Origin of the sequence: Thiohalocapsa halophila (assembly GCF_016583825.1) — a bacterium.
Lineage (GTDB): Bacteria > Pseudomonadota > Gammaproteobacteria > Chromatiales > Chromatiaceae > Thiohalocapsa > Thiohalocapsa halophila.
The window spans coordinates 1-42,470 of sequence record NZ_NRRV01000048.1 but is presented as its reverse complement, the minus strand read 5'-3'; the positions used below and the strand labels follow the sequence as shown (position 1 = coordinate 42,470).

Annotated in this window: 32 protein-coding genes; 17 read left to right on the top strand and 15 right to left on the bottom strand. The window is 63.5% G+C overall.

Annotation, left to right across the window (positions count from 1 at the left end; genetic code table 11):
* Window positions 1-337 precede the first annotated feature (337 nt).
* Complete coding sequence (locus tag CKO31_RS17610; RefSeq protein WP_200240060.1) at window positions 338-748, bottom strand: hypothetical protein; 411 nt, start codon at window positions 746-748, stop codon at window positions 338-340.
* A 228-nt stretch (window positions 749-976) separates the two neighbouring features.
* On the opposite strand from CKO31_RS17610, the gene CKO31_RS17605 reads away from it, so the two are divergent.
* A complete protein-coding gene (locus CKO31_RS17605) occupies window positions 977-1,297 on the top strand; it encodes a type II toxin-antitoxin system VapC family toxin (RefSeq protein WP_200240062.1) in 321 nt (106 codons plus the stop codon).
* Window positions 1,298-1,693: 396 nt separating this feature from the next.
* On the opposite strand, the gene CKO31_RS17600 is transcribed toward CKO31_RS17605, so the two are convergent.
* Entirely contained in the window at window positions 1,694-1,969 is a 276-nt protein-coding gene (locus CKO31_RS17600) for a polysaccharide biosynthesis C-terminal domain-containing protein (RefSeq protein ID WP_200240058.1), read from the bottom strand.
* Window positions 1,970-2,462: 493 nt separating this feature from the next.
* On the opposite strand from CKO31_RS17600, the gene CKO31_RS17595 reads away from it, so the two are divergent.
* From CKO31_RS17595 to CKO31_RS27415, 14 genes are all read left to right on the top strand, one after another.
* Window positions 2,463-2,708, top strand: a complete 246-nt coding sequence (locus CKO31_RS17595) for a coiled-coil domain-containing protein (RefSeq protein ID WP_200240057.1) — start codon at window positions 2,463-2,465, stop codon at window positions 2,706-2,708.
* 747 nt (window positions 2,709-3,455) lie between these two features.
* A complete protein-coding gene (locus CKO31_RS17590) occupies window positions 3,456-4,019 on the top strand; it encodes a Uma2 family endonuclease (RefSeq protein WP_200240055.1) in 564 nt (187 codons plus the stop codon).
* A 210-nt stretch (window positions 4,020-4,229) separates the two neighbouring features.
* Window positions 4,230-4,640: an FkbM family methyltransferase gene (locus tag CKO31_RS17585; protein ID WP_200240053.1), complete on the top strand. Its 411-nt coding sequence runs from the start codon at window positions 4,230-4,232 to the stop codon at window positions 4,638-4,640.
* Between the two features lie 630 nt (window positions 4,641-5,270).
* Window positions 5,271-7,349 carry a putative phage tail protein gene (locus CKO31_RS17580; RefSeq protein WP_200240051.1) on the top strand — a complete coding sequence of 693 codons (2,079 nt, stop codon included), beginning with the start codon at window positions 5,271-5,273 and terminating at the stop codon, window positions 7,347-7,349.
* A gap of 621 nt (window positions 7,350-7,970) precedes the next feature.
* Window positions 7,971-9,575: an O-antigen ligase family protein gene (locus CKO31_RS27420; protein WP_200240049.1), complete on the top strand. Its 1,605-nt coding sequence runs from the start codon at window positions 7,971-7,973 to the stop codon at window positions 9,573-9,575.
* Window positions 9,576-9,917: 342 nt separating this feature from the next.
* Window positions 9,918-10,445, top strand: a complete 528-nt coding sequence (locus CKO31_RS17570) for a hypothetical protein (RefSeq protein WP_200240047.1) — start codon at window positions 9,918-9,920, stop codon at window positions 10,443-10,445.
* 9 nt (window positions 10,446-10,454) lie between these two features.
* Window positions 10,455-11,708, top strand: coding sequence for an NAD-dependent epimerase/dehydratase family protein (locus tag CKO31_RS17565; protein ID WP_200240045.1), 1,254 nt, complete (start codon window positions 10,455-10,457; stop codon window positions 11,706-11,708).
* Between the two features lie 37 nt (window positions 11,709-11,745).
* On the top strand, window positions 11,746-12,717 hold the full coding sequence (locus CKO31_RS17560; protein ID WP_200240043.1) for an NAD-dependent epimerase/dehydratase family protein: 972 nt from the start codon (window positions 11,746-11,748) through the stop codon (window positions 12,715-12,717).
* 480 nt (window positions 12,718-13,197) lie between these two features.
* The gene (locus CKO31_RS17555; protein WP_242475464.1) at window positions 13,198-14,340 is read left to right on the top strand and encodes a glycosyltransferase family 4 protein; all 1,143 of its coding nucleotides are present in this window, start codon (window positions 13,198-13,200) and stop codon (window positions 14,338-14,340) included.
* The gene (locus CKO31_RS17550) at window positions 14,337-15,509 is read left to right on the top strand and encodes a glycosyltransferase (protein ID WP_200240040.1); all 1,173 of its coding nucleotides are present in this window, start codon (window positions 14,337-14,339) and stop codon (window positions 15,507-15,509) included. The genes CKO31_RS17555 and CKO31_RS17550 overlap by 4 nt, the downstream gene beginning before the upstream one ends.
* Before the next feature lie 157 nt (window positions 15,510-15,666).
* The gene (locus CKO31_RS17545) at window positions 15,667-16,434 is read left to right on the top strand and encodes a class I SAM-dependent methyltransferase (protein WP_369075137.1); all 768 of its coding nucleotides are present in this window, start codon (window positions 15,667-15,669) and stop codon (window positions 16,432-16,434) included.
* 118 nt (window positions 16,435-16,552) lie between these two features.
* Window positions 16,553-17,443 carry a sulfotransferase gene (locus tag CKO31_RS17540; RefSeq protein ID WP_200240036.1) on the top strand — a complete coding sequence of 297 codons (891 nt, stop codon included), beginning with the start codon at window positions 16,553-16,555 and terminating at the stop codon, window positions 17,441-17,443.
* Window positions 17,444-17,545: 102 nt separating this feature from the next.
* Window positions 17,546-18,205 (top strand): class I SAM-dependent methyltransferase, encoded by a 660-nt coding sequence (locus CKO31_RS17535; RefSeq protein ID WP_200240034.1) that lies wholly within the window; start codon window positions 17,546-17,548, stop codon window positions 18,203-18,205.
* Window positions 18,206-18,664: 459 nt separating this feature from the next.
* The gene (locus tag CKO31_RS27415) at window positions 18,665-19,828 is read left to right on the top strand and encodes an O-antigen ligase family protein (protein WP_200240032.1); all 1,164 of its coding nucleotides are present in this window, start codon (window positions 18,665-18,667) and stop codon (window positions 19,826-19,828) included.
* A 77-nt stretch (window positions 19,829-19,905) separates the two neighbouring features.
* On the opposite strand, the gene CKO31_RS17525 is transcribed toward CKO31_RS27415, so the two are convergent.
* Complete coding sequence (locus CKO31_RS17525) at window positions 19,906-21,240, bottom strand: lipopolysaccharide biosynthesis protein (protein WP_200240030.1); 1,335 nt, start codon at window positions 21,238-21,240, stop codon at window positions 19,906-19,908.
* 440 nt (window positions 21,241-21,680) lie between these two features.
* Here CKO31_RS17525 and CKO31_RS17520 point away from each other — a divergent pair, with 440 nt between their 5' ends.
* On the top strand, window positions 21,681-22,859 hold the full coding sequence (locus CKO31_RS17520; RefSeq protein ID WP_200240028.1) for a nucleotidyltransferase family protein: 1,179 nt from the start codon (window positions 21,681-21,683) through the stop codon (window positions 22,857-22,859).
* 38 nt (window positions 22,860-22,897) lie between these two features.
* Here the strand turns inward: CKO31_RS17520 and wbaP are convergent, their stop codons facing one another.
* The 9 genes from wbaP to CKO31_RS26935 form a co-directional block, all read right to left on the bottom strand.
* A complete protein-coding gene (gene wbaP / locus CKO31_RS17515; RefSeq protein WP_200240026.1) occupies window positions 22,898-24,475 on the bottom strand; it encodes an undecaprenyl-phosphate galactose phosphotransferase WbaP in 1,578 nt (525 codons plus the stop codon).
* A gap of 830 nt (window positions 24,476-25,305) precedes the next feature.
* Window positions 25,306-28,044, bottom strand: a complete 2,739-nt coding sequence (locus tag CKO31_RS17510; protein WP_200240024.1) for an MGH1-like glycoside hydrolase domain-containing protein — start codon at window positions 28,042-28,044, stop codon at window positions 25,306-25,308.
* A 1,087-nt stretch (window positions 28,045-29,131) separates the two neighbouring features.
* A complete protein-coding gene (locus CKO31_RS17505) occupies window positions 29,132-29,680 on the bottom strand; it encodes an REP-associated tyrosine transposase (RefSeq protein WP_200240021.1) in 549 nt (182 codons plus the stop codon).
* Window positions 29,681-30,511: 831 nt separating this feature from the next.
* Window positions 30,512-32,260: a thiol reductant ABC exporter subunit CydC gene (cydC, locus tag CKO31_RS17500; RefSeq protein WP_200240020.1), complete on the bottom strand. Its 1,749-nt coding sequence runs from the start codon at window positions 32,258-32,260 to the stop codon at window positions 30,512-30,514.
* A complete protein-coding gene (gene cydD, locus CKO31_RS17495; RefSeq protein ID WP_200240018.1) occupies window positions 32,257-34,017 on the bottom strand; it encodes a thiol reductant ABC exporter subunit CydD in 1,761 nt (586 codons plus the stop codon). Before cydD ends, cydC begins: the two co-directional genes overlap by 4 nt.
* Before the next feature lie 1,393 nt (window positions 34,018-35,410).
* On the bottom strand, window positions 35,411-35,866 hold the full coding sequence (locus tag CKO31_RS17490) for a lipocalin family protein (protein ID WP_242475459.1): 456 nt from the start codon (window positions 35,864-35,866) through the stop codon (window positions 35,411-35,413).
* A 101-nt stretch (window positions 35,867-35,967) separates the two neighbouring features.
* Window positions 35,968-36,645 (bottom strand): DUF6134 family protein, encoded by a 678-nt coding sequence (locus tag CKO31_RS17485; protein ID WP_200240015.1) that lies wholly within the window; start codon window positions 36,643-36,645, stop codon window positions 35,968-35,970.
* Window positions 36,646-36,693: 48 nt separating this feature from the next.
* The gene (locus tag CKO31_RS17480) at window positions 36,694-37,473 is read right to left on the bottom strand and encodes a DUF1295 domain-containing protein (protein ID WP_200240013.1); all 780 of its coding nucleotides are present in this window, start codon (window positions 37,471-37,473) and stop codon (window positions 36,694-36,696) included.
* Window positions 37,466-38,071: a DUF2878 domain-containing protein gene (locus CKO31_RS26935; RefSeq protein WP_200240011.1), complete on the bottom strand. Its 606-nt coding sequence runs from the start codon at window positions 38,069-38,071 to the stop codon at window positions 37,466-37,468. The genes CKO31_RS17480 and CKO31_RS26935 overlap by 8 nt, the downstream gene beginning before the upstream one ends.
* A gap of 187 nt (window positions 38,072-38,258) precedes the next feature.
* Here CKO31_RS26935 and CKO31_RS17470 point away from each other — a divergent pair, with 187 nt between their 5' ends.
* On the top strand, window positions 38,259-38,978 hold the full coding sequence (locus CKO31_RS17470) for a YiaD family glycine zipper/OmpA-like lipoprotein (protein WP_200240009.1): 720 nt from the start codon (window positions 38,259-38,261) through the stop codon (window positions 38,976-38,978).
* A 14-nt stretch (window positions 38,979-38,992) separates the two neighbouring features.
* On the opposite strand, the gene CKO31_RS17465 is transcribed toward CKO31_RS17470, so the two are convergent.
* From CKO31_RS17465 to CKO31_RS17455, 3 genes are all read right to left on the bottom strand, one after another.
* Entirely contained in the window at window positions 38,993-39,295 is a 303-nt protein-coding gene (locus CKO31_RS17465; protein WP_200240007.1) for a hypothetical protein, read from the bottom strand.
* A 1,412-nt stretch (window positions 39,296-40,707) separates the two neighbouring features.
* A complete protein-coding gene (locus CKO31_RS17460) occupies window positions 40,708-41,136 on the bottom strand; it encodes a NifB/NifX family molybdenum-iron cluster-binding protein (protein ID WP_200240005.1) in 429 nt (142 codons plus the stop codon).
* 201 nt (window positions 41,137-41,337) lie between these two features.
* Entirely contained in the window at window positions 41,338-41,787 is a 450-nt protein-coding gene (locus CKO31_RS17455; protein ID WP_200240003.1) for a DUF6858 family protein, read from the bottom strand.
* Window positions 41,788-42,470: the final 683 nt, after the last annotated feature.

Here is a 42,470-nt window from a genome sequence, read left to right as displayed (position 1 = left end):
TGAGCGGGGACATCGGGGCGGGCGCGCTCATAAATGTGCTCCGTGACGGATCGGCGCTGACCTTCCAGCATACACCCCGAAAGTCTGTGGCGAGACGCACCGGCTGCATAAGGGGCTGCGCAAGCAGGCCACACGTGGGTACCACCCCCGTGCCCACCGGCGATAGTGGCGCGTCAATCCCACTCGCACCACGGGGCGCTCTGGTTGCCGTGGGAGCGGCCTCTGGCCGCGACGAGTCCGGCAGCGCCGGCAGCGCATCGTCGCGGCAAGGATGCCGCTCCCACGGAGCGCGCGGGTTGCTGTGCGAGCGGGCTCTGGCCGCGAAGACTTCAAGAGCTCAAGCCGTGAAGCGGATGGCAGCGAGAATGAGCCCCGCACTCGTCGCAATAAAACCGACAAGCCAGAGGAAATGCCGGTCATGCCGCCTTAGCATCTCATCGAAGCGCTTGTCCACCTGCTCGAAGCGCTTGTCCACCTGCTCGAAGCGAGCCAGCATGTCCTCGCGCAGCTCTCGATGGCGCTGGTCCGCGGCCTCGAGGCGTTTGTTTATATGCTCGAAGCGTTCATCCATCCGCGCGAAGCCCTCGCGCATCAGCTCACGCTGATGCTTGAGCTCCTCCTCCACCCGCACCATGCGCTCGCGCAGCTCGATTTCGTAGACAGCCGTCGGGTTGCCGAGCGACTGCTCCGCGAGCCACTCGCCAAGGTGGTCCTTGATGAACTGGATGTCTTCTTCTGCTAACGCCATAACTCAGAGATCGGGGTGATGGTCGACCCGCCGAAAGTTTACCAGCGGCGGCGACGCGTCGCGGCCGTGCTGCCCCTGTTTCGTCCCGAGCCGGGTGGCGCCTCGCGCCCGCGGGGAATTGTGCCGATCAGGTCGAACACCAAACCCGGATGCTTGATTGCAAGACCCCAGAGCCCCCGATGACGGCATACCTCCGCCTCCGCATCGCGGTGTTCTCGATGCACAAACCTGACAGAGCAGGCGCCTGCGCTCCAACTCGCGATCAGCCGACTCACCTGGCTCGAAGCGCGAGTGGGGCCGATGAAGCAGAAGCAGGCGGGTTTGCTACAGGCTTACGACGGCTTCTTTGCGCGGCCCGACTTAATCTGGGTTGAACTGAACCGCGACGTCGTCGAGCTCGCCACGGCGATTCGAGTCCGCCACGGACTCCGTACACCCGATGCTCTGCAGGCCGCCAGTTGCCTGCAGCTCGGCGAGACACACCGTTTCATGACCGGCGACGCCACATTTCAGCGCGTTGCTGGCCTTCAGGTTGAATACCTGAACTGATCATCGCGCCACAGCAGATCGCGCTCGGCTACGACACCTCCAAGCCGCCGGCCGTGACCGAACGTGCTCGACGTGTCTCTTGAGGGGAACAATCCGCCACCGTCGCCATCACGCCGCCCGGCGCGAGCGATCTGCTGTGTCTGTCCGTGCGCCCGTCGGGCCGGTGCCGGTGTGCGGCGCTTGCTGGCGTACATGGCGGGAATTGCTGCGCAAGACCCAAGGATCTTGCATTTTCAAATCAGGGCGGGCCCCGACCGTTTTTCGGTCAGGCGAGGCCAATATATCCAGCGCACGCCCGTTTTCGGTTTGTCCCGTCACAAACCTGCTGATGGGCCTTCTCTTCCTCGAACCTCGCCCCTCGCAACTCACTCCTGTCCATTATAACCCAGTATCTCCCTAAGCCCGCCGGAGCGAAAAGGCCATGCTCTCGATCTGAATGCGCTGCAACACGGCGCGCCGCAGCAGCAGATTCCAGATCACGAAGGTGCAGGCGGTGGCGGCCGCAGCGCCCACCAGGCCAAATGGCGGGATGAGCAGGAAATTCAAGATGAGGTTGGCCAGGGCGGCCACGGCGACGCCGCGCAGGGTATCGCGCTCGTGCCCGGTCATATTGAGCAGGACGTTGACCGAGCCCATGCCGGCGTTGACCAGCTGGCCGAGCGACAGCAGCATCGGCGCCGTGTGGCCGCGCGTGTACTCCGGTCCAAAGGCCAAGGCGAGGATCGCGTCGCCGACGAACCGTCGCGAGAGTGCCCACGCCGCCGATGCCGCCGAGCAACACGACCCGGTGCAGATCCGTGAGGCGAAGCATAAGTAACGCCACCGTTTCGCCCCGTCTGTCCCCACGAGGGGGCCAGGGTAAGAGGCAGAGCCGGAAGGCGCATCGCCGCGGGCGGAAAGTGCTGGCGAGAAGGCCGACTTTTCGGGGTGATGAGCCCTCGCAGAAACTTGTTTTGGGGTTAGCGTCGCGGCATCATGTGTGCTGAGGGCGCCCGTTTAGCAAACGGCCTCGATAACAACTCCGACCACTCGGGCAGGCGCAGGGCGTAGGGTGGACAAGCGAAGCGCAGTCCACCAGGTTACCGGCGGTCTAGCATCGCGGCATCTTTTGTGCCGAGGGCGCCCCTTTTAGCAAACGGGGGAGAACTGTAAGATCGGCTCCAATATGGCCAGCGTCACGTTCGATACGCACAAGTTCGTCCGCCGACTCCGAGAAGCCGGTTTTCAAGAGAATCAGGCGGAAGCTCTCACTGAGGCCCTTCGCTTCGCGCTTGAAGATTCGGAGCTCGTTACCCGCAAGGATTTGCAGATCGAGCTCGCGCCGATCAAAAGCGACCTAACCGTCGTCAAGTGGATGCTGGGCCTCTTGCTTGGAGGCGTTGCCGCTCTAGTGCTGAAGAGCTTTTTTTGACATGACCAACCGCCGGAAGTTGTGGGAGCGGCCTCTGGCCGCGAAGCCTCTGGCAGCGCTGGCGCCGCACCGTCGCGGCAAGGACGCCGCTCCCACGGAGCGCTCGCCTCGCCGTGGGAGCGGCCTCTGGCCGCGAAAACTCTGCCAGCACCGCCAGTGCACCGCCGCGGCAAGGATGCCGCTCCCACGGAACGCTCGGGCCGCTGTGGGAGCGGCCTCTGGCCGCGAAGACTCCCAGAGCTCAAGCCACACAGTCGCGGCAAGGATGCCGCTCCCACACCAAACCCAAGACCCAAACCATGCTGACGCACTAGAGATGATGCGCGCAGCCGCATCGATCATTGCCGCCTCGGCGGCGGCGAACAGGGCGAACGCCGCGCGCGGCTAGTCGAGGACGAGGTTCTTGGATTTCTGATCGTGGCTCATGCCGCATCCCCGGGGCGTTGACGCTTACCCATTGTCGCCGGCCGGCGGCGGTGTTCTCCCGGCCCGGTGCGTGCACGCATGTCTGGTGCGAGGCCGAGCCGGCATCACGGTCATTTCCTGCGCCGCCAGTGGAGACGATGCTTGTTTGCAAGACCCTGACGCCCTTCGGCCAAATGCGTGCCTGCCGGACCGAATATCCTGCCGCGTTGACTCGGGTCCGGCCGGTGCTTAACCTGCACCTGCGAACAGCGCAATGGTCAAGTCTCGGCTCCGTAGCGCCGCGCTGCGTTTGTTTTCGCCGTCGCCATCGAGAGGCGCCCCATGCACGCACGCGCTGAATCGTCGCTCTATCAACAGCTTGAGTCGCTTCCACCCGGCTTGATCGGCGAGATCCTCAACGGTCAGCTTCACACGCAGCCGCGTCCCACAGGACGACACGCTTATGCGGCGTCCGCGCTCGTGGCAGAGCTCTTTACGTCGTTCAGCAAGGGGCGGGGCGGTCGCGGAGGCTGGTGGATCATCGACGAGCCCGAGCTGCATCTCCTCGAGGATGTCGAGGTGGATGTGCCGGACATCGCCGGCTGGCGGCGCGAGCGGATGCCGAGCGTGCCGGACGGACACCGATTTACGGTGGTGCCGGACTGGGTCTGCGAGATCCTATCCTCATCCACCGAGAGCAAGGATCGGGAGATCAAGTTGCCGATCTATGCCCGCTTTGGTGTTGCCTTCGCTTGGCCGCTGGATCCGCGCAAGCGAACATTGGAGACCGATGCGCTCGATGATGGGGCCTGGCGCGAGACTGGTCGATTTGCCGACCGCGATCAGGTCCGTGCACCGCCCTTCGATGCCGTTGTCATCGCCCTCGACGGTCTTTGGGCAGCTTGAGCTACGCCCTGGCATCCCGCGAATCGACGACAACCACAACGAGGCAGCTGTCACGTGAAGACGCCGCGATCGGTCCTGGTCCGATCCTTGGCAGCGTCGAGCGGTCGCGGCATTTCCGGACTACTGACTGCGTTAAGATCCTCCGACACTGACAGACCTGGGCCAAGCCCGACGCCTGCCACCAGCGCCCAATCCGGAAGAACCCTGTCCATGTCGTCCCGTCTGCGCGAGTACATCAAGCTCCTGCAAACCCCGGCCAGCTGGCCCGCCCTGCGCCACGGCGTGGCGGCCACCTTTGACCACGACACCCCCCTCGCAGGCGACAGCTTTGCCACGGTCATCGACGTCGGCGCCAACAAAGGGCAATTTGCTGTCTACGCCCGCATCCGTTGGCCCAAGGCGCAGCTCATCTGTTTCGAGCCGCTCCCAGAGCCCAGAGCCAAGCTCCAGCAGGTCACCGGCGGACAGGCCAAAATCTACGACTGCGCCCTGGGCGCCGAGCCCCGCGAAGGCCGCATGCCTCCCGCCACCCGCACTGACTCCCCCCGCTGCTCGCGTCGAGCGCGCGCCAAAAGAACATTTCCGGCATGCAAGAATCCGGAGACCTCCGCGTACCGATGAAACGTCTCGACGCCTGCCTGTCCATACCGCTGCCCCGGCCCGTCCGGAAGTACCAGGCGCAAATGGACAACGCGACACGCTGGAGGAAGCCAAGGAAAGGCTTCGGCGGGCGATCGAAATGATCCTGGACGACCGCACCTCCGATATCCTACGTGGCCTTCCACACGATGCCATCCGTGACACGGTCGCTGTTGGATGAAAAGGATTTTGCTGTAGAGAAAGTTGAGAATCGCCGGCTGCTACTTGAAACGCGAGGGGCATCGCATGCGCTTTGGGTCAATCCAGCCCGAATGGCGCTAACCTAAACAGGCAATCCCAATCAATCAGATACTTGCGGTATCACAACTCTTGCGGCGGGCCGCTCCGGGCGCCCGTTTCGCCGACTTCCGCGCCATGCTTGCCCTGCAATCTCGGGGCTTCGCTGCGCAGGGTAAGTCTATGTTACTGATTTTAGTGGTCCCATTCTTAAGTCAGCGCCATTCAAGCCTGGCCCCTTTGCCCCCATCCCGCACTGCAGGTTCGCCGTGCTGCCGGTTCCGATGCCCTTCATCGATCCCGACATTGCCAACACCAGATCAGCCTCGGGCAGGAGGCGATGCACTACTGGAATGTACGGAGCAACCCTCCGCTATGATAAAGCGCAGAACGTTTCTCTTCGGGGCTATGCCGAGTTTCTTCGGCATGAACTCGGTTGCCCAAACGCTTGAAGCCGCCCCGTGTAAAAGTGTCTGTAATGTAAACGCAGCGAATGACCTTCGCACTGCCGATCCTGCTGAGATGCCGTCACATGCCGTTCGAACGTTGGGCGCCTTAGCAGCGGGCGACGGCGGCGGCGGGTTGTGGCGCTGGGACCCGGCAAGTGATGATATCGACAACACAGGCACTGTGCTCATGCCAATCGACCAGCGTGGTACCGGCCGCTGGGTGCGACAGTTCGATGGAGACATATCCGCCGCCTGGTTTGGCGCTAGTCCGGAGCGTACTGATAATCAGCTGCCGTTGCAGGCGGCGATCGACTGTTTGGCCGCGAGTCACGCTGGCATAGATTTTCGTACAACACTACCTGACCGGTTAGCCGCCATTGACTGCAAGAGCACGAACCTCACCATCTCTGGCCAGGTGACATTAAAGCCCGGCGTGTTTCTGAAGGACGCAGTGTTGTCAGCCAACAATGACATGACACATATGTTGGCCACTGAACACTATGACGACCAGTTCGTAAAGCCGAGCGTGAACAATCACACTGACATGGTCGGCTGTCGGGGTAGGCTAGTGCTGCATGCGAATAACCATGCGATGATCGGAGCGAACAATGTCATTCTGGGCATTTGCTCTGACTATCAGAAGTGGGGGCATGTTGATATCATCGGCGCCTCAGGCGCTCAACAGGTGGATTGTAATGAAAATGTCTGTGGCCTTGAGCTGGTTTGTGCCAACCACACTTTTCACAATAATGCGGTTCTGACTGCACATATAGCTGCCGATATGCTGATGGTGCATCGTTGCTGGATTGGGATGCGGTTACTAAATTGTCCAGATGCCGTTTTCAACTATCTTGAATGCCAAGGATGCCGGAGCATTGGGATTATGGCAGCCTCATCGTGGCATTGCCCTTTCGTGCATGTGTATGGGTCTCAAACGCTTGCACCCAAGGTAACGAAAGCGGGGGTTCTGGGGCACGGCATCCATATCCCTGCGAACGTACGTTTTTCGCCCAAGAGCCACATGGTGTACGAAAGCGATGGTAACGACTGGGGCATATGGGGTGGCAGCGGAACGCGCCTGCGCGGGACTTGGGCGTTTCGGATGTATAAGACGCGAAAAGGCGATCTTCACCTCGGTGACGGGGCACTTTTCGCGGGTAATATCAAGATAGATATGCACAAGGAAGGTAAGTTGGGTGCGTCGCAGATCGGTATCGAATGCGAAGGCACAGGTAGGTTCTCACTGGCCCACATTGAATTCAGCGGAATGGAAGGCCGCGGCTACACTGCTGGCATGAAAAATGCCGTTTTCGAGAACTGTACGATTTCCGGCACACTGTCGCCGCGCATGTACAGTACCTTCGGCACCACTTCCCGGGCGACTGAGGAACCGAACATGATCGTACGGCGCTGCTTAGTAAACCTAGTGCTCGCAAAGCAGGAGTTCTCGGTCTTTGACCAACACGCGGATACGATGATTTTCGAAGGTCGTGGCAACAAGTGCGAGATCAACGCGTCGGACGGGACCTTCTTCCAGTTGGGAAAGACGGGCAGCGCCGAGGAGACGAAGGACAACATTATCAACCTCCACGGGTTTGCTGGGTTCAAATGCGGGAAGGATGATGGTAACAATGTTGTGGGGTTTTACGTAACCTATGACGCAGTCAACAATATCGATTTGACCAACCTGGTTGGCCGCGGGTCTTACCCACGGGGCGGAGGCGACGGCACGGCGGCTCGATATGAAGGACAGGGGGTCGTCGAAGGAGATGGGGATGGTGTAAGGCTAACTTGGCCAATGACACCTAGGATGCCTGGTGGCAAGGCGGAGTGGGCGAGAGGATTTTGGGCAATTGTTACACCGATGACACCCGACATGCAGGCGCGGAAATATTGGGTTTCATACAGTAACCGAAAGATGAGCTTATCCTTTGAGACTCCACCTCCCCCCGGAACAGGCAACGTCGAGTTCTCCTATAGGCTCCGGTGTGTCCCGAACCCGTAAAGGCCAGGCCGACGAATTGCTGAGTACGAGGCGGCTCGCGGACGGCGGTTCGCTTCATCGAACGCCTAAGCGAGCGTGGCCCGGTAGCCGCAAACAGGGCAGGGCGGCAACCGCGGCATGGCGTTGAGTATCCGTGAAAGTGCTGTTCGCGCGACGCAAGATATTGCCGTGTACGGTTGGCGGCATCCTGTTCCCGGGGGACTCGTTCGTCAGAAAGCGTCCTCGGTGGCAGTGCGGTAGTGCTAGGTCGTGGCGAGCGATGTTCGCTTTGCCGATCAAGCGGCCTGACCCGCGGCCGTACGGGGCCAGTGGTCTCTTTCGGTTACGGGCTTCGGAGGTCTGTACGCGGCCGGCTTCGCCACCGCGCTGATACCAACTGGAGCCGTTCCGTCGGCGAGCGCGCCTGTGTCTGCCTAGTCGCTTGCCACAGGCGCGTCTTTCTGAGACTTTACTTATCCCCTGATTTATTAGCCTGTCCGGCAGCACGCCCTTGACCCTAGGCGTCCACACGACGTCGTCGTTGGCCATCTGCTCGCCGTCGCACCGGCTCTTCCGACAAGGACACAAAGCAAGTTGCGAGCCAGATTCTCAAGCGGGCAAGAGACCCCACGCAAACCTGTTGTGACATTCGGCCTCCTGCTGGCGGTGATGGCGTTTACCCCGCTGTTTCGCGCCGGTGCCACGCCGCTCGCGGCACTGATCGGCCAGATGCTGGCAATCGGGCTGCTCACCTTGAGCCTTTGGTGGCCGCAGCGCATTGTCATCGGCCCCGGCCAAGCCGCCATCGCGCTGGCGCTGCTGTTACTGCCCGCGTTGTACCTGTTCCCGCTGCCGCCGGACATAGCAACGTTGTTGCCCGGTCGGGACTTATACAATCGAGCGGCGTCCTATCTCCCGCAGTCTCCGGTCGAGCTGCCCGCCGGGGCGGCGATCTACCCGGGCGCCGCCGGCGCCGCAGTTCTGTCCTTGCTCCTTCCCGTCAGCGTCTTTCTGGGTGTACGTGCCCTGAAGCCCGCGCAGATCTCCGTCCTGCTTGGTCTCGTCATCGCAATCGCAGCCCTTCAGGCCCTCCTTGGGCTGCTGCAGTATGGCACCGCACAGACTGGCGGTACGCCTTTCGCCGTGGAAGGGTCCCACCGCTGGTCAGCGGTTGGCACGTACGCGAACCGTAATCACCTGGCCGGCCTCATCGAAATGGCACTACCCCTGACGCTGGCGCTGCTCTTCTACGCCTTGAGTCGGCTTCGGGCCGATGCTGGCGCTCCAGCTCTATTGCACCAGCCCGCAGCGGCTGTCGGGTCGCGCCCAGGTCAGTCGGCGATGCTCTACGGCGGGCTTGCTTTACTGCTCATTTTAGGTGTCGTGTTTACGCGGTCACGGACTGGCATTACCCTCACCATCCTCGGCATTGTGATCGCAGCCGCGCTCTTCTCCCGCCAGATTGGACGCAAGAGCGCTTTGGGCCCAGCAGGGGTCATTTTGGCCTTGGCGGTCGCCGGGGGCATCAGCATCGGTCTTGCGCCGGTGCTAGATCGCTTTTCGGTGTCGGGCCTGGAAGACAACGCGCGCTGGCAGCTCTTCGACCAGACGCTGCTCGGCGCCGGTGCGTTTTTCCCGATCGGTAGTGGGCCCGGCGCGTTCCCTGCGGTCTTCCCGCCCTACCAACCGCTGGAGTTGGGCAATGCCTTCATCAACCGTGCACATAACGACTACCTGGAGTGGTTTTTTGACCTCGGCGCACTCGGCGTCGTGTTACCGGGTCTTGTGCTTGTCCTCTACGTGTCGCAGTGGCGGCGCGTCCTGACGGCAAACAGTGGCGCCCGCAGCACCTACCTCCAAATCGGCAGCGGTATCGGCGTCCTGCTGCTGAGCTTCCACGAGTTCGTGGACTACAACCTCTACACGCCGGCCAACCAGGTTGTCTTCGCGCTGCTGCTATCGGTGTTTCTCTACCCACCGGACCTCTTGGCCGACACCGCGAAGAGGCGCTCGCGCCGCAAGCGACGAACGCCAGACCTTGAGCCCAAGGCGCGGCCGGAGCCCGCGTCTGTGCAGCCGCCAACGGATCAGATTCAGAACCCGTTCCTGACTAACGCAGCTGCGGCACCACTGACCGACCCGGCGGCCAGCGGCGCCACAACGCAGCGCGCGATCCTCTCCCAAGAACTTCCGGGTAGTCACGCGGCCGATCCAGCTCCGCGTTCCACCGCGGGCAAAGACGCTTGAGAAGCGACCCCTCGCCCAGGGAGAAGCAGAGTCCGCACCGTATCACCGGTCCAAAAGGCCGTCGCATTTTCTGTGCGCAGATATACCCTCCACGCTCGGCGTACACGCCTACAGCTTGTGCTGGCGTCGTTGGCCATTCCCGCCCCTCGGGTGCGCAGCACTTGCCGGAGCGCCGTGTTTACCGCTATCCTCTTGTCGTGGCGCCGTCCGCCGCAGGAGTTGGTCTCCCTGCCACATTCCAAGGATCCGGCGCGTTTCATCCTCCCGCCGGCTTTATCACCTTACGCGGTCGCTGTAGCGTGCCGGAGCTATCACATCGCGAGTGCGACGCACCTAATCCCTATGGACAACACTTGGACCAAGTTACGAGACATTGCCGAGATCAACGCCAAATGGCTAACCCTATTTTGCGAAGAGTATCGCAAACCTAGCGGCGATACCTGTGTCTACTGGCGGGTGGAAAGGGCAGATTCGCTGATTGTTGTGCCGCTATTCAATAACGACGTCCTGCTGCCAGCGCCCGATTACAGACCTGGCATCGAAAAGACGACCCTCGACCTCCCGGGAGGCAGGGTAACAGACGTCTCAACCACCGGCCTTGCGGAGGCCGCAACACAGCTCGTTTCGCGCGAGCTGGGGGTGCCGGTCGACGCCGTTAGTGATGTGAAACTCGTCGATGGCAGCGGTACCTACGTCAACAGTTCCCTTAGCAACCAAAGGCTCTACGTCGCACAAGCCAGACTTCGGGATATAGATCCCAGCCGTGGCGCGATTCTACAACACCCCATTCAAGATCTTGATCATCTGGTGGCGCAGCTCGAGTGCCTTCAGTGCGCATACGCGCTCACCCGTTTTCAACGCACATTGTGAAGCTGAATCATGTCGCAATCGAAGAGAATTATCGTGCTGGGCGGCGACGGTTTCTGTGGCTGGCCTACGTCGCTGCACTTGTCCGCTCTTGGGCATGATGTCGTCATTATCGACAACCTGTCGCGGCGAAACATCGATAACGAGCTTGAGGCAGACAGCCTAACCCCGATAAGGCCCATGGGGGTCCGAACCGCCGCCTGGCGGGAGGTGAGCGGCCGGCACATCGAATTTTTCAACTTCGATGTCGCCAAAAACTACGTACGGTTGTTGGATATCCTGATGGAGTACAAGCCCGACGCGGTGATTCACTTCGCCGAGCAAAGGGCCGCCCCGTATTCCATGAAAAGCTCTTTCCACAAGCGTTATACAGTAGACAATAACCTGAACGCCACGCACAACCTGCTAGCCGCGATAGTCGAGGCCGGGCTGGACACTCATGTCGTGCATCTGGGGACGATGGGCGTGTATGGCTATGGCACTGCCGGTATGAAGATTCCCGAAGGTTATCTGACGGTGCAAGTGCGCACTGACAGCGGCGACGTGGTTGAGCAGGAGGTGCTGTATCCGCCCAATCCCGGCAGCATCTACCACATGACCAAGACTCAGGATCAACTGTTCTTTGCCTACTATAACAAGAACGACCGAGTTCGAGTTACGGACCTGCACCAAGGCATCGTTTGGGGTACCCAAACGGCGGAGACGAAACAGGACGAGCGCCTGATCAATCGCTTCGACTACGACGGCGACTATGGTACCGTCCTCAATCGGTTCCTCATGCAGGCGGCCGTGGAGTTTCCGCTTACAGTGCACGGTACCGGCGGCCAGACCCGCGCGTTCATCCACATTCAGGATACGGTTCGGTGCGTCCAGATTGCCATCGAGAACCCGCCCGCGCCGGGCGACAAGGTGCAGATTTATAACCAGATGACCGAGACCCACCGGGTGCGAGATCTGGCGGAGCTGATCGCAAAAATGACCGGCGCGGAGGTGAATCGCGTCTCCAACCCGCGCAACGAGGATGACGAAAACGATCTTCACGTCGCGAACGATAAGTTCCTCAGTCACGGTCTCCGCCCAATTACGCTGGAAGGGGGCTTGATGGATGAGGTTACGGATATTGCCAAGAAGTTCGCGTATCGCTGTGACTTGAGCAAGATTCCCTGTGTGTCTTTCTGGAATGCGGAGCGACGTGAAAGCGCCGACGTCATTGCGAGCGCCGAACCCCATGACCCGGTGCTGGTGCGCGAATCCAAGCAGCAATAGCGCGCGCTCACAGAATGCTTGAACGGAGCTGAATTCGATGGTTTCAACAGCAATTCAAAGTGCAGAAACCATTCTCGTCACTGGCGGCTGCGGCTTCATTGGGGCTAACTTGGTGCCAATGCTCGAAGAAGCCGGCTACTCGGTAAGGGTTCTCGACAACTTGGCGAAGGGCGATTCATCGCTCTTGGCGGGATGCCGAGCAGAGATTGTTGTTGGAGATATCCGCGATTGCGCCGCCGTCGCACAAGCCTTGGAAGGCGTCGATGCCGTGATTCATCTGGCCGCTTTCGGGTCGGTCGTGGAATCTGTTGCCGCACCGGCGGAGAATTTTGACGTCAATGCCAGGGGAACGTTCGTGGTGCTTGACGAGTGCCGCAAGCGAGGTATAGCCCGGTTCGTATTTGCGTCTACGGGCGGTGCCCTCATCGGCAACGCTGATCCCCCGGTCAACGAGGACTCCCGGCCTCGCCCCATCTCGCCCTACGGGTCGAGTAAATTGTGCGGCGAGGCCTACTGTAGCTCTTTCGCCCACTCCTACAACATGCACGTTACGGCATTACGATTCGCGAATGTTGTTGGTCCCTGCAGTTGGCATAAGAAGGGCGCGGTTACTGCGTTCGCCAAAGCAATAATGAGTCAGGACCCGCTCAGGATCTTTGGGGACGGTTCGGCCACTAGGGACTTCTTGTATGTTGAGGACCTTTGCAAGGGTATTGGTCTGGCGCTTCGGGCGGCGTTGCCGGGCTTTAATCCTCTGCACCTGGCGTCAGGCAGAGAGGTCTCCATTGGCGAGCTCGCTCGGCTGATGGCGAGAATCGCTGGAGACGACAACTACCCAATAGAGTACGCCCCGAAACGGGCCGGCGAGGTGGATCGAAACTTTGCGAGGTTCGACCGGGCCTCGGCCCTACTGGGGTTTGAGCCGCAATACTCCCTGGAGGAGGGACTTACTAGGACATGGGAGTGGTTCGAGCTGGAGCGCAGCAAGCGGGGTAGCGCAGGAGTTTGACGAGCAAGACCGGGCGCGCAATGGCCCGTGATCGTAAGCGCGGCCGTCTGAAAGCGCTCGCGATCACGAAGTGCGCGTAGGGATGGTACGAATATGGTCAACCACTCTCGCCTTGTCGGGGCTACGGTCTTATCCGGGCCCGCGTGGGCAGATTTGATCGATCGCCTCGGGTATAGCGCCGCAAGTGCGGAGATCGTGACTTGCGACGCTCGATGCTAGCCGCCGAAAAGGGTAACGGGGCGGAGCTGCATGTCCTACCGTGCTATCGTTGCGCTGTGCACTTCTGGAAATGCTTCTGACTGAACCGCGGGAAGCGTGCAGCGTGAAAATTTGGAACCGGCGGAGTCCGTGGCGGCGGATCTCTCTGTGAAGCGAGCCCAGCTGTAATCGGTTTGAGTATGACTTGTGAGCAACATCTTATTGTTCACTGACACGTATATGTGTCGGTCCGCTGCCGAGGGTATATACCCTTTGCGCGACATGTTCCCACACTTCATCGCACCAGCCGCCCCAGCGCTGGGAGGGCTCTGTTTGGCGTCGCGTTGTACGTCACATTGCCCACCCGGCGCCGGCCTGGACCCGCTGACGCTCTCGGAGAGTCTTTCCTTTGAAGCATTGCCCTTCTACGCAAACACCGAGGACTTTTACCGGAAACGCGCATTGATCTACGGCCGGTCGAAGCGGCGCATGACACAGTTGATCCGCGATGCGCGTGCTGTGATCGTGAGGGTGCATCACGCCATGGGTGCCGACATTGCCCGGATCGCGCGAAATGAAAAGAAGCCGCTGATGGCGTACTGGGCGGGGGCCACTGTGTTCGATACGAGTCGCAGTAATTACCCGGGCATCCACCCCAAGCATTTTGCGGCGCGGCTTCTTGCACGCTGGAAGCATATCCAGCATCGTCGGATTGCTGCTATTGCGGATTGGAATTTCTTCATTGACCCAGTGGAGTACGAAGAAATGGGTGCGCCCCTCCGCTCACAATGGGTCCTGCCTAACCTTGTCGAAGACCATGACATCGTGTCTTCAGCGACTGAGCGGCGTTCCGAGCGGCTCGAGGTAGTCTTTGCAGGGCGTATCTACCGTCACAAGGGAATTTTTGAGCTATTAGACGCGGTTAAAGCCCTGACGGCTTCTGGGCGGATGATCCGCCTACGCTATGCAGGAGATGGTCCGCATTTCGGGGAATTGAAAGACAGAATTGTTAAAGAACGCCTGGAAGGGGCGGTCGAGCTCGTCGGACCATTACGGAGAGACCGGCTCTTGCCGTTCCTGCGGGAGGCTGACGTATTCGTATTGCCGTCCTACGGCGAGGGTTTGCCGAAGACTTTGTGGGAAGCGTGGGCGAGTGGACTGGCATGTATCCTGACACCAGTCGGGGCCATCCCGACGCATGTCGCGGACGGGGAGGATGGCATGCTCGTGCCTGTCGGGTCGGTATCTGCTCTGGCAGCGGCGATCGACCGGCTGTATGTGGATGAGCAATTTCGATTGGCACTCGCAACGGCGGGAATGGATCGTGCCCGCCGACACACCTGGGACCGGGAGATCGCGGCGATCGTTGAGGGTGTTCTGGCAGTCGCGGCGCCCCCGCATTTTAAAGGGGAGACAGCTCTGTGACAGCTTCGGCTATTCTCGTCGCCGTCTCCGGGGCGCTGCTCGTGCTAACGTATGGTGGCTTTGCAGGTGTTTTAGGTGCCATTGTGCGACTGCGACGACCATCGCAGCGAGGTTATGGGCCCACTGTCGACGCTTCCCCAGAGGCCAGCGCACCGGCGATCACCGTTTACTTCTCCGCCCTTAACGAAGAGGACAACGTTACCAGACGCCTCGACAATATTTTCGAGACTGAATACGACGCAAGTAAGATCCGCGTAATCGTGGTATCCGACGGGTCGACAGACCGCACGGCAGATCGGGCCCGCGCATACATACAGAGTCACCCTGGCCGAAGCATCAACCTGGTGGAGCTTGCGGAGACAAAAGGCCCGGCCTTCGCCCAGAATCTCGTGCCCAGTATTTCCGAAACGGAGATTGTTGTCGCGACGGATGCAGACGCAATATTCCGGCGCGATACACTCGTGAGACTTGTTTCTCCTTTCCAAGACGCTCGGGTGGCGGTAGTTGGAGCTGTGGTCATCTATCAGGATCCCAGTAACTCGTCTCTCGGTTACGGATACGGTAAGTATCGAGGCATCGAACGAAAGCTGCGGTCCTGGGAGTCGCAGCTCGGTATCCTTGTCAAGGTTGATGGCCCCTGTGTTGCTTACCGATTGTCCATTTGGCAAGAGCTCAAGCCGTTCGAAGCACTCGATCAAGTGATTTGCTTGTGGGCGCAGCTTAGACAGCTGCACGCGGTGCAGGCGGATGATGCTGTCTGCTACGATTGGGCCAACCAAACCTCGGCCCAGGAGCTTAGACAGCGCGCGCGCATGACGCGAAAAGCATTGCTATCCACGTTTCATCGTTGGGGGTTGAGAGAAACGCTAACTCACCCGCTTTTCAGCATCGCGCTGTGGCTGCACAAGCTCGTGCGTTTCTTCTCGCCAGCACTGCTGATTATGTTCCTCACTTCGGCGTTAGTGCAATGGGGATTGAATTTTCTCTGGCTCCTGATCGTATTAGCGCTGGGCCTTGCTCCGATTAGGCAAGCCCGCAAGGCTCTATATGCTTTCGGACTCGCGCAAGTATCCTTCGCCCTGGGCTTGTGGTCTTGGGCGATGGGCGACAAGACCGGCGCGTATGCGCCGACGAGGACGCTCAAGGGTAGTCAGTCTCGGCGCACCTAGCTAGGGGCCGCGCCTCCCGGCGCCCGCAATCGTCCGCGACCAAATATCGCACATGTACGACCTGTCGTTTGCAGGCGTGTGTGTCAGGCGGATGCTCGACGGCGGCCGAGGCATGTGTGCGCCACTGTACCGTCGTTTAGAAGTTACCAACGTATAAATGGACCTGCAAAGATCCCTCACTAAGTTCGTTCGGTGGAACGAGGACTTGTGCCGGCGCCTGGAGCCGGGCTTCGTAGCCCGAACCCACGCGCAAACGCACTTTGCAAGCAGACTGCAAGCCTTGATACATGAAGGCCAGTCCCTGACCGTTGTCGATGTCGGCGCAGGACGCACCTGCCATTTCGACCCAGGCCCAAAAGGAAAGCATGTTTCGCGAATTGTCGGGATCGATATCTCTAGGGAAGAGATGGCACACAATCCGCTGTTGGACGACAGGGTGGTGGCGGATGTCTGCGAGGCAATCCCTTTAGACGATGATTCCGTGGATCTTATCGTCGGGCGGTCAGTGATCGAACACCTTCCCGACAACAGGGCCTTTCTTCAGAACGCGTTTCGCGTTCTTCGCCCAGGCGGGAGACTGATCGTCTGCTTCTCGAATAGGTACGCGCCGTTCGCATTAATCAACCAACTGTTGCCAAGCAGGGTCGCAGCTGGTCTCTTACATTCGCTGGTCAGTAATTCCGCCGGTTACCTAGGCTTCCCGGCGCATTATGACCGTTGTTATCCCAGAGCCTACGAGCAAGCGCTGACCGCAGTCGGTTTTGATGTTGAGGAGCATTACCATAGCTACTTCGGGAGCTATCCATTTCGTTTTTTCGTGCCCATCTGGATGCTTAGCATTTCTGTTGACTTCGCTAGATATCACTTAGCACCTCGCAACGCGTGCTCTCACAACTTTTATTTGTTGAAGAAACAAAAGGCGTAAGTTGGATGAGCATTGTTAGGGATTCGCAGTCGCCGGCTGGCCCACGGCCTTGGCGATCTGCAGAATTGATTGGTGGGCGCCTAACGCTTTATCGGTTAGCTCCTGCCGGGGATGGAACATGACCTTCCCGAACTTCATCTTTGGCGGGGCAGGCAAGAGTGGGACCACGTCGCTGTATCACGCCCTGAAACAGCACCCACAGGTTTTTGCGTCGCCAAGGAAGGAGCCCATGTTCTTCTCTTTTGTCGACCGGGAGCCGGCAGAGATACCTCCGGAAGATCGCCCCGGATATGAGGTGGCGGTCAAGACGCAATCCGAGTACGAAGCGCTATTCGCTGGCACGGAGCGTTTTATCGCTAGGGGAGAAGCATCTCAGCGATACTTCTCCGACGCATATGCGTTGGCCAAAATTGCTGACACCATCCCTCATGTAAAGCTGATTTTCTTTTTGCGAAATCCGATCGAAAGAGCCTGGTCTCACTTTGTCCATTTCCGCAGGGATGAGCGCGAAGCCTCCCCTACCCTGCTCGGCGCCCTGGAGGGAAGTATTCCACAGAGCCATATCTATACCAGGACAGGCTTTTACGCTGAATGGCTTGATCGGTGGAGAGAACGCTTTAATGCGGATCAAATGTACGTGGGTCTATTCGATGATTTCCGGGCGGACGCTGAGCGGGCATGCCAGGAGGTCTACGAGTTCTTGGGGGTCGACCGATCCTTTGCGCCAGACACGGGGCTGCACGCCAACATATCCGGCATGCCGCGGAACTGGGCGGCCCGCGAGGCGCTCCGCGGAGCAAACAGGGTTAGATTTATCCTGAAGCGCTATGCGCCAGGGATGGACAGGAGCTGGATGCACCGCACGTACACGAGCGTGTTCCGCCGACTCCTGGTGAGGCCGACAATGGATGCCGCCACAAGGGAGTATCTGCTGACGCTTTACGAGGATGATATCAGGCGACTGGAAACGATACTTTGCCGCGATCTCTCCCATTGGCGGGCGGGTTGATGCCTGGGGTGCTAGCAGCAACGAAACGTTGCGGAGAAATCCCAATATCAACCCCTTGTAAACGACCTACGGCGATCGTCATGACATCAGAAAAGGTGCGAAATGCTCAAGAACGAAGCAATGTGGTTGGGACGGCAGCTTGCGCATATACCGCCCAATCAGCTGTCGCCGGCGATTAACCTGGGAAGCGGGTCAGCACGCTTTCGAGCGGCCAAGCAACCGCAGATCGGCGAACACCTCCTCTCGCCGCTCGCCGAACGGGGCGTCGACGTCGTCCATAGCGATTTGCGACAAGAGGCCGGAGTCGATATTGCCGGCGACATCTATGCGGAGACCACCCAGGAGCGCTTGCGGCAGGTAAACGCGAAGGCACTATTCTGCTTCAACATCCTTGAACACCTGCAGGACAGGCAAGGCTTTATTTCGGTCTGCATGTCGTTGTTGAGTGACAACGGCATCATTGGCGTGAGTGTGCCATACTCATTCCCCTTCCACGCGGATCCCATTGATACGATGTTTCGCCCATCGCCCACCGAGCTGGCTGCGCTTTTTCCTGGGTGTACGGTCATCGCACAAGAAGTCGTGGAGTGTGAGTCCTTCGGCGACCAGCTTCTTGCCTCGCCAAGTAAGGCGGGCGCCTGGTTACTGAAGCTGATTGTGCCTTACAGTGGCACGACCCATTGGCGCTCGGCCGTGGACCGTGCGCGCTGGCTGTGGCGTCCATATACGGTGACGTGCATGATTCTGCGCACGCGCAAGTGATAACCGCGATTGGAGCTCTCAGATAGATTGTGGGCAACTTCTCCGACTCTTTTTAACATCAGATTCGCCACTCGCAAGTGCAAAGTTCGGTGTTACCGGTTCTTCGCGTCTCGTGCTGGATTTGATATTTGACGTTAAAGGAAGCGATGCGCCTCGCGGAGCCGCTGCGGACTCCGATAATGCGACAACCTCTCGTGCGTCCCATACTACCTTACAAAAACTGGCTGGATCTGCCCGTTCGGAGGATCCATTGGAGAGGCCATATCTGCGAATAAGGGAGGCGAAGGCGCTAGCGTTCCGGGCGTGTTAGCCTTCGGTAGCGTGATCTCACGTGAGAGAGTCAGAAACATGGCTTTATCTATCAGACACCCCCCCGGGGCTATCGTTAGCGTATCACATGTAAGATTCGCCACAATAGGTGTCGCCAGCGGACTGTATATCCTAGCCCGATATTTCCGCGTGACGGATTCTTTTTACGCTCTTTTAGCTTCAGCGATCCTTCTCTGGGTCCTTTATATTCTGGCGTCGAGGCGGGTCAACATGCCGGCTGCACAGGCGTGCCTGCCACTAATTGGCCTGTGGTTCCTATTCGTCGTATCGAGTTTCTGGTCAATTGCGCCGGACCGCACGATCTACCAGGCAACGGGTCTTTTGGCGTTTGTCTGGTTGTCTTATCTTGTCGCAGGCTCAGCAAATAAGGTGCAACCCTCTTCTTGGGTTTATATCACCACAGGTCTTTCTGTACTCGTGGCGGTGTTATTCGTTTCGACCGCGTTGCGTTACGGCTCTGTGAGAATAGTGAGCCAGGAGATGAGAGAGGCGATTGGAACTTTTTCGAATGTTGGTGGCGCTGTTGTGATTCTGACGTTACCGTACTCTGTATTTTCCGCGAACGGCAGAGGGAAGCGAGCGTTATTAGGTAAACTGGGCCTCGTTGCGGCACTAGCTGCGGTGCTCCTGTCGGGTAGTCGTGCGGCATACGCCTTGGGAGGCCTCGTTATGGTAATGTCGGTCATTGCGTTCTCGGAAAATCTGCGAAGAGCGGCTCGATGGATCATTTTCGCTCCCATCGGGCTCGTTGCGGCGCTCTTTGTGGCGGCGCAGTTCGTCGATTTGGGTATAGTGCAGGCGCGCTTGGTCGAACGGTTTGCCGGGTCGGTGTTTATGGGGGGAGGGGCGGGACTATCCGACGCAACGGATGTGGAAAGAGCGAGAATGTTAGATGAGGCTGCTTCAATCATAACCTCACACCCGTTACTGGGAATCGGTTACGAAGGATTTGCAAAGTGGTTTGAGGCAGCCTACGGGTATCTGCTGCCATCTCACAACTTATTTGTTACTGCACTAGCCGAGGCAGGTATTCTGGGGTTAATGGCATGTTTATGGTTGATCGTCGCTTCCGCCGGGAGAGTTGTGCGCGCAGTGCGTTTTAGTGAGCGGAATTCGGCTTCGCGGCGATTCGCTATTGCGACCGGGATTGCACTTTTCGGTGCGCTGGCACATAGTATGGTCCGGCCGCAGCTTAGCAACCCAATGTTCTTCTTTGTGCTGGGCCTGGCGCTAAGCTATCGGGCGCCATCCTCTGGATTGTGTGGAACTCGACGTTTATCGACCTTTAGGTAATAGGGATGGTATGTCGCGGGGCGATCACCGTGACGTCGGGTGCTGTCCTAGGGGGCGACGGGGAGAAGCTCAAACACCTATGGCGATGTTCTGAGCGTGGAAAATCCGAGCAAGCGCTTGACCTGCCAAAGGCTCAAAAGGTTTTGGGTCGCTATACCTAGCGCTGTGGCGGTTGCTGCGCCGGTGAGGCCGTAGGGGGGTACGAGTGCGACGCCGGCCAGGAGCGCGATGAACGCGGCTAAGGCTACGTTGTTACGGAGAACGCGCTCATGACCCGTCATAGAAAGCAGGAAGCCCACGGATCCGGTCGCGACGTTTATGAATTGACCGACCGCCAGTATCCTCAGGGCGTCTGCGGCGTCAGGGAATTCCGGGCCAAAAAGGGATAGGAGCGGCCCGGGCACTAGAAGCATGACCGCGAGCGGGAATAGGGCGACGCCAGAAGTCATACGAGCGGTCGCAACCGCGGTGCGCCGCAGTCGTTGCAGCTCGCCGCTGCTGTAGAGCTCGGCAAACTTGGGCGCGGCGATGCTGTTTACGGCGATGAGCACGAAGCTGGTAAGCATTGCCGTGCGCATGGCGGCGTTGAAGAGGGCGACGTCAGCCGGACGGGCCCATGCGCCGAGGAGCAGTTGTGATGACCACGTAATGATTTGATTTAATAATACGATGACTAGAAGGGGAAGGCAACTGTCAATGAGCCGCTTCTTGTCGATTGCGCCGGAAGGGGTGCCGGTCGGTGCAAGGGTGGTCCACCAAAAGAGTCCGAGGGCTAGGGAGGTGGCGGCTGCGGCCAGGTACAGCACGGCTGCGTCGCTTGCAAGCGCTGGACTGGTCAGATATACGAGCGCCAAGAGTATGAGCGGAAGGGTCACGTTGAGGACAACGAGGGATTGGGGGACTCGCTTTACGCCCTGGAGGGCCTTGGCGAACAGGGTGAATGTCGCCAGAAGCGGTATGCCTGGTGCAAAGGTGCGGAGGACGCTCCCAAATTCGGGTTTATTGAAAAGACGATTGGCGATGGGGTCGGCGAGGGCTGCTATCACAATGGCGGCCAGGATAGACGCGGCGGAAGCCCAGAGCAGCGCAATAACGAGCAGACGGCGTATTTCGCCATGGGTTCCGGCGATGTTGTAGCTCGCAATGAAGCGAACGAGTGTGTTGTCAAGGCCAAGCCGCGTTATCGCGGCAACCACGATCACGATTGTCAGTCCAAGAAAGAAGAGACCTGCTTCTGTGGCGCCGAGCTCCCGGGACACTACGACAGTCATGGCGAAGGCTGAGACTGCGGAGATTGCTTTCACGCCGAAGGCGAGCGCGCCGCTACGCAGGATCTCTCGGAAGTCGGCGTCGCCGTGACTGATACGTTGGGCAATAGTGTGTAGAGTCGACCTTGGAGGTTTTCTTCTCATAAGACTTTGACCGTTATCCTGGGCGCTCTGGCCCGCAGGCATTGATTATGGAGTGCAGCCGCTCGGCGCAAAACCGCGAGTGGCGAGTGGAGCGCAGCGCACCGAGTCGCGGGCGGCGCTGCGTGGAGCCTCGCTGTCGCTCGTTCGGGCCACCGGTCGAGGATAGCGTCATGGCCGCCTCGGGAGTGTAGTCCTGCAATTGCTAGTCCGCAGCACCTAGAAGTTCGTGACGGACTTGGTGATGCTAGACTGTGTTGGAGCTTTTTCGCGCTGGCGGTGAGGCGGTCCAGAGGATTTGTGATTTGCATGTGTGCGGGGCAGGGACGGCGTTGGAGTTTCCGGCATAGGCGGTGAACCGTGGGAAATGCCTGCGGCTGGGTCGGGTCGCGCTGAGGTCGGTGGCAAATCACCAATGAACGGGTGTCGAGTGCTTCTATCCCATGTTTGTGTCTTCGGTTGACGTGGCGGTTCTGGGCAGGTTTCTCGTTGGCGAGGAATGGACGAAGGATGACACACGGCACTGTTCCAAGCCTGAACAGCTTCTAAGCATCATTCGAGCAGAAGGGGTTGCTGCCCTCTGCTACGAGGTGTGCCTCAACCACGCGGGCGGTGTGCTGAGCGTTGATCTGCTACCAGCGTTGCGTGCTGAAGCGCGGCGATGCGCTATCCGGGAAATGCGCTTGCGTATAGTGCTGAGAGAACTCTTCCGGGCGTTTCGTGCGCGAAGTGTACCGGCAGTCTGCATAAAGGGAGTGGGGCTCGCCTATACGTTGTACGATCAACCGTATCACCGACCATGGTCTGATCTTGATCTGGTGGTACCGGAGGGCAGCCGTGCGGAGGCTGCGCGGTTGTTGGAGGACATAGGTTATACCTGCACTGACCAGAAAGCATGGCGGAGAACGCGCGCCTCAGCCCAGGCCACGTTCACTGGCGGGCATGAACAAGCAGCCCTTAGCGTGGATTTGCACTGGCAGATCAGTAACCGTCGCTTGTTTCGAGACGCGTTGTCCGTAGACGCGATCATCGCTGACAGCGTACCGTTGGGGGGTGTAATGGGCGAAGGCCGAACGGCCTGCACATGGCACGCCTTTGTTATTGCGCTGATGCATCGCGCCACCAACCACACTGCACCTTATTACATTGATGGTAAGCCGCGCTTGATGCCGAACCGGTTGATTTGGCTTTACGACATTTACCTGTTGTATCGGCGTCTTTCGGCGGAGGAGTTGGCGAGCGTTTCTCAGTTCTTACAAGCGCAAGGGCTGGTCGCCGTCGCGGCTGATGGGCTTAACGCCGTTCAGGACGCTTTCGGCGTACAGCTCCTTGTACCCGGGATTCCGCCGCAGGCAGCTCGGAGCAAGACTGAGCCCACAGCCGCTTATCTGTCATGTGGCCCACTGACCCGGCGGCTTGTCGAACTGCGGGCGTCGCGTGGTTTGGCCGAGAAGTGGGGCTTAGTCAGGGAGTGGCTTCTGGTGGCCCCAGAGGTGGAGCTGACAAGTAGGGGCAGCACTCGGCGGATTGGGAGTTGGCTGGCAGGGTTCTGGGCAGTGGTCGTTAAAAATGTCCAGGTGAGCCGGGTATGGCGGCGGCGGATCAGAAAGCGTGAGCGTTGACTGCGGAGACTTCTGGACGTTGCAGAGAACAGGCGGGCTCAGTAGGCGCCGCTACGGTTCAAGACGACGCGGACCGTCTTTACCAGGATGACGATGTCGTACCACAAGGACCAGTTCCGCGCGTACCAGCTATCAAGGCTCACGCGGTATGCATAATCCGTGTCGTTTCTGCCGCTGACTTGCCAGACACCGGTAATGCCAGGGCGGACCTCTAGGTAATAAGCCGCCTCGTCACCGTAGCGGTCCAGCTCATCGAGGACAATCGGCCGGGGACCGACTAGGCTCATATCCCCGCGGAGCACGTTCCAGAGCTGTGGCAACTCGTCCAGACTGGTTTCGCGCAGTATCTTACCGACCTTGGTGACTCGCGGGTCGTTTTTGAGCTTGAAGTCCTGCTCCCACTCACGACGGGCCTCGGCGTCTGTCTCCAGGAGGTGTTCTAGTACCTGCTGGGCGTTCGGGACCATCGTGCGGAACTTGTAGCAGTTGAAGCGACGTTGGTCCTTGCCAATGCGGCTGTGAGCGAAGAATGCGGGCCCGCCGTCGGCCTTTATCAGTGCGATCAGCGCCAGGAAGAACGGCGCCAGGACGATGAGTAGCAGGGTGGCGCAAACGACATCGAAGGAGCGCTTTAGCAGCTTCGGCCCGGTCTGCGCGAGGTTGTTACGCAGAGCCAGGAAGAAAAGCTCTTGTCGAAAGACGTGGTAAACCCGGGCGCCATAGAGCGGGAATCCGGTAACAGCAGGGACAATGCGGACGTCCGGGATGCTCTGGTTGAGCGCTTGTACCGCGCGTGTTGGGATTTGGCTCTTATAACTGTCGAGGGCGACAAAAACGGTGAGCCGCTTGGCGATGGCTGGCGGTAGGTCTAATAGATCTCGCAGCTGATAGATGGGTGATGAGGTGGCGTCAACCGTTTTGTGATGTATGGCATCGCCCGCCGGTAGACGTATGAAGGCCAAGGGCTCTAAGCCCATCATTGGCTCCGACCGTAGCGCGCGGAAGGTTTGGGCGCCGTTGTCGCCGGCGCCGACGATGACGGCGGGACGCTGCCAAAGGCGGTTCGCGATCAGGACATCTTTGATCAGTATCCGTAATGCCGGAATCGCAAGAAGTGCCGTGGCCCAGACGCCCAAGAACCAAAAGCGTGAGAACTGATTCTTTGTGAGATACAGAAGGAGGCCGTCGGCGACGGCAAGGATTGCGATAATCTTCCAAGTTTCGGCGATCTCGTCCCAAAACGGGCGGCGTTTAGTGTAGTGGCCAGCTAGGGCGAACCAGGCGATGCCAACCCCAACCAGAGAGGCGAAGATCACGAGTCTGGCTGTCGCATTGTCTGCTTGCCATATGCTGCCAAAGGAAAAGCCCGTGTCCTGATAGAGGAGAAACTGCACAAGATGCGTAAGGAACCCGGACAAGAGGAGGCCGATCAGATCGCATGTCACGAGTAGTACGGCCGTCGCCTTTGGCTTATAACCTGTCTTCGTCGAGGTTCGCGGTTCTAGCAGGTGGGCGAGCGAAGCGGTTGGTTGTTCGGTCGCCGGTGTATCTGTCGCGGCGTCGGAGCCCGTTGCGCTTGCGGCGGCATGGGTGTAAGCCGAGGATGGAATGTGCATGGATAGCGGGCTTTCGGTACTGCGGTTGAGGCCGATGACCTTCGGGGTATCCCAGTCCCTTGCTGTGGCTATTGGCGCAGGCTCAGGTAGCGTGGGCTAGCGGGTGCTACAAGTTGAAAATGCTGTCGGGATTGATATCCAGGACGGCTGAGGAGGACGTTGCGTGCGCTGGCTTCGGGGGCGCAAGGCGTGCGGTTAGGTGTCGCATAGCTTGTCGCGTGACTGGTGGTGGTGTCGTCGACTCCTGTGCTTCGCTCGGTGATTCGGCGCGGCTTGGTGCTGCGGTGACACCTTTACCTCGGTCCTTCTTGGAGCATTGTTTGGGCGAGGCAAGGCAGGTATCCGCGTGTATTCGTGGAACAATCCGCTCATGGTATCCGCGTCGGCGCACGTATTGAGGTGCGCTGGTGGCGGTTGCCAGTAGCGTCGCGGCCAGAGGCCGCTCCCACGGGGGCTCTGTTGGCTGTGGGAGCGGGATCCTTGCCGCGACGGTGTGGTGGTGGCGGTTGCCAGTAGCGTCGCGGCCAGAGGCCGCTCCCACTGGGGCTCTGTTGGCTTGTGGGAGCGGCATCCTTGCCGCGATGGTGCGCGCTGGTGGCGGTTGCCAGTGGCGTCGCGGCCAGAGGCCGCTCCCACAGGGGCTCTGTTGGCTTGTGGGAGCGGCATCCTTGCCGCGACGGTGTGGTGGTGGCGGCGTGCCAGTAGCGTCGCGGCCAGAGGCCGCTCCCACTGGGGCTCTGTTGGCTGTGGGAGCGGCATCCTTGCCGCGACGGTGCGCTGGTGGCGGTTGCCGGTGGCGTCGCGGCCGGAGGCCGCTCCCACGGGGGCTGTTAGGCGATTTCATCGATGAGGCCGGCTTTGGTGCCGCGGTCGATGCCGCTCCAGCCCTGGATGTCTTTTTGGTAGCGGCGCATGACCAGGTTGGCGAGCAGGCCGCTCCAGCCGGTCTGGTGCGCGGCGCCGAGTCCCTGGCCGGTTTCGGCATGGAAGTATTCATAAAAGCGCAGCTGATCCCGCCAGCTCGGGTCCGGCGAGCTTGGCAGGTGGTTCCGCAGTGCAGGCACCACGCCCTCGGCGTCCACGCGGTAGATGTCTGCCAGGCGCTCCGCGATGAGGGTCGCGATCTCTTTGAGATTGCGCTTCTCTCCGCCCAGGCAGGGGACGGGGACGCGGAAGTCGTCGCCCAGGAAGCGATGGAAGCGCTCCAGGGAGGCGATGAGGGAGTAATTGGTCGGCAGCCAGATGGGGCCGCGCCAGTTGGAGTTGCCGCCGAACATGGGCGAGGTCGATTCGCCGGGCACGTACTCGATGAGGGCTTCCCCGATGCCCGGAATATACCCCAAGTTGCCGTCGGCTTCGTGGATGCGGCTGAGGCTGCGCACGCCGTAGCGGGACAGGAATTGGTCTTCGTCCAGCAGGCGCGTGAGGATGCGCGCGAGCATGCTGTGGTCGGCCAGGGCCAGGAGGCGCTCGCCGCGCTCGTTCTCGTGCTCCGGGCAGGCGCAGACGGGGTGGCCGTGGAAGAAGCCGCCGCGCAGCTGGTTGAGCAGCGCGTGAAAGCGCGGTGCGGCCTCGAGCATACGGCTGTTGACGATCTCCACCGCGAACAGCGGGATCAGCCCGACCCAGGAGTAGACCTCGATGCGGTGGGTGCCCTCGTCGGGTGTCTGCAGCAGGTCCATGAAGAAGCCCGCCTGGTCGTCCCACAGCGACGGCGTGCCCGTTTCTTCGCTGCCGGCGATGGCCTCGGCGATGGCCAGGAACTGTTTGTAGCACTGGATGGCGATTTCTTCGTAGTCGCCGTCGACGATGCAGAGCTCCAGGGCGATGAGCGTCATCTTGAGCGAGAAGTGGGCCATCCAGCCGGTGGCGTCCGCCTGCTTGAGGCTCCAGCCGGGCGGCAGCTCCCGCGAGCGGTCGTAGACGGAGATATTGTCTAGGCCGAGGAAGCCGCCTTCGAACAGGTTGTGGCCGTCGGCGTCTTTGCGGTTGATCCACCAGGCGAAGTTGAGAAGCAGCTTGTGGAACACCCGCTGCAGAAAGCCGTGGTCGCCCTCGCCGCGCTGGATGCGCTCGGCGCGGAAGACCTTGAGCGCCGCCATGGCGTGCACCGGCGGGTTGACGTCGCCGAAGTTCCATTCGTAGGCGGGCAGCTGGCCGTTGGGGTGCAGGTAACGGTCCGAGACCATTAGCTCCACCTGCGCCTTGGCGAAGTCCACGTCTACCAGTGCCAGCGCGGCGCAGTGATAGGCGAGGTCCCAGGCGGCGAACCAAGGGTACTCCCATTTGTCCGGCATGGAGATGATGTCGCGCGCCTTGAAGTGGCGCCAGTGCTGGTTGCGGATGTGGCGGCGCCCCGGGGGCGGCGGGATCTGGTCGCCGTCCAGCCAGCGGTCGACGTCGTAGTGATAGAACTGCTTGGTCCAGATCATGCCTGCCAGGGCCTGGCGCAGGATGCGGGTGTCGTTGGCGCCGGCCTCCGGCAGCAGATGGTCGTAGAAGACGGTGGCCTCAGACTGGCGGGTGGCGATGGTGCGCTCGGTGTCCGCGAAGGGCTGGGTCAGCGGCTCGGCGGACAGCACCAGGTCCAGCTGGGCGCTCTCGCCGCCGTCGAGCTGCACCTGGCGGACCGCGGCGCATTTGGTGCCCTGCTGCGCCGGGTTGACGGCGTCCGCTTCGCCCTGGATGAGATAGCGGTGGAAGGCGTCTTTGACGTAGGGGCTTGGATTGGCGTCGCCCCAGATGCGCTCCAGGTTGGTGTCGTTCTCGGTGAAGAGCAGGTCACAGGGGACGGCGCCGTAGAGGTAATAGGTGCCGAGCGACGGGTGCTCGGCGCGCACCGCGAAGGCTGCGCCTTCCGGGGCGTCGATGGCGGACAGCGACGGGCGCACGGTATCCGCGTCACCCCAGCCCCAGGTGTTGCGGAACCACAGTGTGGGCAGAATGTAGAGCGCGGCGGGGTCTTGGGCCAGGTTCTGGGCCGTGATGCGGCAGTGGATCAGGTCCGGTGCGGCTTTGGCGTAGCGGACATCCAGCTTCCAGTACTGATCATCATCGAAGGCGCCGCTGTCGATGAGGTCGAAGCCGGGCTGCTCGCGGCCCCGGCTGGCGTTCTCTTGGACCAGGCGCTCGTAGGGGAATGCCGACTGGGGATATTTGTATTGATAGCGCAGCCAGCTGTGGCTCGGCGTCGCGTCTAGGTAGTGGTAGACCTCTTTGACGTCTTCGCCGCGGTTGCCCTCGTTGCCGGTGAGGCCGAAGGCGCGCTCCTTCAGGATGGGGTCGCGGCCGTTCCACAGGGCGAGCGCAAAGCACAGGTATTGCTCCGCGTCGCAGATGCCGCCGAGGCCGTCTTCGTTCCAGCGGTAGGCGCGGGAGCGGGATTGGTCGTGGCTGAAATAGTCCCAGGCCTCGCCGTCGGCGCTGTAGTCCTCGCGCACGGTGCCCCAGGCACGCTCGGCGAGGTAGGGCCCCCAGAGCCGCCAGTCCTCGCGGCCGTCACGCTGCGCTTCCAAGCGCTGGCGCTCGGCAACGTCGGCATAATCGGGCGGCGGGCTGGCTGCGGTCATGGATACAGCGGCAGTCGAGCAGCGGAAATCAATGCGGATTCTCTCACAGAATCGGTCGGCACTGATGAGGGGCAGGGGATCTGCTTACGGCAATCCCCGACGACAGGGTGACCGGGTGGTGCCCCTCGTCGCGAAGCTCTGGCTTCGCGACGCCAGCGTCGAAGCTCTGCTTCGCGTGCAGTGCGCGGAGCTCGGGCGGGCCATGGCGTCTCCGTCGCGGCTGGCAGCACGGGAGGACGCTCGCGTCTTGAACGTGCCCCGGCCGGCTGACTCGGGAAGCAGAGCTTCCGCGCTCGGGTCGCGAAGCAGGAGCTTCGCGACCAGGTGCCGGGGGGTGTCCCTCGTCCCTCGTCCCTCGTCCCTCGTCCCTCGTCGCGAAGCTCCGGCTTCGCGACGCCAGCGCCGAAGCTCTGCTTCGCGTGCAGTGCGCGCTGCTCGGGCGGGCCATGGCGTCTCCGTCGCGGCTGGCAGCACGGGAGGACGCTCGCGTCTTGAGCGTGCCCCGGCCGGCTGACTCGGGAAGCAGAGCTTCCGCGCTCGGGTCGCGAAGCAGGAGCTTCGCGACCAGGTGACCAGGTGAGGGGCCCTCGTCGCGAAGCTCTGGCTTCGCGACGCCAGCGTCGAAGCTCTGCTTCGCGTGCAGTGCGCGCTGCTCGGGCAGGCCGTGGCGTCTCCGTCGCGGCCGGCGGCACGGGAGGACGCTCGCGTTATGGGCGTGCCCCGGCCGGCTGACTCGGGAAGCAGAGCTTCCGCGCTCGCGTCGCGAAGCAGGAGCTTCGCGACCAGGTGCCGGGGGCTGTCCCTCGTCCCTCGTCCCTCGTCCCTCGTCGCGAAGCTCCGGCTTCGCGACGCCAGCGCCGAAGCTCTGCTTCGAGTGCAGTGCGCGCTGCTCGGGGCAGACCATGTAGTCGCCGTCGCTGCCGGCGACATGGGCGGACGCTCGTGTCATGGGCGTGTCCCGTCCGGCCAACTGGGGAAGCAGAGCTTCCGCGCTCGGGTCGCGAAGCAGGAGCTTCGCGACCAGGTGCCGGGGGCCTCGTCGCTCAGCTCTAGCTCGAGCTACAGCGTATGAGTCCTGGTTCCGGTCTTAATCCGCGCCAGCATACCAAGCGGTATCTACCTCTACGGGCCCGGCCTCGCCCGCGTAATCCCGCGCGCTCGATAACAGCCAATGCTCTGGGCGGGCGACGTAGCCCCGCTTGACGGGGTTGAGGTGCATATAATCGAGCTTCTGGCGCATCACGTCTTCGTTTTCGATGCGCTGCGGATGCGAGCCCTCTTGCCAGACCTGATACGTGGACTGCGGTTTATATTCGCCCTTGAACAGCTTGAGCATCCGCAGCAGCGTCGTTGCCTGGGCCTCTTGCAGCAGGTCGATGATCTTGCGGGCGGTGAATGACTTGAAGCGCTGAATATCGGCATCCAGCGTGTCGGAGCGGGCCATCAGGTGCAGATGATTCTCCAGGATCACGTAGCCGTGGATGCGCAATTGCTGGCGCTGCTGAAGGAAGCGCCAGCTGTCGAACAGCACCTGGACCGATTCCGGGCGCGTGAACAACGGCAGCCAGTTCACGACCGTCATCGTCAGAAAGTATGGGGCATCGTTGCCGAGGAAACGGTAGCGCGTTCGGGTCATGGTTCTCGCCTGCTCTGCCGATTCGGGAAGCAGAGCTTCCGCGCTTGGGTCGCGAAGCTGGAGCTTCGCGACCAGGTGCCAGGGGTGTCCCTCGTCGCGAAGCTCTGGCTTCGCGACGCCAGCGTCGAAGCTCTGCTTCGAGTCTAGTCTGCGTTGCTCCGGCAGGCCATGTGGCCTCCGTCGCGGCCGGGGGCAGGGAAGGGCGCTCGTGGCATGGCCGTGCCCCGGCCGGCTGACTCGGGAAGCAGAGCTTCCGCGCTTGGGTCGCGAAGCAGGAGCTTCGCGACCAGGTGCCAGGGCATGGGGCACCGCTATCCCGGCCGCGACTAGGTGCTGGTGCTGGGGGGTATCCCTCGTCGCGAAGCTCTGGCTTCGCGACGCCAGCGTCGAAGCTCTGCTTCGAGTGTAGTCCGTGCTGCTCGTGCAGGCCATGTGGCCTCCGTCGCGGCCCGCGGCAGGGGAGCGCGCTCGTGTCATGGGCGTGCCCCGTCCGCCCGACTCGGGAAGCAGAGCTTCCGCGCTTGGGTCGCGAAGCTGGAGCTTCGCGACCAGGTGCCAGCACGTGGGGGAGCGCTATCCCACCCGCGACCAGATGCCAGGGCGTGGGGCACCGCTATCCCGGCCGCGACTAGGTGCTGGGGGGTGCGCCTCGTCGCGAAGCTCTGGCTTCGCGACGCCAGCGTTGAAGCTCTGCTTCGCGTGCAGTCCGTGCTGCTTGAGGAGGCCACGTTGTCTGCGTCGCTGCCGGCGCTGTGGGAGCGGCATCCGTGCCGCGGTCGGGCTGCGCAGCCAAGCAGCTCTGGGCGCGGCCGCCCAATGCCCGTCGGGCGATCAGGGACTGGCAGCAGCCAGCGCCGTGGCATCCAAGCCGAGCAGGCGTGGGTAGCGCTCGGCCTGGAGGAGCTCGCGGTGGGTGCCTTGCTCGACGATGCGCCCGGCGTCCAGCACCAGGATGCGGTCCATGTCGGCCAGGGCCGCGGCGCGGTGGGTGATCATCAGCACGGTGCGCCCGGCCATCAGGGTGCGCAGCGCATCCATCAGCGCGCGCTCGGTGGCGGCATCCAGGCCCTCGGTGGGCTCGTCCAGCAGCAGCACGGGGGCGTCGCGCAGCAAGGCGCGCGCGATGGCGATGCGCCGCGCTTGGCCGCCCGACAGGCGCACGCCGGTCTCTCCCGCCCAGGTGTCGTAGCCCTCGGGCAGGGCGGCGATGAAGTCGTGGATCTGGGCCGTGCGGCAGGCCTGCTCCAGTTTGGCCTGCGGGGCCTCGGGGGCGGCCAGCAGCAGGTTCTCGCGGATGCTGGCATCGAACAGGTGCGTGTGCTGGGATACCAGGGCGACGTGCTCGCGCAGGTCCTCACCGCGAAAGTCGGCAAGCGGGGCGTCGCCCAGGCGGATCTCGCCCGCGTCCGGGGCCCAGAAGCGCAGGAGCAGGTTGAACAGCGTCGATTTGCCGGAGCCGGTGGCGCCGACGATGGCCACGCGCTGGCCCGCGGGCACATCCAGGTCCAGGCCGTCGAGGGCAGGGCGCTCGGCGCCCGGGTAAGCAAAGCGCAGCCCGCGCACCTGGATGTCGTGCTGCGCCGGCCGGGGTGAGGGCCCTGGCGGGTCGGTGACCGCAGGCTCGGCGTCCACCACCGCGAACAGGCGCCGGGCCGCCGTCAGGGTCGACTCCAGGTGTTGGAAGGCCAGCGGCAGGGGCGCCACGGCCTCGAAGGCCGCGAGCGCGAACAGGGCCAGCATGGCGAGCTGCGGCGGCGGCAGCTTGCCGTCGGCGACGAGCGGACTGCCGAGCCAGAGCACGCCGAGCAGCGCCAGGTTGGCAGACAGGCCCACGCCCGCCTGGGATAGGCCCTCGATGCGGCTCATGCGCGCCTGGTCTTCGATGACCGTCCGGGTGGTTGCGTCGAGCCGCTCGGCGTGGGCATCGGCCGCGCCGTACACCAGCAGCTCCGAGAGGCCCTGGGTGCCGTCCACCGCGAGCCGGCGCAGTCTCGCCTGCTCCTCCACCAGCCGTCGGCCGGAGACACTGCCCAGCCGCCGGGTGAGCCAGGGCATGCCGACGCCCGCCGCCAACAGCAGGGCGAGCAGCAGCAGGGCCAGCCGCAGGTCGAAGAGCGCGGTGAACAGAAAAAAACCGACGCCTGCGGTGACCGCCACAAGCACCGGCACCAGCACGCGGGTATAGAGGTTGTCCAGGGCGTCCACATCCGCCCGAATGCGGCTCAGCAGGTCGGCGCTGTGGTATTGCTGCAGCCGCGCCGGGGCCAGCGGCTCCAGGTGGCGGTAGAACCAGACCCGCAGGCCGGCGAGCTGGCGCAGGGTGGCCTCATGGCTGACCAGCCGCTCGAAATAGCGCCCGGCGGTGCGCGCGATGGCGCTGCCGCGGATGATGGCCGCCGGCGTGAAATAGTTCATGGACACGCCGGCGGCACCCGCCACGGCCATGGCCGTGATAAACCAGCCGGAGATGGCCAGCAGGGTCACATTGGCCACCAGGGTGACCAGGGCGATGGCATAGCCGGCGAGCATCCAGTTCCGGTAGGGCCGGAACAGCCGCCACAGCCGCAACAGCTCCCTCATGCCGCGGCCTCCAGCAGCGAGACCATGCGCCGGTAGGGCCCGTCCCGGGCGCTCAGCGCGGCATGGTCGCCTTGCTCGACGATGCGGCCGCCGTCGAGCACCAGGATGCGGTCGGCGTCGCGCACGGTGGCGAGGCGGTGGGCGATCACCAGCATGCTGCGCCCGCGGGCCAGGGCGTCCACGGCCTGTTGTACGGCGGCTTCGCTGGCCGGGTCCAGGCTTGCCGTCGCCTCGTCCAGCACCACCAGCCGGGCGTCGCGCAGAAAGGCCCGGGCGAGCGCGATGCGCTGGATCTGGCCGCCGGAGAGGCCGACGCCGCGCTCGCCCACCGGTGTGTCATAGCCTGCCGGCAGGGCTTCGATGAACTCTGCCGCGAAGGCATGCCGGGCGGCGGTCTGCACGGCTTGGAGGTCGGCTTGGGGACGGCCCAAGCGGATGTTGTCCGCGATGGTGCCGGCGAAGAGCCGAGGGTTCTGCGGCACCCAGGCAAGGCGGCGGCGCCAGTCGTCGATGTCCAGCGCCGCCAGGTCGAGGCCGTCGACGCTGATGCGGCCTTGTGTTGGCTGTAGGAAGCCGAGCAGCAGGCTTGCAACCGTGGTCTTGCCGGCGCCGCTCGGGCCCACCAGCGCCACGCGCTCGCCGGGCGCGATGTCGAAGCCGACGCCGGCGAGGGCCTCGCGGCCTGCCTCGTAGGTGAAATGCACGTCGTCGAAGCGCACGGCGACGGGTGCATCCGGCGGCAGCGTCACAGGCTCGGCTGGGCGCTGCGGCGGCGGCGTTTCCAGAATGACGGTCAAGCGCTCGGCGGCCGCGATGGCCTCCATGCGCCCGTGATAATGGGTGCCGAGGTTGCGCAGTGGCAGAAAGAATTCGGGGGCCAGCAGCAGCACGAAGAAGCCGGTGAAGAAGCTGATCTCCGGCGGCGCCAGCAGGTCCGGGATCGGCAGGTCCAGCTGATAGAGCCGAAAGCCGATGAACACGGCGATGATGGCGATGCCGATGGTGGCGAAGAACTCCAGCACCGCCGAGCTCAGAAAGGCGAGCCGCAGCACCTGCATGGTGCTGTGGCGATAGTCCTCGGAAATGCGGGCGATGATATCCGCCTCGCGCCGGCTGGCGTTGAAGAGCTTCAGCGTCGTGATGCCTTGGATGACGTCCAGAAAGTGCGCGCCCATGCGGGCCAGCTGCTTCCACTGGCGCTGGTTTACGGCCTCCACGCCCTGGCCGATCAGGATCATGAACAGCGGGATCAGCGGCGCCGTGAACAGCATCACCAGCCCCGAGAGCCAGTCCAGCGGGAGCACCACCAGCAGAATGGCCACCGGGATCAGCACCGTCAGCGTCATCGCCGGCAGATAGCGGGCGTAGTAGTCGTGCAGGCCCTCGATGCCGCGAGTCAGGTCTTCGGACAAGGAGCCGCTGCGCTGGCCGGCGAGCCAGGCGGGGCCGAGCCGCTGCATGTGCCGGAAGACCCGGTCCCGCAGCGCCTGCTTGACGGTGCCGGCGGCGCGAAACGCCGTCTGCTCGCTGCCCCAGGCGGCCGCCGCGCGCAGCAGAAAGACACCGAGCAGCGGCCACAGCCAGGGCTGCACGTCGGCGAGTCCGGCGCCCGCGAAGGCCACGGCATCGATGACATGGGCCAGCAGCCAGGCCTGGAGGATGATCAGCACACCGCCCGCCAGCCCCAAGGCAACGGTCAGCCTGAGCCAGCGCGCGGCGTGCGGCGTCTGGTCCTTCAGCAGATCACGGGCGGACATGGGTGGACTAAGGCAGGGCGCTTGGGGCTTGCGGCAAGGGACCTGAGGCGGTTGGCGCAGCGGAGTCTAGAGAAGCCTTGTGCGCAGGTCTACCGCTGGGCGTTGCGGTGTCATGCATGGCTTTGTCCTGCGGCGCGGCGCCGTGGGAGCGGCATCCCTGCCGCGACGATCTTGGCACTGCTGTCGGCGCAGCGTCGCGGCCCGACGCCGCTCCCACAGCGGCTTCGGCATGTGTGGGAGCGGCATCCCTGCCGCGACGGCCTTGGCAGTGCTGTCGGAGCAGCGTCGCGGCCAGAGGCCGCTCCCACAGCGGCTGCGGCATGTGGGAGCGGCATCCTTGCCGCGATGGGCCTGGCACTGCTGTCGGCGCATCGTCGCGGCCAGAGGCCGCTCCCACAGCGGCTTCGGCATGTGGGAGCGGCATCCTTGCCGCGACGGGCCTGGCAATGCCGTCGGCGCAGCGTCGCGGCCAGAGGCCGCTCCCACAGCGGCTGCGGCATGTGGGAGCGGCATCCTTGCCGCGATGGGCCTGGCACTGCTGTCGGCACAGCGTCGCGGCCAGAGGCCGCTCCCACAGCGGCTTCGGCATGTGGGCGCGGCATCCCTGCCGCGACGGGCTTGGCAGTGCTGTCGGTGCATCGTCGCGGCCAGAGGCCGCTCCCACGGGCGGGGCTGTTGTGGGAGCGGCATCCCTGCCGCGACGGCCTTGGCAGTGCCGTCGGTGCATCGTCGCGGCCAGAGGCCGCTCCCACAGCAGCTTCGGCATGTGGGAGCGGCATCCCTGCCGCGACGGCCTTGGCAGTGCTGTCGGGGCATCGTCGCGGCCAGAGGCCGCTCCCACGGCAGCTTCGGCATGTGGGAGCGGCATCCCTGCCGCGACGGGCCTGGCAGTGCTGTCGGCACAGCGTCGCGGCCAGAGGCCGCTCCCACGGCAGCTTCGGCATGTGGGAGCGGCATCCTTGCCGCGATGGGCCTGGCACTGCTGTCGGCACAGCGTCGCGGCCAGAGGCCGCTCCCACGGGACGGTTTGCTGCCGTGGGAGCGGCATCCCTGCCGCGACGATCTTGGCACTGCTGTCGACACAGCGTCGCGGCCAGAGGCCGCTCCCACAGCGGCTTCGGCATGTGGGAGCGGCATCCCTGCCGCGACGGGCTTGGCAGTGCTGTCGGCGCAGCGTCGCGGCCAGAGGCCGCTCCCACGGGCTGGCTTGCTGCCGTGGGAGCGGCATCCCTGCCGCGACGGCGTTGGCAGTGCTGTCGGCGCATCGTCGCGGCCAGAGGCCGCTCCCACGGGCGGGGCTGCTGTGGGAGCGGCATCCCTGCCGCGACGGGCTTGGCAGTGCTTTCGGCGCAGCGTCGCGGCCAGAGGCCGCTCCCACGGGGGCGTGGGGATCTCAGCCTGTTTCGTGTGGCGGGCGCTGGAGCTTGGTCGGGTCGTAGCCGACGGATTCGATGAACGCCTTCATCTCTTGGAATTCTGCGTCGGTGAGCTCGGGTGTGCGCTTCATGACCCAGACGTAGTCACGCTTGGTGCGGCCGATGACGGTGGTCTGGTAGTCGTCGTCCAGGTAGATGATGCGAAAGTCGCCCTTGATGGGCCAAAGGAACTGCATGCCCCAGAGGGCATTGGTCTCCTTGTCCAGGACGAAGCCCTTGGGGTGGAAGGTCTTGAGCGGCCCGTCGAAGCTGCCCTTGTTGAAGGTGAAGGTGGTGGCGATGGTGCCGTCCGGGTTGAGCTTGTAGCGCTCGATGGGGTTGTAGGCGTCTTTCTCGAAAAAGGTCGGGATGTTCGCGACTACGTACCAATCGCCCATGAAGCGTTTGAGGTCTACGTAAGGGACAGTGTCCATGGGTTCGCCTCCACCTTCGATGCAGCCTGAGACCAGAGTGAGTGCCGCCGCCGTTAGCACGACGACCGCGGCATGCCGGAGCGCGTGAGCCAACGGCGTCATCACATGACCCGCCGATAAATCAGCCGCTTACCCTTGCCGGTGTCGCTTTCGAGTCCCACCCAGCCGAGGTCGTCGTTGTACCAGAGGTCGATGGTGAGCTCCTGCGTTTTCAGGGCGTAGCGCTCGGCGGAAACGCGCTCGCCGTTCTCGACCTCGACGGTGTCGGGCCCGCGGGGCTGCACCTGCACCTGCTCCAGGTCCCCGGTCTGGGGGTTCAGCAGCCGGCTCTTGTCCAGAAACGCCTTATCCCAGTAGGCAAAGGTCTTCACGCAACCGCTGGCGCGCTCGACGGCGTCGTCGGTCTTGATGCGGAAGGCATTGCCCATGGCCTCGCCGTTGACTGCATAGCGCTTGCCGTTGTCGTTGGTGTTGGCGTCGATGGCGGTGAGGCAGCCGTCGCGGAAGACCTCGTTGCTGGTGTGGCGGTAGCGGTAGGCGGTGATGAACAGGAAGTCCACCTCGAAGGCCGCGCGGCTGGTCACGCGGGTGGTCTTGCCGCTGTCGGCGATGCGGAAGCTGTGCTCGCCGATGGGTCGGTCGTCCAGATACACCTGAAAGCGCAGCTGTTCGGCGGTGGCGGCGGTTGCCGCGAGCGTCAGCGCGGCGAGCAGGGCCGCGGCCAGCGCCGGTCGGGCGCCCCTGGCCGGGCGCAGATTGGGGAGCATGTTGGAGTGCATAGCAAAATCCTCGTGAAGGCCCCGGGACGGCGGCGGGTGGTGTCGGGTCTAGGCCGGCGCCTTGGGCGGGCCCGGGACGAAGGTATTGGTGCGGCGTCTGTAGTCGCGATAGGCCGGGCGGCGCTCGCCAATGTCCTTCTCCAGCATGCTGACGCCGGAGATGCGCAGCAGCAGATAGGTCATGAGCAAGGGGCCGATGATGGTCCACCAGGCGCCGGCAGCGAGCGCCAAGAGGTAATAGGCCCACCAGATGCAGGCCTCGCCGAAGTAATTGGGGTGGCGTGTGTAGCGCCACAGGCCGGTGTCCAGCACGCGGCCGGCGTTGCGTGGATCGGCTTTGAAGCGAGCGAGCTGTTGATCGCCGATGGCCTCGAAGCCGAAGCCCACCAGCCAGAGGGTCACGGCGGCGAAGTCGATCCAGCCCAGCGGCGCGCCGCCCAGCACCACGCCCAGCAGCGGCAGCGAGATAATCCACGCCAGGATCGCCTGGAGCCCGAAGACGAGATACAGACTCTTGAGCCAGAAGCCGGGCTCGTTGTCGGTGCGGATGGCCTGATAGCGCCGGTCCTCCGGCTGGCCCAGGTTGCGCAGGGTGATGAACACCGACAGGCGCACCGCCCAGACGGTGACGAGGAAGAGCAATAGATAGGCCCGCTCCGTCAGCGCCGGGGCGAGCGCGATGTAGGTCACCGTCAAGGCCAGGAAAAACAGTGACCAAAGCGAGTCCACGAAGCTCACATCCCGCTTGGGGATGCTCACGAGCCAGGCCGCGACGGCGATGCCGAGCACCACGGCCAGCCCGGCGCCGTAGGCGTCCAGGTCAAACACGGCCTTGGGCCTCCGACTGGCGCGTCTGCGCCGACGGCGGCGCGCTTTCGTCGGCGGCGAAACCGTCCCAGCGCGCCGCCAGCGCCACCAGCACGGGCAAGGATACCGCCCAGCCGACGGCGACGACGGAGAGGGCGACAAACTTGTCCGGGAAGCTCGCGGCGCCAAGGCTCGCCCCCACCGCATAGGCGACGGGTGCGCTCAGGCCGCCGATGGCCATTGCCAGCCCGTAGCGGCCGCGCAGCCAGCGAAACGAGACATTGAGCAGGGTCGCGAAGGCGGCCCAGGTGGCCAGAATCCAGAGCGGCGGCAGCCACCGCATCGGCGTGCCCCCGGCGTAGGCCACCCAACCGTGGCCCGAGATCTGTCCATCCCAGAGCGCGCCCAGGAGGACGGCGGCGGCGATCACCAGGCCCTCGCGCCGCGGGCGCGGCGCTGCGCGCAGGTGCACCCAGATGACGGCTGCCGCGGCGGCCACGCCCAGCCAGGGCAAGCCTTTGGCGCCACTCAGGATACATGCGAGCCAAGCGGTTGCGAACAGCGCCAGGTTCAGCAGCACGCGGGGCAGGGCGGGTTGGTAAGGGTCGGTGCGCAACATAGCTGGAGGTATCGGGATGGTGCCTGGTAATGCTTAGACTTACACAGAGTTGAGCGGAGCGGGGGCCATCACAAGCCCCGCCCGGGGCGCGCCATCGGCGCGGTGATATTATGCGCCGCCCACTGCGCCGGCGGCCCGATTTTGCGCCCGCCGTGCCAAAAACGCTGTCCCGGAGGCCTTCAAAAGTATGCTCAACCGCGCTCGACGCCTACGCCGGCTCGCCGGCAGACCTGCCCTGTTGTTGCTCACGCTGAGCGCCGTGGTGCTCACCGGCTGCGCCACGGACGAATTCGGCAACCGCCGCCCGCTCACCGAATCCGAGGCCGGCGTCGCCATCGGCTCCGCCGCCGGCGCTGCGGCGGGCGCGCTCATCGGCTCGCGCAGCGCCGATGCCGGCAAGGGCGCGCTCATCGGCGCCGTCGGCGGGGCCATCACCGGTGGACTCGTCGGCAGCTATATGGAGCGCCAGCGCAAGGACTTCGAGCGGGTGCTAGCCGACGAGATCGCCCGCGGCGATATCCGGGTCGAGGAGCTGCCCAACGACCGTCTGCTGGTGGGCATGACCAGCAGCACGGCCTTCGACGTGGATTCCGCCGACATCAAGCCCGGCTTCTACAGCACCCTGGACAAGATCAGCGCGGTGGTGAACAAGTACGGCAAGACCCGGCTCGACATTGCGGGACATACCGATAACACGGGCGCGGCGGCCTACAACCAGCGGCTGTCGGAGCGCCGCGCCGGTGCGGTCGAGTCCTACCTGCTCGCCGAGCAGGTGCTGCCGCAGCGCCTGCGCAGCACCGGTTATGGCGAGGCTAGGCCGGTGGCCAGCAATGAGAGCGATTACGGGCGCACGCTCAATCGGCGGGTGGAGATCACCATCGATCCCATTGTCGCCGAGACCGGCTGACGGCGGCGCGGCGGTCAGCGCAGATCGCCGTAGCGCAGCAGCTCGATCTGGCACACCGGTGTCATGCGCACGATGTAACGCTCCCCCGGCTCTAGAATCACCCGCTGGCGGCACTGATTGAAGCCGAGGTCGTAGCCGAAGCGATACTCGCCCGGGTCGATCATGAAGCTGAACTGCTGGCCCCAGCGCAGGGCGTAGACCTTGCGGTCGTCGATGCTGAAGAGCATCGACGCCGGGGCGCCGAGCGCCGAGCGGCTGCGCTGGACCGTGACACTCGCAGCCGCCTCGGAGGACGTGAGCGGCGGCACCGGACCCATGCGGCCTCCGGCACAGCCCGCGAGCAATACAATCACAACGGCGAGGGCAGGCAACAGCAGGGTCGGGCGCATGGAGTCGGCGGCGATAGTGGAGGCGGGCCTGAAATGATACCGCCCATCGGCCTGTGGGAGCGGCATCCGTGCCGCGACAAACCCCGCGCCGCGGCGAGGGGCGGCGCTGCCGACTCCGCGGATGGGCTCATGGTCGCCGGCAGGAAGCGAGCGGCGCACGGGATCGTCCCCGCAGAGCGCCGCGGGCGTCAAGTCGCCGGAGACCCCCGACTTTTGCCGTGTGCCGTCCCTCGCCGTTCGTCCCTCGTCCCTCGTCCCTCGTCGCGAAGCTCTGCTTCGCGACGCCGACCTCCACGAAGCAGAGCTTCGCCGCTGGGGTCGCGAAGCCGGAGCTTCGCGACCAGGGGCCAGGGGCCAGCGCCGTAGGTCGGGCTGAGGCACGAAGCCCGACAGGCCGCTGGTGCAGCGCTGCGCAAGGTAGCTCCTCGCCGCGCAGCTCCGCTCCGCGACGCCCCGCCCGCAAGCGCTGCTTGCCGTCACCGCCGGCGGCGTACCGCTGCGGGCGAAGCCGCAAAACGCCGAGGCTGTCGCTAAACCCGCGAAGCAGAGCTTCGCCGCTGGGGTCGCGAAGCCGGAGCTTCGCGACCAGGGGCTAGGGGCCGGCGCCGTAGGTCGGGCTGAGGCACGAAGCCCGACAGGCCGCTGGTGCAGCGCTGCGCAAGGTAGCTCCTCGCCGCGCAGCTCCGCTCCGCGACGCACCGCTCGCAAGCTCTGCTTGCCGTCACCGCTAGCGGCACCCGCTATGGGCGCAGCCGCAATGCGCCCAGGCCGTCGCCAAACCCGCGAAGCAGAGCTTCGCCGCTGGGGTCGCGAAGCCGGAGCTTCGCGACCAGGGGCTAGGGGCCGGCGCCGTAGGTCGGGCTGAGGCACGAAGCCCGACAGGCCGCTGGTGCAACGCTGCGCAAGGTAGCTCCTCGCCGCGCAGCTCCGCTCCGTGACGCACCACCCGCAAGCGCTGCTTGCCGTCGCCGCCGGCAGCGCGCCGCTGCGGGCGAAGCCGCAACGCGCCCAGGCCGTCGCCGAATCCGCGAAGCAGAGCTTCGCCGCTGGGGTCGCGAAGCCGGAGCTTCGCGACCAGGGGCCAGGGGCCAGCCCCGTAGGTCGGGCTGAGGCACGAAGCCCGACAGGCCGCTGGTGCAACGCTGCGCAAGGTAGCTCCTCGCCGCGCAGCTCCGCTCCGCGACGCACCGCCCGCAAGCGCTGCTTGCCGTCGCCGCCGGCGGCACCCGCTATGGGCGCAGCCGCAATACGCCGAGGCTGTCGCTAAACCCGCGAAGCAGAGCTTCGCCGCTGGGGTCGCGAAGCCGGAGCTTCGCGACCAGGGGCCAGCGCCGTCGCCGCTAGGCATCCGGGCCGCTGACGCGGCGGCCACCCCCGAAGCCATGGCCGTGTCCATGGCCGTGCCCATGGCCACCGCCGTCACCGTGATCGTGCGGCGGTGCCTCCGGCAGGGGCTCACCCTGGGCCGCCGCGGCGACCGCGCGCTGGATGTCTGTCTCTGCGGTGGCGATCACGCGGATGCCCCGGCGGCCCAGGCGCTGCTGGAAGCCGGCGCCGGCGCTGCCGGTGATCACGGCGTCCAGGCCCAGCGCGAACAGCGGGTGATCGTCGCCATGGTATTCGTGCAGGGACATCTCCTTGGGGAGGTCGAGACGCTCCAGCTCTTCCGGGGTCTGCCCCGGCTCGGCGCTATAGACAATGAAGCGCCGGGATTTCCCGGCATGACCGGTGATGGTGCGAAAGTTCTGAGTGGAAACGGCGATACGCATGGACGGGTACTCGATATTCGGTTGCGGAAGCCGGCGCCGACAGCGGGCGGCCGGGCAAGGAGTCGCTGGGGCGGGGCGATGCGCGCTGCTCGTGATCCGTGACGCCGGTAATGTCGAGCGAGCCCTCGCGGTGGCTTCGACATTGTGGCCGTACTCGGGGACGGTCGCACACGCTTCGCGATGCCAGCGATGATCAGGCTCTCAATCTGCGGAGTCCGCGCTTTGCAGGTGCCTGGCTGGACCAGGCTCTGCTGGCCGTGGCGGCCGGCGCAGCGCCTCGGCCCAGTCCTCCATGGCCGCGTTGGCGATGGGCATGGGCGCTTCGAGGAAGGAGATCACGAAGCCCTGCGCGGTCTCCGCGATGCCGATGGAGCGCGGGCGTATGGCGAGCACCTGGGCGCTCGGCAGCGACAGCCCGAAGCAGAAAACGATGTTCCGCGCCGCGCGGATGTCGGCGTCGACCTGGCCTTCGGGCAGACCGCAGGTGTGGGCGTAATGATCGAACTCAGCGATGAGCTGGGCGCAGCGATGGGCTTCGATGCGCTCGCGGAAATGGGCGCAGATGGCGTCGATGTCCGTGAGCGGCGTCTCGTCGCGCGCCAGCTCCATGACGAAGACGGGATACTTCTCCTGCAGCAGGGTCTGCTTCACGACCGCTCCTCGCATCTAGCCAGTTGCAGCATCGAAATACGACGGGGCGCACGGATGCTGCACGGAACGCAGACAAGTCTAGTGCTCGGCGGGGCCGCACCACATTGAAAAGGGTCAATGGGGGTAGCCCGTGGGAGCGGCCTCTGGCCGCGACGGGGTTGGCGCTGCTGCTGGCGGCTCGTCGCGGCAGGGATGCCGCTCCCACGGGAGTCGCGGCAAGGATGCCGCTCCCACGGCGGCCGCCGCGTTTTCTGGTCGCGAAGCTCCAGCTTCGCGACCCCGGCGACGAAGCTCTGCTTCGCGGGCTTGGCGCGGGGTGCTGTGCGGCGGGGGTTGGGTTCGGGCTCGCTGGTGTGGGCTTCGACGGCAAGCAGAGCTTGCGGGTCGGCGTCGCGAAGCAGAGCTTCGCGACGAGGGGACGAGGAGAAAGGGAGGCACTGTGGGAGCGGCCTCTGGCCGCGACGGGGTTGGCACTGCTGCTGGCGGCTCGTCGCGGCAGGGATGCCGCTCCCACAGCGGCCGCCGCGTCTCCTGGTCGCGAAGCTCCAGCTTCGCGGCCCCGGCGATGAAGCTCTGCTTCGCGGGCTTGGCGCGGGGTGCTGTGCGGCGGGGGTTGGGTTCGGGCTCGCTGGTGTGGGCTTCGACGGCAAGCAGAGCTTGCGGGTCGGCGTCGCGGAGCGGAG

Bases quoted from the DNA above. Each gene is read 5' to 3' on its own strand.
- CKO31_RS17610 (WP_200240060.1), bottom strand. From the start codon at position 748: ATGGCGTTAGCAGAAGAAGACATCCAGTTCATCAAGGACCACCTTGGC.
- CKO31_RS17600 (WP_200240058.1), bottom strand. From the start codon at position 1,969: ATGCTGCTGTCGCTCGGCCAGCTGGTCAACGCCGGCATGGGCTCGGTC.
- CKO31_RS17595 (WP_200240057.1), top strand. From the start codon at position 2,463: ATGGCCAGCGTCACGTTCGATACGCACAAGTTCGTCCGCCGACTCCGA.
- CKO31_RS17590 (WP_200240055.1), top strand. From the start codon at position 3,456: ATGCACGCACGCGCTGAATCGTCGCTCTATCAACAGCTTGAGTCGCTT.
- CKO31_RS17585 (WP_200240053.1), top strand. From the start codon at position 4,230: ATGTCGTCCCGTCTGCGCGAGTACATCAAGCTCCTGCAAACCCCGGCC.
- CKO31_RS17580 (WP_200240051.1), top strand. From the start codon at position 5,271: ATGATAAAGCGCAGAACGTTTCTCTTCGGGGCTATGCCGAGTTTCTTC.
- CKO31_RS17570 (WP_200240047.1), top strand. From the start codon at position 9,918: ATGGACAACACTTGGACCAAGTTACGAGACATTGCCGAGATCAACGCC.
- CKO31_RS17565 (WP_200240045.1), top strand. From the start codon at position 10,455: ATGTCGCAATCGAAGAGAATTATCGTGCTGGGCGGCGACGGTTTCTGT.
- CKO31_RS17560 (WP_200240043.1), top strand. From the start codon at position 11,746: ATGGTTTCAACAGCAATTCAAAGTGCAGAAACCATTCTCGTCACTGGC.
- CKO31_RS17555 (WP_242475464.1), top strand. From the start codon at position 13,198: ATGTTCCCACACTTCATCGCACCAGCCGCCCCAGCGCTGGGAGGGCTC.
- CKO31_RS17545 (WP_369075137.1), top strand. From the start codon at position 15,667: ATGGACCTGCAAAGATCCCTCACTAAGTTCGTTCGGTGGAACGAGGAC.
- CKO31_RS17540 (WP_200240036.1), top strand. From the start codon at position 16,553: ATGACCTTCCCGAACTTCATCTTTGGCGGGGCAGGCAAGAGTGGGACC.
- CKO31_RS17535 (WP_200240034.1), top strand. From the start codon at position 17,546: ATGCTCAAGAACGAAGCAATGTGGTTGGGACGGCAGCTTGCGCATATA.
- CKO31_RS17525 (WP_200240030.1), bottom strand. From the start codon at position 21,240: ATGAGAAGAAAACCTCCAAGGTCGACTCTACACACTATTGCCCAACGT.
- CKO31_RS17520 (WP_200240028.1), top strand. From the start codon at position 21,681: ATGTTTGTGTCTTCGGTTGACGTGGCGGTTCTGGGCAGGTTTCTCGTT.
- wbaP (WP_200240026.1), bottom strand. From the start codon at position 24,475: ATGCACATTCCATCCTCGGCTTACACCCATGCCGCCGCAAGCGCAACG.
- CKO31_RS17510 (WP_200240024.1), bottom strand. From the start codon at position 28,044: ATGACCGCAGCCAGCCCGCCGCCCGATTATGCCGACGTTGCCGAGCGC.
- CKO31_RS17505 (WP_200240021.1), bottom strand. From the start codon at position 29,680: ATGACCCGAACGCGCTACCGTTTCCTCGGCAACGATGCCCCATACTTT.
- cydC (WP_200240020.1), bottom strand. From the start codon at position 32,260: ATGAGGGAGCTGTTGCGGCTGTGGCGGCTGTTCCGGCCCTACCGGAAC.
- cydD (WP_200240018.1), bottom strand. From the start codon at position 34,017: ATGTCCGCCCGTGATCTGCTGAAGGACCAGACGCCGCACGCCGCGCGC.
- CKO31_RS17490 (WP_242475459.1), bottom strand. From the start codon at position 35,866: ATGGACACTGTCCCTTACGTAGACCTCAAACGCTTCATGGGCGATTGG.
- CKO31_RS17485 (WP_200240015.1), bottom strand. From the start codon at position 36,645: ATGCACTCCAACATGCTCCCCAATCTGCGCCCGGCCAGGGGCGCCCGA.
- CKO31_RS26935 (WP_200240011.1), bottom strand. From the start codon at position 38,071: ATGTTGCGCACCGACCCTTACCAACCCGCCCTGCCCCGCGTGCTGCTG.
- CKO31_RS17470 (WP_200240009.1), top strand. From the start codon at position 38,259: ATGCTCAACCGCGCTCGACGCCTACGCCGGCTCGCCGGCAGACCTGCC.
- CKO31_RS17465 (WP_200240007.1), bottom strand. From the start codon at position 39,295: ATGGGTCCGGTGCCGCCGCTCACGTCCTCCGAGGCGGCTGCGAGTGTC.
- CKO31_RS17460 (WP_200240005.1), bottom strand. From the start codon at position 41,136: ATGCGTATCGCCGTTTCCACTCAGAACTTTCGCACCATCACCGGTCAT.